The sequence below is a fragment of the Streptomyces sp. NPDC005004 genome (assembly GCF_053600675.1).
On record NZ_JBSGAH010000021.1, the window covers coordinates 16,626 to 71,931 of the forward strand.

General features: G+C 71.9%; 56 protein-coding genes, 1 tRNA gene and 1 pseudogene (1 of these 58 running past the window's edge). 37 read left to right on the forward strand and 21 right to left on the reverse strand.

The window, feature by feature from the left end:
- The 3 genes and pseudogenes from ACWEEU_RS25560 to ACWEEU_RS25570 all read left to right on the forward strand — a co-directional run.
- Positions 1 to 283: pseudogene (locus tag ACWEEU_RS25560) on the forward strand (hypothetical protein); the annotation flags it as partial.
- A 60-nt stretch (positions 284 to 343) separates the two neighbouring features.
- A complete protein-coding gene (locus tag ACWEEU_RS25565) occupies positions 344 to 973 on the forward strand; it encodes a SigE family RNA polymerase sigma factor (RefSeq protein ID WP_451735190.1) in 630 nt (209 codons plus the stop codon).
- A 615-nt stretch (positions 974 to 1,588) separates the two neighbouring features.
- Entirely contained in the window at positions 1,589 to 2,314 is a 726-nt protein-coding gene (locus ACWEEU_RS25570; protein ID WP_451735192.1) for an AraC family transcriptional regulator, read from the forward strand.
- A 633-nt stretch (positions 2,315 to 2,947) separates the two neighbouring features.
- On the opposite strand, the gene ACWEEU_RS25575 is transcribed toward ACWEEU_RS25570, so the two are convergent.
- On the reverse strand, positions 2,948 to 3,853 hold the full coding sequence (locus ACWEEU_RS25575) for a glycoside hydrolase family 19 protein (RefSeq protein ID WP_451735194.1): 906 nt from the start codon (positions 3,851 to 3,853) through the stop codon (positions 2,948 to 2,950).
- Between the two features lie 466 nt (positions 3,854 to 4,319).
- On the opposite strand from ACWEEU_RS25575, the gene ACWEEU_RS25580 reads away from it, so the two are divergent.
- Positions 4,320 to 4,664, forward strand: coding sequence for a barstar family protein (locus ACWEEU_RS25580; RefSeq protein WP_451735196.1), 345 nt, complete (start codon positions 4,320 to 4,322; stop codon positions 4,662 to 4,664).
- Positions 4,665 to 4,703: 39 nt separating this feature from the next.
- Here ACWEEU_RS25580 and ACWEEU_RS25585 read toward each other — a convergent pair whose 3' ends face one another.
- Complete coding sequence (locus tag ACWEEU_RS25585) at positions 4,704 to 6,155, reverse strand: amidohydrolase family protein (RefSeq protein WP_451735198.1); 1,452 nt, start codon at positions 6,153 to 6,155, stop codon at positions 4,704 to 4,706.
- A gap of 212 nt (positions 6,156 to 6,367) precedes the next feature.
- Between ACWEEU_RS25585 and ACWEEU_RS25590 the strand changes: the two genes are divergently transcribed.
- From ACWEEU_RS25590 to ACWEEU_RS25650, 13 genes are all read left to right on the forward strand, one after another.
- Positions 6,368 to 7,210, forward strand: coding sequence for an IclR family transcriptional regulator domain-containing protein (locus ACWEEU_RS25590; protein ID WP_451735200.1), 843 nt, complete (start codon positions 6,368 to 6,370; stop codon positions 7,208 to 7,210).
- 91 nt (positions 7,211 to 7,301) lie between these two features.
- Positions 7,302 to 8,501: a CaiB/BaiF CoA transferase family protein gene (locus tag ACWEEU_RS25595; protein ID WP_451735202.1), complete on the forward strand. Its 1,200-nt coding sequence runs from the start codon at positions 7,302 to 7,304 to the stop codon at positions 8,499 to 8,501.
- Positions 8,494 to 9,381: a citryl-CoA lyase gene (locus tag ACWEEU_RS25600; RefSeq protein ID WP_451735204.1), complete on the forward strand. Its 888-nt coding sequence runs from the start codon at positions 8,494 to 8,496 to the stop codon at positions 9,379 to 9,381. The genes ACWEEU_RS25595 and ACWEEU_RS25600 overlap by 8 nt, the downstream gene beginning before the upstream one ends.
- Positions 9,382 to 9,474: 93 nt before the next feature.
- A complete protein-coding gene (locus ACWEEU_RS25605) occupies positions 9,475 to 10,332 on the forward strand; it encodes a dioxygenase family protein (protein ID WP_451735205.1) in 858 nt (285 codons plus the stop codon).
- Between the two features lie 336 nt (positions 10,333 to 10,668).
- Positions 10,669 to 13,029: a sensor histidine kinase gene (locus ACWEEU_RS25610; protein ID WP_451735207.1), complete on the forward strand. Its 2,361-nt coding sequence runs from the start codon at positions 10,669 to 10,671 to the stop codon at positions 13,027 to 13,029.
- Positions 13,030 to 13,115: 86 nt separating this feature from the next.
- Complete coding sequence (locus ACWEEU_RS25615; RefSeq protein ID WP_199583289.1) at positions 13,116 to 13,550, forward strand: roadblock/LC7 domain-containing protein; 435 nt, start codon at positions 13,116 to 13,118, stop codon at positions 13,548 to 13,550.
- Between the two features lie 2 nt (positions 13,551 to 13,552).
- Positions 13,553 to 13,924 (forward strand): DUF742 domain-containing protein, encoded by a 372-nt coding sequence (locus ACWEEU_RS25620; RefSeq protein WP_385751215.1) that lies wholly within the window; start codon positions 13,553 to 13,555, stop codon positions 13,922 to 13,924.
- A complete protein-coding gene (locus tag ACWEEU_RS25625) occupies positions 13,902 to 14,501 on the forward strand; it encodes a GTP-binding protein (RefSeq protein ID WP_451735210.1) in 600 nt (199 codons plus the stop codon). The genes ACWEEU_RS25620 and ACWEEU_RS25625 overlap by 23 nt, the downstream gene beginning before the upstream one ends.
- A 126-nt stretch (positions 14,502 to 14,627) precedes the next feature.
- Positions 14,628 to 15,203 (forward strand): GAF domain-containing protein, encoded by a 576-nt coding sequence (locus ACWEEU_RS25630; RefSeq protein ID WP_385751209.1) that lies wholly within the window; start codon positions 14,628 to 14,630, stop codon positions 15,201 to 15,203.
- Between the two features lie 270 nt (positions 15,204 to 15,473).
- Positions 15,474 to 16,502, forward strand: a complete 1,029-nt coding sequence (tdh, locus tag ACWEEU_RS25635; RefSeq protein ID WP_385751206.1) for an L-threonine 3-dehydrogenase — start codon at positions 15,474 to 15,476, stop codon at positions 16,500 to 16,502.
- Positions 16,503 to 16,567: 65 nt separating this feature from the next.
- Entirely contained in the window at positions 16,568 to 17,767 is a 1,200-nt protein-coding gene (locus tag ACWEEU_RS25640; protein WP_385751203.1) for a glycine C-acetyltransferase, read from the forward strand.
- A 189-nt stretch (positions 17,768 to 17,956) separates the two neighbouring features.
- Positions 17,957 to 18,874, forward strand: a complete 918-nt coding sequence (locus tag ACWEEU_RS25645) for a LysR family transcriptional regulator (protein ID WP_385746403.1) — start codon at positions 17,957 to 17,959, stop codon at positions 18,872 to 18,874.
- Positions 18,875 to 19,094: 220 nt separating this feature from the next.
- A complete protein-coding gene (locus tag ACWEEU_RS25650; protein ID WP_385746402.1) occupies positions 19,095 to 19,454 on the forward strand; it encodes an MmcQ/YjbR family DNA-binding protein in 360 nt (119 codons plus the stop codon).
- Positions 19,455 to 19,476: 22 nt separating this feature from the next.
- Here the strand turns inward: ACWEEU_RS25650 and ACWEEU_RS25655 are convergent, their stop codons facing one another.
- Together ACWEEU_RS25655 and ACWEEU_RS25660 are read right to left on the reverse strand one after the other, a co-directional pair.
- On the reverse strand, positions 19,477 to 20,385 hold the full coding sequence (locus ACWEEU_RS25655; RefSeq protein WP_385746400.1) for a transketolase family protein: 909 nt from the start codon (positions 20,383 to 20,385) through the stop codon (positions 19,477 to 19,479).
- Between the two features lie 67 nt (positions 20,386 to 20,452).
- On the reverse strand, positions 20,453 to 21,103 hold the full coding sequence (locus ACWEEU_RS25660) for a transketolase (RefSeq protein ID WP_385746424.1): 651 nt from the start codon (positions 21,101 to 21,103) through the stop codon (positions 20,453 to 20,455).
- Between the two features lie 217 nt (positions 21,104 to 21,320).
- Between ACWEEU_RS25660 and ACWEEU_RS25665 the strand changes: the two genes are divergently transcribed.
- The 3 genes from ACWEEU_RS25665 to ACWEEU_RS25675 all read left to right on the forward strand — a co-directional run bounded on the left by ACWEEU_RS25665 (position 21,321) and on the right by ACWEEU_RS25675 (position 22,964).
- Positions 21,321 to 21,394 (forward strand) — tRNA-Pro (locus ACWEEU_RS25665).
- A 562-nt stretch (positions 21,395 to 21,956) separates the two neighbouring features.
- On the forward strand, positions 21,957 to 22,334 hold the full coding sequence (locus tag ACWEEU_RS25670) for a nuclear transport factor 2 family protein (RefSeq protein WP_385746398.1): 378 nt from the start codon (positions 21,957 to 21,959) through the stop codon (positions 22,332 to 22,334).
- A 153-nt stretch (positions 22,335 to 22,487) separates the two neighbouring features.
- The gene (locus ACWEEU_RS25675; RefSeq protein ID WP_451735213.1) at positions 22,488 to 22,964 is read left to right on the forward strand and encodes a DUF6924 domain-containing protein; all 477 of its coding nucleotides are present in this window, start codon (positions 22,488 to 22,490) and stop codon (positions 22,962 to 22,964) included.
- A gap of 73 nt (positions 22,965 to 23,037) precedes the next feature.
- Here the strand turns inward: ACWEEU_RS25675 and ACWEEU_RS25680 are convergent, their stop codons facing one another.
- Positions 23,038 to 23,514, reverse strand: a complete 477-nt coding sequence (locus tag ACWEEU_RS25680) for a hypothetical protein (protein WP_451735215.1) — start codon at positions 23,512 to 23,514, stop codon at positions 23,038 to 23,040.
- Between the two features lie 384 nt (positions 23,515 to 23,898).
- On the opposite strand from ACWEEU_RS25680, the gene ACWEEU_RS25685 reads away from it, so the two are divergent.
- Positions 23,899 to 24,456, forward strand: coding sequence for a hypothetical protein (locus ACWEEU_RS25685; protein ID WP_451735217.1), 558 nt, complete (start codon positions 23,899 to 23,901; stop codon positions 24,454 to 24,456).
- 76 nt (positions 24,457 to 24,532) lie between these two features.
- Here the strand turns inward: ACWEEU_RS25685 and ACWEEU_RS25690 are convergent, their stop codons facing one another.
- Together ACWEEU_RS25690 and ACWEEU_RS25695 are read right to left on the reverse strand one after the other, a co-directional pair.
- Positions 24,533 to 25,465, reverse strand: a complete 933-nt coding sequence (locus tag ACWEEU_RS25690; protein WP_385746391.1) for a M56 family metallopeptidase — start codon at positions 25,463 to 25,465, stop codon at positions 24,533 to 24,535.
- Positions 25,462 to 25,833 (reverse strand): BlaI/MecI/CopY family transcriptional regulator, encoded by a 372-nt coding sequence (locus tag ACWEEU_RS25695; RefSeq protein ID WP_385746389.1) that lies wholly within the window; start codon positions 25,831 to 25,833, stop codon positions 25,462 to 25,464. Before ACWEEU_RS25695 ends, ACWEEU_RS25690 begins: the two co-directional genes overlap by 4 nt.
- A 170-nt stretch (positions 25,834 to 26,003) precedes the next feature.
- On the opposite strand from ACWEEU_RS25695, the gene ACWEEU_RS25700 reads away from it, so the two are divergent.
- The 3 genes from ACWEEU_RS25700 (at position 26,004) to ACWEEU_RS25710 (ending at position 28,701) form a co-directional block, all read left to right on the forward strand.
- The gene (locus ACWEEU_RS25700; RefSeq protein ID WP_385746387.1) at positions 26,004 to 26,609 is read left to right on the forward strand and encodes a phosphatase PAP2 family protein; all 606 of its coding nucleotides are present in this window, start codon (positions 26,004 to 26,006) and stop codon (positions 26,607 to 26,609) included.
- A gap of 62 nt (positions 26,610 to 26,671) precedes the next feature.
- Positions 26,672 to 27,334, forward strand: a complete 663-nt coding sequence (locus ACWEEU_RS25705) for a response regulator transcription factor (RefSeq protein ID WP_451735219.1) — start codon at positions 26,672 to 26,674, stop codon at positions 27,332 to 27,334.
- On the forward strand, positions 27,331 to 28,701 hold the full coding sequence (locus ACWEEU_RS25710; protein ID WP_451735221.1) for a sensor histidine kinase: 1,371 nt from the start codon (positions 27,331 to 27,333) through the stop codon (positions 28,699 to 28,701). Before ACWEEU_RS25705 ends, ACWEEU_RS25710 begins: the two co-directional genes overlap by 4 nt.
- Here ACWEEU_RS25710 and ACWEEU_RS25715 read toward each other — a convergent pair.
- On the reverse strand, positions 28,682 to 29,584 hold the full coding sequence (locus tag ACWEEU_RS25715; protein ID WP_451735223.1) for a COG4705 family protein: 903 nt from the start codon (positions 29,582 to 29,584) through the stop codon (positions 28,682 to 28,684). The genes ACWEEU_RS25710 and ACWEEU_RS25715 overlap by 20 nt on opposite strands.
- 153 nt (positions 29,585 to 29,737) lie before the next feature.
- Complete coding sequence (locus ACWEEU_RS25720) at positions 29,738 to 30,541, reverse strand: COG4705 family protein (RefSeq protein WP_451735225.1); 804 nt, start codon at positions 30,539 to 30,541, stop codon at positions 29,738 to 29,740.
- Between the two features lie 297 nt (positions 30,542 to 30,838).
- On the opposite strand from ACWEEU_RS25720, the gene ACWEEU_RS25725 reads away from it, so the two are divergent.
- The 3 genes from ACWEEU_RS25725 (at position 30,839) to ACWEEU_RS25735 (ending at position 35,174) form a co-directional block, all read left to right on the forward strand.
- Positions 30,839 to 32,125, forward strand: a complete 1,287-nt coding sequence (locus ACWEEU_RS25725; RefSeq protein WP_451735227.1) for a glycosyltransferase family 4 protein — start codon at positions 30,839 to 30,841, stop codon at positions 32,123 to 32,125.
- Between the two features lie 43 nt (positions 32,126 to 32,168).
- Positions 32,169 to 33,656, forward strand: coding sequence for a hypothetical protein (locus tag ACWEEU_RS25730; protein ID WP_451735229.1), 1,488 nt, complete (start codon positions 32,169 to 32,171; stop codon positions 33,654 to 33,656).
- Positions 33,657 to 33,773: 117 nt separating this feature from the next.
- Positions 33,774 to 35,174 carry an NAD(P)/FAD-dependent oxidoreductase gene (locus ACWEEU_RS25735; protein ID WP_451735231.1) on the forward strand — a complete coding sequence of 467 codons (1,401 nt, stop codon included), beginning with the start codon at positions 33,774 to 33,776 and terminating at the stop codon, positions 35,172 to 35,174.
- Between the two features lie 41 nt (positions 35,175 to 35,215).
- Here ACWEEU_RS25735 and ACWEEU_RS25740 read toward each other — a convergent pair whose 3' ends face one another.
- From ACWEEU_RS25740 to ACWEEU_RS25750, 3 genes are read right to left on the reverse strand one after another with little or no spacing between them, the layout of a single operon-like run.
- Positions 35,216 to 36,022, reverse strand: coding sequence for an SAM-dependent methyltransferase (locus ACWEEU_RS25740; RefSeq protein WP_385746373.1), 807 nt, complete (start codon positions 36,020 to 36,022; stop codon positions 35,216 to 35,218).
- Between the two features lie 56 nt (positions 36,023 to 36,078).
- On the reverse strand, positions 36,079 to 36,330 hold the full coding sequence (locus ACWEEU_RS25745; protein ID WP_385746371.1) for a DUF397 domain-containing protein: 252 nt from the start codon (positions 36,328 to 36,330) through the stop codon (positions 36,079 to 36,081).
- Positions 36,327 to 37,202 (reverse strand): helix-turn-helix domain-containing protein, encoded by an 876-nt coding sequence (locus tag ACWEEU_RS25750; RefSeq protein WP_451735234.1) that lies wholly within the window; start codon positions 37,200 to 37,202, stop codon positions 36,327 to 36,329. The genes ACWEEU_RS25745 and ACWEEU_RS25750 overlap by 4 nt, the downstream gene beginning before the upstream one ends.
- Before the next feature lie 236 nt (positions 37,203 to 37,438).
- Here ACWEEU_RS25750 and ACWEEU_RS25755 point away from each other — a divergent pair, with 236 nt between their 5' ends.
- Positions 37,439 to 37,879, forward strand: coding sequence for an ATP-binding protein (locus tag ACWEEU_RS25755; protein WP_385746367.1), 441 nt, complete (start codon positions 37,439 to 37,441; stop codon positions 37,877 to 37,879).
- A 46-nt stretch (positions 37,880 to 37,925) separates the two neighbouring features.
- On the opposite strand, the gene ACWEEU_RS25760 is transcribed toward ACWEEU_RS25755, so the two are convergent.
- Positions 37,926 to 38,279: a hypothetical protein gene (locus ACWEEU_RS25760; RefSeq protein WP_451735236.1), complete on the reverse strand. Its 354-nt coding sequence runs from the start codon at positions 38,277 to 38,279 to the stop codon at positions 37,926 to 37,928.
- A 52-nt stretch (positions 38,280 to 38,331) separates the two neighbouring features.
- Between ACWEEU_RS25760 and ACWEEU_RS25765 the strand changes: the two genes are divergently transcribed.
- The 3 genes from ACWEEU_RS25765 (at position 38,332) to ctaF (ending at position 41,332) form a co-directional block, all read left to right on the forward strand.
- Positions 38,332 to 39,147: an SAM-dependent methyltransferase gene (locus tag ACWEEU_RS25765; RefSeq protein WP_451735238.1), complete on the forward strand. Its 816-nt coding sequence runs from the start codon at positions 38,332 to 38,334 to the stop codon at positions 39,145 to 39,147.
- 125 nt (positions 39,148 to 39,272) lie between these two features.
- Positions 39,273 to 40,949 carry an aa3-type cytochrome oxidase subunit I gene (ctaD, locus tag ACWEEU_RS25770; protein WP_451735239.1) on the forward strand — a complete coding sequence of 559 codons (1,677 nt, stop codon included), beginning with the start codon at positions 39,273 to 39,275 and terminating at the stop codon, positions 40,947 to 40,949.
- Positions 40,946 to 41,332 carry an aa3-type cytochrome oxidase subunit IV gene (gene ctaF / locus ACWEEU_RS25775; RefSeq protein WP_385746359.1) on the forward strand — a complete coding sequence of 129 codons (387 nt, stop codon included), beginning with the start codon at positions 40,946 to 40,948 and terminating at the stop codon, positions 41,330 to 41,332. Before ctaD ends, ctaF begins: the two co-directional genes overlap by 4 nt.
- Here ctaF and qcrB read toward each other — a convergent pair.
- Entirely contained in the window at positions 41,265 to 42,782 is a 1,518-nt protein-coding gene (gene qcrB, locus ACWEEU_RS25780; protein ID WP_451735241.1) for a cytochrome bc1 complex cytochrome b subunit, read from the reverse strand. The two genes, ctaF and qcrB, sit on opposite strands and share 68 nt — an antisense overlap.
- Before the next feature lie 227 nt (positions 42,783 to 43,009).
- Between qcrB and ACWEEU_RS25785 the strand changes: the two genes are divergently transcribed.
- Complete coding sequence (locus tag ACWEEU_RS25785) at positions 43,010 to 43,288, forward strand: hypothetical protein (RefSeq protein WP_385746355.1); 279 nt, start codon at positions 43,010 to 43,012, stop codon at positions 43,286 to 43,288.
- Here the strand turns inward: ACWEEU_RS25785 and ACWEEU_RS25790 are convergent.
- On the reverse strand, positions 43,275 to 43,961 hold the full coding sequence (locus ACWEEU_RS25790; protein WP_385746353.1) for a UdgX family uracil-DNA binding protein: 687 nt from the start codon (positions 43,959 to 43,961) through the stop codon (positions 43,275 to 43,277). The genes ACWEEU_RS25785 and ACWEEU_RS25790 overlap by 14 nt on opposite strands.
- Positions 43,962 to 43,977: 16 nt before the next feature.
- On the reverse strand, positions 43,978 to 44,331 hold the full coding sequence (locus ACWEEU_RS25795) for a DUF6343 family protein (protein ID WP_385746351.1): 354 nt from the start codon (positions 44,329 to 44,331) through the stop codon (positions 43,978 to 43,980).
- 262 nt (positions 44,332 to 44,593) lie between these two features.
- Here ACWEEU_RS25795 and ACWEEU_RS25800 point away from each other — a divergent pair, with 262 nt between their 5' ends.
- Entirely contained in the window at positions 44,594 to 45,178 is a 585-nt protein-coding gene (locus tag ACWEEU_RS25800; protein WP_451735244.1) for a hypothetical protein, read from the forward strand.
- Positions 45,179 to 45,212: 34 nt separating this feature from the next.
- The gene (locus ACWEEU_RS25805) at positions 45,213 to 45,692 is read left to right on the forward strand and encodes a hypothetical protein (protein WP_385744135.1); all 480 of its coding nucleotides are present in this window, start codon (positions 45,213 to 45,215) and stop codon (positions 45,690 to 45,692) included.
- Between the two features lie 36 nt (positions 45,693 to 45,728).
- Here the strand turns inward: ACWEEU_RS25805 and ACWEEU_RS25810 are convergent, their stop codons facing one another.
- Positions 45,729 to 47,021: a PP2C family protein-serine/threonine phosphatase gene (locus ACWEEU_RS25810; RefSeq protein ID WP_451735246.1), complete on the reverse strand. Its 1,293-nt coding sequence runs from the start codon at positions 47,019 to 47,021 to the stop codon at positions 45,729 to 45,731.
- 241 nt (positions 47,022 to 47,262) lie between these two features.
- Here ACWEEU_RS25810 and ACWEEU_RS25815 point away from each other — a divergent pair, with 241 nt between their 5' ends.
- Entirely contained in the window at positions 47,263 to 47,856 is a 594-nt protein-coding gene (locus tag ACWEEU_RS25815) for a rhodanese-like domain-containing protein (protein ID WP_451735248.1), read from the forward strand.
- A gap of 22 nt (positions 47,857 to 47,878) precedes the next feature.
- Here ACWEEU_RS25815 and ACWEEU_RS25820 read toward each other — a convergent pair whose 3' ends face one another.
- The gene (locus ACWEEU_RS25820) at positions 47,879 to 49,597 is read right to left on the reverse strand and encodes a sensor histidine kinase (RefSeq protein ID WP_385744130.1); all 1,719 of its coding nucleotides are present in this window, start codon (positions 49,595 to 49,597) and stop codon (positions 47,879 to 47,881) included.
- 344 nt (positions 49,598 to 49,941) lie between these two features.
- On the opposite strand from ACWEEU_RS25820, the gene ACWEEU_RS25825 reads away from it, so the two are divergent.
- On the forward strand, positions 49,942 to 50,403 hold the full coding sequence (locus ACWEEU_RS25825) for a pyridoxamine 5'-phosphate oxidase family protein (protein WP_451735250.1): 462 nt from the start codon (positions 49,942 to 49,944) through the stop codon (positions 50,401 to 50,403).
- 19 nt (positions 50,404 to 50,422) lie between these two features.
- On the opposite strand, the gene ACWEEU_RS25830 is transcribed toward ACWEEU_RS25825, so the two are convergent.
- Together ACWEEU_RS25830 and ACWEEU_RS25835 are read right to left on the reverse strand one after the other, a co-directional pair.
- Complete coding sequence (locus ACWEEU_RS25830) at positions 50,423 to 51,118, reverse strand: helix-turn-helix domain-containing protein (RefSeq protein WP_451735252.1); 696 nt, start codon at positions 51,116 to 51,118, stop codon at positions 50,423 to 50,425.
- A gap of 65 nt (positions 51,119 to 51,183) precedes the next feature.
- Complete coding sequence (locus ACWEEU_RS25835) at positions 51,184 to 52,293, reverse strand: zinc-dependent alcohol dehydrogenase family protein (protein WP_451735254.1); 1,110 nt, start codon at positions 52,291 to 52,293, stop codon at positions 51,184 to 51,186.
- Positions 52,294 to 52,595: 302 nt separating this feature from the next.
- Here ACWEEU_RS25835 and ACWEEU_RS25840 point away from each other — a divergent pair, with 302 nt between their 5' ends.
- Positions 52,596 to 53,003, forward strand: a complete 408-nt coding sequence (locus tag ACWEEU_RS25840; RefSeq protein ID WP_385744122.1) for an STAS domain-containing protein — start codon at positions 52,596 to 52,598, stop codon at positions 53,001 to 53,003.
- Between the two features lie 143 nt (positions 53,004 to 53,146).
- On the opposite strand, the gene ACWEEU_RS25845 is transcribed toward ACWEEU_RS25840, so the two are convergent.
- On the reverse strand, positions 53,147 to 55,306 hold the 3' portion of the coding sequence (locus ACWEEU_RS25845; RefSeq protein WP_451735256.1) for a phosphoketolase family protein. 216 nt of this gene lie beyond the right edge of the window; the window shows 2,160 of its 2,376 coding nt (coding positions 217-2,376); the start codon falls outside the window, past its right edge; it ends in the stop codon at positions 53,147 to 53,149.

The window sequence follows — 55,306 nt, forward strand, 5'->3', positions numbered from 1 at the left end:
CGACCCGCGGCCCGTCCCCTCCACCCCGGGCACACACGCCTCCGCCCACACCGACCCGACCCCGGTCCCGGGCGACGAGAACGGCAAGCCGTACCCGCGGCCCGTCCCCTCCACCCCGGGCACACACGCCTCCGCCCACACCGACCCGACCCCGGTCCCGGGCGACGAGAACGGCAAGCCGTACCCGCAGCCCGTCCCCGGCGACGAGAACGGCAAGCCGTACCCGCAGCCCGTCCCCGGTGACGCGAACGGCAAGCCCTACCCGGGTCACACCAGCCACTGAGTCGCCGACCACAGGTGTGGCGGGGCCGGCCCCGCCACACTCCTGATGTGAACGAGGACGATGCAGCTCACCGTTGCCCTGCCCTGGTGGGCCCGGCTCCTGCGCCGCGCCCGAACCACCCCGCCTCCGGCGTCGAGCGCGCCGCATCCCGGCCGACGATTCCGGAACCTGCGTTCGGTGGCCGACCAGGACGGCGAGGAGGATTCCCCCACACTCGCCTATCTGTACCGGACCCGGCGGCTCGACATGGTCCGGCTGGCGGCCTTTCTGGTGGACGACCTGCACACCGCCGAGGACGTCGTCCAGGACGCCTTCGCCGCCGTCTGCCGCCGGCACGGCGAACGGCTGGACAACGTCCAGGACGCGCACGCCTATCTCCATACCGCGGTGGTCAACGCCGCCCGCTCGGTGCTGCGTCGGCGGCGCACCGCGCGCGCCTACACCCCGCCGTACCAGGGTCCGGGGGCGCCGGTCGACGAGCCGCTGCTGCTCGCCGAGGAGCACCGGCAGGTCTTCGACGCGCTGGCACGGCTCACCGAGCGCCAGCGTGAGGTACTGGTCCTGCGTTACTGGTCCGACTTGAGCGAGGCACAGATCGCCGACGCCCTCGGCGTGTCCCGTGGAACCGTCAAGTCGACCGCGAGCCGCGCACTCGCCACTCTGGAGAAGCTTTTGGAGGGGGACCGATGACTGATCCGGCGCCGATCGAGGAACGACTGCGTGCCGCGCTCGAAGCGCGCGGGCGGCTCATCAGTGCCCACGACCTGTCACCGGCCAGCCCGCCCGCCGGACGAACCTGGGGCACTCGCCGGACGCGGCGGGTGCTGTCCTTCGCCGTCGCGGCTGCCGCAGCGGCTGCGGCAGCCGTCTTCCTCCTGCTCTCCTCCAACCCCCCGGACCACCTCCGCCCGGCACCACCCGCACGACAGTCGCACCCCACCGTCGCCCCCACCCCCACCCCCACCGCCCCGAACCCAGAACCTTCCACCGACCCGAACCCGGTGCCCTCCGCCATCCCATCGGCCTCCTAGGAGACATCGGTCTCGCCCGCACCGACACGCGCAGTCCTGACGGGCGACCGCCCCGTCCGCCTCTCTCGAGGTGGCGGACGGGCGGCGCGGGTCGACGGGCAGGTGCCGTCTGTCCGGGCCGACCCGATCCGACAGCCAAATCCTGGGCGAACGACGGTTCTGCTCGTGTCCCCGTGCAGATCACGATGCGCCGTCAGGACCGCCGACTGCTCCACGGCGACACCCCGCTGCCGACCTCAGCGACCGTTCTCCGACAACACCAAGAGGAACCCACGTGCCCGCGTCCCTCGCGTTCGACCTGGCACCGTATGCCGACATCGATGAAGCTCAGTACGTACAACGTGGCTACTGCAGTTGGAGCGACGCGGGCTGGCGATCGCTGCTGGTCCAGAGTTTTGTGCATGTCCGCCAAGTCGAGGACTTTCTGCTGCCCGGAACGTCCGACCTGCATCTTGTGCTGTGCACCGGTGGAGAAGCGATGATGCGGGTCAGCTCCGGAGGGACATCCACCAAGCGGCGTTGGAGGCCCGGCCGACTCGAACTCATGGTGCCCGGCCAGTCGACAGTGCGCAGCTACACAGCGGCGTCGATCATGTCCACCATCCAGGTGCACATACGGCGGACCGATATCGAGCAGGCCGCGCACGGGCTGAAGAAGCCCGCTGCCGACTTCGAGGCGTTGTCTGCCGAACTGAGCGCGGGCGACCCGGTCGTCGAAAACCTTGTCCGGTCCTTACCGGCCAACCGGGACGCAGGGGACCTGTACGCCGAGTCGGCCGCGACGTTCCTCGCGACGCATCTCATGTCCCGGGGCCGTACACCGCGCGTATCCGGACCCGAGCACGCCGCGGTACGCAAAGGCATCGGCATCATGCGGGACCGCCTGGCCGAGCCGCTCACCCTCGCCGAGATCGCGGTCGAAGCGCACCTGAGCGTGTACCACTTCGTACGTGTCTTCCGGGTGGCGCCGGCTGCGTCGAGCACACCAACTGGCAGCTGACCAGTGCGCCCGTCACCCGGCCTTGGTCGGGCCGCTTCCCGGCGATCCGGCCGGGAAGTTCGGCGTTCTGCGCGACCGTCACGTCGGCATCGGATTGAACGCCTGGAAGACGAAACCGACCCGACTGCGCCGCAGTTCCGCCAGTCGCCGCTCGGGCAGCCGGGACACCTCCGTCCCGCCCCAGCAGACGGAACCCCCGCGACGCCGGGTCCGTCCCCGCGAGACAGTGCAACAAGGTGGTCCTGCCCGGACTCCGAGGGCCCCATCAACGCCGTGAACGTCCCCTGGGCGAGGGCCGCCGAGACCCTGCGCAGCGCGTGCACGGCGGCGGTGCCGCGCTCGTGCTCCCGCGATGCAGATCCACCGAGCGGGTGACGGCTCCCTTTGGTTGTCCGCGGTGCCCCTGGGTGTCCGTCGTCGTCTCAGCCATGCGCCCATCCTTGGCGGGCCCGGCACGGCGGTCGATCGTGGCAGCCCGGTTCGGGGGTTCGGGAAACCGAACCCCCGTTCTCGGAGGCGGGTGCGTCGAGCCCGCCGCATCGCCGCCGGTGGGAGTTCTGCCGTGGCTGCGACGGCCCCCGGACGCACCGCGACCGCGGCTCGGGGAGCCGCGGTCGGGGCGAGCGGGACGGGTCAGCAGTACAGGTTGCCGCCGGGGGAGACGCCCAGGATCGACGTGAAGCGCTGGTAGGCGTCCACGCGGCTCTGGACCTGCGCGGGGTTGCGGCCGTCGCACTCCAGGGAGCCGTTGATGCTGCGGATGGTCTGGCCGAAGCCGGCCTGGTTGACCATCGCGTTGTGCGGGGTCATGGAACCGGGTCCGGACTGGGTGTTCCAGTACCAGAGGCCGGTCTTCCAGGCGACCGCCGCGTCGGTCTGCACGAGGTTCGGGTTGTGCAGCAGGTCGATGCCGAGCGCGTCGCCGGCCGCCTTGTAGTTGAAGTTCCAGCTCAGCTGGATCGGGCCGCGCCCGTAGTACGCCGACTGGCCGGCCGGGCAGCCGTAGGACTGGCTCCAGTCGCAGTACGTCGGGTAGTTGGCCGTGTTCTGCTCGACCACGTAGACCAGACCGCCGGTCTCGTGGTTGACGTTGGCGAGGAAGGCCGCGGCCTCCTGCTTCTTCACGGTGTCGCTGCCGGTGTTGGCGAAGCCCGGGAAGGCGTTCAGGGCCGCGACGAGGCCCTGGTAGGTGTAGAACGAGTTCCGGCTCGGGAACATCTGGTTGAACTGGGCTTCGCTGACGACGAAGTTGCCGACGGGGGTGGTCGAACCGCCGTCACAGTTGTACGGGTCCCAGAACCAGGTGCTGATGGTCGGGTCGTAACCCGGGTTGTCGTGCTCGGCGATGTACGTCTTGCCGTCCGTGTAACGGACGATGTCGCCGGTGACGTACGACTTGCCCGCCACCCAGTTGGGGTAGCTCGCGCACGACGCGGCCGCGGTGGCCGGAGCCGCCGACGCGGCCGGGGCCGACATCACCAGCGGGGTCACCGCGAGAGCGAGCGCGGTCAGCGCGGCGGAGACGTGTCGTCTCGACACAGAGTCAACTCCTTTGCAGGAAGCGGCCGTACCCGGGCAGCGTGCAACAACGGGACCGGGATACCCGCGCGGGCGCCAGTGGCACTCCAGTGGCACCGGACAAGGCGCGTGGGGGTGGCCGTGGGGGGTGTGGGCCGCACTCAATCGCATTGGTATGGACCAGTCAAGTCGTCTGTGAACGACAGGGTGAGGATCAGTCAACTCGCGTCCGGTCAAAGGTGCTTGGGCCTGCGGTTATGGGGGTGCGGGTGCTGCCGGTCACATGTCCTCGCGCAGGCGTGTCGCCGCTCCGGTTGCGGGCGGGATGGTTCCGGGGTAGCGCCTGGCCGATCACGGTCGTCGCCCCGTGTGCGCCCGGGGCGGAACCGGCTCCTCGTGAGGGATCGCTCACCGTGGGGCATGATGGGTGAAGCGACCCGTTCCCCGTGTCGGCGGGGAGGACCGGACCCGGCAAGGCGGTACGGACATGCCCACAGCGACTCTCGCCCAGGTGGTCCACGAGGCCGGCTGGAAGATCATCCCTCTCGACCTGGCCGGCGTCACCGACCAGGAGGGATTCATGCAGCGCAGCCTGCCCGCCCTCGGTCTGCCGTCCTCGGCTGCCCGCAACTGGCAGGCGTTCACCGATGCCGCCGGTGATATCAGCTGGGGACCGGAAGTACCGGGCCGACTGCTCATCGTGATCGGCTGGCAGGGTTTCGCCAAGGCCCAGCCGGAGCAGTGGGAGAGCGCGCAGCAGGTGCTGGAGTCCCTGGCCGGAAGGCAGCAGGAGTACGACTCCACGTTGGCGGTCGTCCTGGCGATCGCCTGAGGGGCGGGGTGCCTGATCGCACCCGGACCACGGCGCCCGTCAGCGCGGCCGCGTGCCCGAGCTCCGGTAAGCGGTGTAGGTGTACGGGTTGTCCAGCACCTTCGTCTCGGGCACGTCCGGGTTCATCCCGGCCGCCCACGCGTCCTCTCCGATGGCCGACCGCAGGTACTCCACGCTCCGCTCGGCCGTGCGGCGTACGACGGCCAGGTCGACGCCGACGAGTTGGTGGTCGTACTTCACCACCCGGCCGTTCACGACCACGGTGTGGACATCGCCCCGCTGGGCCTGGAAGACCACGTGGCCATGGGGGTTGAGGAGCGGGAACGACACGGGGGAGCGGTCGTTGCGCAGCAGCACCAGGTCGGCTTTCCTGCCGGGCTCGACGCTGCCGAGGTCGCCGGAGCGGCCGATGGCTCGCGCGCCGCCCGCCGTCGCCCATTCCACGACCTGTTCGGCGCGCAGCGCGGCGTGGGTGACGGTCTCGCCGCGGGCGTGGGCCTCCAGGTGCTCGCGGGCGCGGTCGGCACCCAGCGTGGTGCGCATCGCCGAGAACAGGTCGCCGCTCCACCACACGCTGGTGTCCATCGACAGCGAGACGGGGATGCCGTGCGCACGCAGCGCCCAAGTCGTCGGATAGCCCTGACCCGCGCTCTGCTCGCTCTCGGTGGAGACGGAGACGGAACCACCGGTCGCGGCGATGCGGTGGTAGGAGTCGGCCGAGAGCGTGGAGGCGTGCACGTACACCGTCTCGGGGGTCATGAACCCGTGCTCGTGCATCAGCCGGATGCCGCTGTCGTCGGTGGCGCCCCACACCCCGGCGTGGGTGGTGACGGGGACGCCCAGCTCGCGGGCGGCCTCGAAGGCGGGCCGCTCCGGAAACTCGGGATCTCCCGTGACGTCGAAGGCCAGTTGGAAGCCGAGCATGTCGTCCCCGGTGGCGCGGCGGCGCACGAAGTCGCGGAACTCCGGTGCCGCCGTCCACTCGGCCGGGGCCTGGTGGATGTTGCCGTAGGCGAGGACGAATCGGCCGGGCACCGACCGCAGCGCGTCCACGGCCGCGTCCGCGTGGTCGACCGTCCGCAGCCCGTGCGACCAGTCCACGACCGTCGTCACCCCGGCGTCCAGCGCCTCGACGGCGGACAGCAGGTTCCCGGCGTGGATGTCCTCGGGCCGGAAGACCCTGCCGTGCTCCAGGTAGTACCAGACGAAATACTGGGTCAGCGTCCAGTCGGCGCCGTAGCCGCGCATGGCGGTCTGCCACATGTGGCGGTGCGTGTCGATCATGCCCGGCATCACGATGCCGCCCGCCGCGTCGATCTCCACCGTCCCCTCCGGGACGTCGAGGCGCGGGCCGACGGCGGTGATCCGGTCACCGGTCACGAGGACGTCGGTGCGGGGGAGCACCCGGTGCGCTCGGTCCACGGTCAACACCGTGGCGTCCCGGAAGACGAAGGGGCGTCCCGGGGTGAAGGGGGCGGAGTGGATCGGCACGGCAACTCCCGTTCATCGGCGGGCGAATGGCCTGGTGGACCCCTGTACGCCGTCCGTCCCTCTCCCTGGCTCCGTACAACTATCCGCACAGCGGACAACCGGCCCGCTCCGATGGTGTTCAGCGGGGCGGTGCCGTGTCAATACCGCGTACAGTTCCGCGAGAACACGCCGTCCGGACGACGGACGGCCGCACACGGACTCAGGGGGTTGTCATGCCACGCGAGGGAACCGGGCCCGACTTCATCGAGGCGCTGGCGCGGGGGCTTGAGGTGATCACCGCGTTCCGGCCCCGGCAGCCGGTCATGTCGCTGACCGACGTGGCCGGCGCCACCGGCCTGGCCCGGCCCACCGCGCGCCGCATTCTCCTGACGCTGGCCGAACTCGGCTATGTGCGCCAGCAGGACAACGGCTTCGCCCTCACCCCGCGCGTGCTCGACCTCGGTGTGGCCTACACCCGGTCGATGGGGCTGTGGGATGTGGCCCGCCCCCATCTGGAATGGCTGGTGGAGCGCACCAACGAGTCCTGCTCCATCGCCCAGCTCGACGGCTCCGACATCGTGTACGTCGCCCGGGTCTCCGTCCCCAAGGTCGTCGCCCTCGTGGTGCAGATCGGCACCCGCTTCCCCGCCCTGCCCACGTCCCTCGGCAAGGTCCTGCTGGCAGCCCTGCCGCCCGAGGAGGCGGCCCGTGTCGTCGCCGAGCCCACCCGGTCCGGTCTCGCCCCCGTATGGCAGCCCGAACGCGCCGAATGGGAGGCCGAGTTGCGTGAGGTGCGGGCCCGGGGCTGGGCGATGACCGACGAGCAGCTCGCCCGCGGCATCCGCTCGGTGGCGGCACCGCTGCGCGACGGCTCCGGGCGCGTCGTCGCGAGCGTCAACGTCAACGCGCACGCCGCCGAGACCCCGGCGGAGGTCCTGGTCAACGACCATCTGCCGCTCCTCCTCCAGGCCGCGGGCGAGATCAGCCTCGACTTCGCCCGCCTGGAATCCGTACCCCACACGGTCCGGCGTCCGGAGTCCGGTCTGCCCAACGGATTCTCCCCGGCGCGCACTTGAGGTCGTTACGGCCCCCTTGACGCTCCGACGCCACCGACCCAGAATCCGTGGACGGACGAGGGTCCGTAGAGCGGACAGAGAGGCGAGGCCGATGCCGCGAAGCACCAAGCCGGAAGCCCCGCCCACGACGAACGGCGCGGGCCCGCTCGCCGGAGTCCTGGTCGCGGACTTCTCCCGCGTCCTCGCCGGGCCCTACGCCACCATGCTCCTCGCGGACCTCGGCGCCGACGTGGTCAAGGTCGAGGGACCCGGCGGCGACGACACCCGCACCTGGATGCCCCCGGTACGCGGCGAGGTCTCCACCTACTACCTCGGCGTCAACCGGGGCAAGCGCTCCCTCGTCCTCGACCTGCGCGACGAGGGCGATGCCGAGGCGGCACGTGAACTCGCCCGCCGCGCCGACGTGTTGATCGAGAACCTGCGGCCCGGCGGCATGGCGAAGTACGGACTCGACTTCGAGAGCGTACGACGCGACAACCCCGGCCTGGTCTACGCGTCGATCACCGGGTTCGGCTCGGGCGCCGGACGCGACGTGCCCGGCTACGACCTCATGGTGCAGGCCGTCTCCGGCCTGATGAGCCTCACCGGCGAACCCGACGGGCCGCCGTTCCGCGCGGGGATCTCCGTGTTCGATGTGATGGCGGGCAACCACGCCGCCATCGGCATCCTCGCCGCCCTCCGGCACCGGGACGCCACCGGCGAGGGCCAGTTGGTCGAGGTCAACCTGCTCTCCTCCGCCCTGACCGGCCTGGTCAACCACAGCTCCGCCTACGCGGCCGGTGGCACCGTGCCCTACCGCATGGGCAACGCACACCCCAGCGTCTGCCCCTACGAGCCCTTCCCCACCGCCGACCGCGACCTCGTCGTCACCGCCGCCAACGACGGTCAGTTCCGCAAACTGTGCGCGATGCTGGGCATCCCCGGGACCGCCGACGACCCCCGCTTCCTGCGCAACGCCGACCGCACCGCCCACCGCGACGACCTCCACCCGCTGCTGACCGAGCGGTTCGTGACGCGCGGCGCCGAGGAGTGGTTCGACCTGCTCGTCGCCGCCGGTGTGCCGTGCGGGCCCATCAACACCATCGACGGCGGGTTCGCGCTCGCCGAGCGCTTCGGGCTCGACCCCGTGGTCAACGTGGGGGAGGGCGAGCGTGCCGTACCCACGACCCGGCACCCCATCCGCTTCTCCGCCACCCCGGCCACGTACCGGCTACCGCCTCCCGAACTGGACGAGCACGGAGCGGAGTTGCGTAGATGGCTGACCGGGCCCGAGGCGAACGACCGTGACTGAGCCGCGGTCCGGCCGCGAGGGGGCTCCCGGGCAGACCCCGCGCCCCGCCTATCCCACCGCCCTCGGCGCCTCCGGCCCCGACCGCATCACGCTGCTCGGACACGACCTCGCCGAGGACGTCATGGGCTCGGTCGGCTTCGGGGAACTCGCGTTCTGGCTGGCCGCCCAGCGGCGGCCGACTTCCGGCGAGACCAGGGTGTTCGAAGCGGTCCTCGCCGCCCTCGCGGACCACGGCTTCACCCCCACCGCCATCGTCACCCGCCTCACCTACCTCTCCGCGCCCGACTCGATCCAGGGCGCCCTCGCCGCCGGGCTGCTCGGCGGCGGCTCCCGCTTCCTCGGCGTCACCGAGGACACCGGCCGCTTCCTCCACGACGTACTGCTCTCCCTGGAAGGGGAGTTGCCGACGGACGAGCAGGGCTGGGACGAGGTGGCGGCGAGAACGGTCCGCGAGAGCCGAGCGGCCGGAGCGTTCGTACCCGGCCTCGGACACCACGTCCACAAGGAGGGCGACCCGAGGACACCGAAGCTGATGCGCATCGCGGACGAAGAGGGCCTGTTCGGGCCGCACTTGGCCCTGTTCGCCGCCATCGGCCGGGTCCATCCGGACGTCCTCGGCCGGACGCTGCCCCTCAACGGAGCCGGAGTCTGCGGAGCCGCCCTGGCCGACCTGGGCCTGCCCCTGGAACTCCTGCGCGGATTCGCCCTGCTGGCCCGTACCGCCGGACTGATCGGCCAACTCGCCGAGGAACTGCGCCACCCGGTCGCACGCGACGTGTTCCTGTCCGTGGACCTCAACAACACCCCCGTACCCCCCGACCCGTTCGCACCCGAACCCCTCGCACGTCCCCCGCATCCGGGAGAGCGGCCGGAGGACTGACCCGCGACCGCGCCCCGGCGTGCCGTGAGCCGCGTCGCGCGGAGCCGCAGCGGACGGACGGGCCCACGCGACAAGAGAGGCAGGGCCGCACCCGTGTTCGCCGACGAGGACAACATCACCGAACTGGCCGTCCAGCGCTGGGCCACCGCACACTCCCCGCGCCTGGGCGAACTGATGACCACGCTGATCCGCCATCTGCACGCCTTCGCGGCGGAGGTGCGCCTCACCGAGGACGAATGGGCCGCCGCGATCCAGTGGCTCACCGCCGGCGGCCAGACCTGCGACGACAAGCGGCAGGAACTGATCCTCGCCTCCGACGTGCTCGGACTGAGCATGTTGGTGGTCCAGTTGAACAACCGCTTCGTCCCCGAGGCCACCCCCGCCACCGTCCTCGGCCCGTTCCACATCGACGGATCGCCCACGGTGCCCGACGGGTCCGACATGTCCGAGGGCCTGCCCGGAACCCCGCTCTACATCACCGGAAAGGTCACCGACACCGGAGGCAAGCCCCTCGCGGGCGCCGTGCTCGACGTCTGGCAGGCCGACGCCGACGGCGCGTACGAGGCGCAGATCCCGGAAATGGACGAGGCGCGGCTGCGCGCCAAATACCGTACTCGGGAAGACGGTTCGTACTGCATCCGCACCATCGCGCCGCGCGGTTACGCCATTCCCATGGACGGTCCGGTGGGTGACCTGATCCACCGCACGGACATCAGTTGGTTCCGGCCCGCGCACATCCATTTCCTGATCGACGAGCCCGGTCACCGCAAGCTGATCACCCACCTTTTCCAGGAGGGTGGGGAGTATCTCGACAGCGACGTCGTCTTCGGCACCAAGGACCCGCTGATCGTGCGGTTCACCGAGCACCCGGCCGGGACCGCGCCGGACGGCGACCCCATCGAGGAGCCGTATCTGCACGCCGCGTACGACTTCGTCCTGCAACCCGAGTGAGCGTCGTCCCGCCTCGGAACGCGTCCTCGGACGCAGTGTTCGGCGACGGCGATTTCTGATCGAGTCGGACTGTTTTCTTTTCTCTGTGTCCTGTCTTTCGTACGGGAATTCGACGCGATTATCGGTCTGCCGTACGAAGCCTCATACCAGAGCGGGATGTCGGCCGGGTGAGTTTGTCAACTGCCCATCGGACCGGATGCGCAGGCAACTACCGTGAGTGTCCGTCGGACGACGCGGGGCATTCCCCGGCCCGTGCCGCCGACACCGCCAGGCGTGGTGCCCCTCCCGGGGCGGACCACGCGAGGACAGGCCCGACGGACCAGTACGAGGACGCAGATGTCTCACCTCCGAGCACCGGCCAACCGTGCCGACCGCCGGGAGGGCGGCAGGCACGGGCGACCGGTCGCCCGACCCGCTCCCGCGCTGCCCGAGACGCACATACGACCCCAGCTCATGCGGATCGCCGTGCTCCCGCCCATCGCGGTCGCGCTCGGCGCGGTCGCGGCCGTCGTCTTCTGCGTCCGCTCCAGCCGTGTGCCGGCGAGCCTCGGTCTGTGGGTGGTTCTCGCCGGGGCCCTCGCCGTGGCCGCCGCGGGCATCGCCATCGCGGCCGTGGCCGCCGACCGCGCCGCGCGCTCCGTCGGAGAGCGCGTCGGGGCCCTGCGCCGCGGTGCCGCGCGCGGCGAGGCCGACCTGCGCACGCTCGTCGACGCGCTGCGCAAGGGCGAGGCGCCCCCGCAGCGCAAGCCGCGCCGCAGGCCGCCCGAGGACGCCGACGACTTCGAACTCCTCGCCGCCGATCTCGCCCGCGCGCACGACGGCGCCGTCACCGCCGTCGTGCGCGCCGCCCAGCTCTCCAGCCAGGCGGGCAGCGAACAGAAACTGGAGGTCTTCGTCAACCTCGCCCGGCGCCTGCAGTCCCTGGTGCACCGGGAGATCTCCATCCTGGACGAGCTGGAGAACGAGATCGAGGACCCCGACCTGCTCAAGGGGCTCTTCCACGTCGACCACCTCGCCACCCGCATCCGCCGTCACGCCGAGAACCTCGCCGTGCTCGGCGGCGCCGTCTCCCGGCGGCAGTGGAGCAACCCGGTCGACATGACCGAGGTACTGCGCTCCGCCATCGCCGAGGTCGAGCAGTACTCCCGGGTCAAGCTCGTCCCGCCCATCGACGGCGAGTTGCGCGGGCACGCCGTCGCCGACGTCATCCACCTCCTGGCCGAACTGGTCGAGAACGCCACGGTGTTCTCCGCCCCGCAGACCCAAGTACTGCTGCGCGCCAACCTCGTGACCTCCGGGCTCGCCGTGGAGGTCGAGGACCGGGGGCTCGGTATGCCGGTGGACGAACAGCACCGCATGAACGCCCTGCTCGCCGACCCCGACCAGGTCAATGTCGCCAGCCTCCTCGCCGACGGCCGCATCGGCCTCTACGTCGTCTCCCAACTCGCCCGCCGCCACGGCATCGGCGTCCGGCTCCAGACCAACATCTACGGCGGTGTCCAGGCGGTGCTGGTGATTCCGCAGGCACTGCTGGGACCGGCGCCCGGGATGATGTCCGGCTTGCCGGGGGCTGTCGGGACGGGGACGGGGACCGGGCAGGCCCAGACTCCCTCCGGCGCCGGGGAGTTGACGGCTGCCGCAGGTCGGCCCTCGCCGGTGTCCGGGGCGGCGGCCGGTGACGGGTCCGGGACGGAGAGCGCGCCCGGTGACCCGGCGCGCGTGGAGCGTGGTGCGGGTACGGCTCCCGGGGGAGCGGTCGGCGGTGACGCGGGTCGTGACTCGGGTGCGGGGGAGAGCGGAGGTTCCGGTCGTACGTGGGCTGCCGCTCCGGGGGCTGCCGGCGGAGGTGCCGGAAAGGCGCCGGGTTCCGGGCGGGGTCGGCACGCTCAGGGAGCGAGCAGGAGTGGGGGCACACCGCCCCCGTTGCCCACGCGCGGTGCGCAGGAGCGGCGTCCCAACCCAGCCGAGGCGGTGCCCGGCGTCAGCGCCGAGGACCGGTCCATGGTGGAGGCCAACATGGGCGCACTGCCCACCCCGCGCCTCGGGGCTACGGTGCGCGGCACCATGGAGCGGCCCCGGCTGCCCCGACGGCGCGCCCAGGAACACATCGTTCCCCAACTCCGCGGGGGGCCCGCCCCGCGCCAGGACGGCGACACCGTCGCGGGCCACGATCCCGGCCTGATGGCCGCGTTCCAGCGGGGGATTGGGCTGGCGGAGACCCAGCAGCACATGGCGGCGACGGGGTCCGGCTATCCGGAGGCGCCCTTGGAGGAGGGGGCCGTGGGGATGGCCACGGGGCGCATGGGGCCGGGGTACGTGTCGGCTCCGCACATGGAGGCGGCCCAAATGTCGGCCGACTACATGGCGCCGGCGCAGACGGAACTTGGCTCCACGGGGGCTGGGAGCAGCCACCGGGACGCGGAGCACAGGGATACCCGGCACCTGGTGTCCGGTCACATGGCCGCGGACCACATGGCGGCGCCGCACATGGAGCCGGCGGAGCCGGGGGACATCGAGCCGACACACATGGGGTCGGCGCACATGTCCCGCGACCACACAACCGCCCCCACCCACACGGGCCCGCTTCCCCTCCTCGCCCCCACCGACCCGCCCCCCACCCCCATCGCCGCACCCCCCGCCCCGACCACCCAGCCCCACAGCCCCGACCACCACGACGCGAGCCCCCCGCCCGCATGACGCCGCCCCACCCCAGCCCCGCCACCACCCCGATCCGCGACCTCCGCGCTCCCGCAGACCTTCGTACCCCAAGGAGTCGATCCACCATGGCGAGCGATGCGCCGACCGCCCACGCAACCGACCTCGACTGGCTGCTGAGCGGCCTCGTGCAGCGCGTTCCCCACACCGGCAGCGCGGTGCTCCTGTCCTGCGACGGCCTGGTGAAGTCCGTGCACGGACTCGACCCCGACAGCGCGGACCACATGGCGGCGCTCGCCTCCGGCCTGTACTCGCTGGGCCGCAGCGCGGGCGTCCGGTTCGGCGACGGCGGGGACGTGCGCCAGGTCGTGGTGGAACTCGACTCGACCCTGCTGTTCGTCACCACCGCGGGCTCCGGCACCTGTCTCGCCGTGCTCGCGGGCCGCGAGGCCGACGCCGCCGTGCTCGGGTACGAGATGGCGATGCTGGTCAAGAGCGTCCGCCCGTACCTCGTGACCGCCCCCCGGCAGCAGGCCGCCGACACCCCGGCGACGAGGCATTGAGCGTGACGACGGCCGGCGACGGGCCCTGGCTGGACGACGCCGCCGGGCGACTGGTGCGGCCGTTCACGGTCAGCGACGGGCGCACCGAACCGACCGTCGCCCTGGACCTCATCTCCCAGGTGATGGCCACCGGCGTCGCCCCGCTCGGCTACCTCGGTCCCGAGTACGCCCAGGCGATCGACCTGTGCCGCGGGCCCCTCACGGTCGCCGAGGTCGCCGCGCATCTGAGACTCCCCGCCGCCGTCACCAAGGTGCTGCTCTCGGACCTCGTCGACTGCGGGGCGCTCACCACCAAGCCCCCCGCCTTCCACCACAACCCCACTGACCGGTCTCTGCTGGAGGCAGTGCTCGATGGACTACGACGACAGCTCTGACCCGTTCCCCGCCGCGCTCAAGATCCTGGTGGCGGGCGGGTTCGGGGTCGGCAAGACCACCTTCGTGGGAGCGGTCAGCGAGATCGCGCCCCTCAGCACGGAGGAGCTGCTGACCACGGTCGGCGCGGCCACGGACAACCTCGACGGCGTCGAGAACAAGCTCGAGACGACCGTAGCCATGGACTTCGGCCGCATCACCCTCGACCCGCAGCACGTGCTGTACCTGTTCGGCACGCCCGGGCAGGAGCGGTTCTGGTTCATGTGGGACGAGCTGTGCGAGGGCGCGCTCGGCGCGGTCGTCCTCGCCGACACCCGCCGCCTGGAGGAGTGCTTCGCCGCCGTGGACTTCTTCGAGGAACGCGGCCTGGGCTTCGTCATCGCCGTCAACGAGTTCGACGGAGCCTTCCGCTACGACCCCGACGAGGTACGCGCGGCCCTCGACCTCGGTCCCGGCACACCGGTGGTGCCGTGCGACGCCCGTATCTCCAGTTCCGGCGTACAGACCCTGCTCACCCTCGTACGCCATCTCATCGCCCACACCCCCGCGCCCGTGCCACGCCACAGCGCCCACATGTGACCGCCGCCCATGTACCCCGCCCACTTGTGTGCCGCCCCCGGCCAGATATGCCCCGCCCACATGTGACCACCGCACACAGCCCTGGAGTCGCCGTATGAGGTACGCCCACCGTCACGGAGCCCGGTCATGATGTACGAGCCGGCCCGCCGTGTCCGTGGCCTGCTGCTCACCCCGGAGGACAAGGAGGCGCCCGCCCGGACGGCCAAGCTGCGCCGCATGGGTCTCGGGGAACGTCCCGAACCCGCGCTCGACGTCTACGCGGACCACCTCGCCCTGCTCACCGGTGCGCCGTACGCCATGGTCAACTTCATCGGCGAGGAGCGTCAGTTCTTCGCCGGGCTGAGCAGCCCCGCCGTGGCCCCCGTCGTCCGCGAGGACGGCACCAGGCCCGAGATCGGCCGGGTGCTGCCCCGCGAGCACGGCTTCTGCCCCCATGTGGTGGTCCGGCGCAAGGCGCTCGTGCTGGAGGACGTGCGCGACTATCCGCGTTTCGCCGGGAACCCGGTCGTGGACGACCTCGGCATCCGCTCCTACCTCGGCGCCCCCCTCATCGACAGCTCGGGCATGGTGCTGGGCACCGTGTGCGCGGCCGACACATCCCCCCGCTCGTGGGGCCAGTCGGGCCTGGACACCATCAAGGCCCTCGCCGTCGAACTCACCGGCCGCATCGAGCGGTCCGCCACCGACGGCCTGCCCCTCTGAGCGAACGGCACGGCACGGTGCCGCCCGTCCCGACAAGCCCACCGCTGCTCCGATCGAGTCGCGCCCAAACCGGTCATAGAAACCCCGCACGCGCTTTCACACCCCAGTCCCCGCAAGGCGTGAAGCGGAGCTGAGGCTCCGGTTAAGAAAAGCTCGATGGACCCGGGCCCGCGCGTACGGCAGATTGCAGGGTGATTCCACCTCTCTGACCCGGTGCGGCCCCTTTCGGTGTGCCCGCGTGGCCGGGCCTCACCCTCAGGAGCCGTAGCGTTGAAGGCGCTGGTCAAGGACAAGGCGGAGCCCGGGCTCTGGCTCACGGACGTGCCCGAGCCCACCGTGGGGCCCGGTGACGTACTGATCAAGGTCATGCGGACCGGTATCTGCGGCACCGATCTGCACATCCGGAACTGGGACGGCTGGGCGCAGCAGGCCGTGCGCACCCCGCTCGTGCTGGGCCACGAGTTCGTCGGCCAGGTCGTCGAGCTCGGCCGCGACGTCACCGAGATCCGCGTCGGCGACCGGGTCAGCGGCGAGGGCCACCTGGTGTGCGGCAAGTGCCGCAACTGTCTGGCCGGCCGCCGCCACCTGTGCCGGGCCACCATCGGACTGGGTGTGGGCCGCGACGGGGCGTTCGCGGAATATGTGGTGCTGCCCGCCACCAATGTGTGGGTGCACCGTGTCCCGGTCGACCTCGACGTGGCCGCCATCTTCGACCCGTTCGGCAACGCCGTGCACACGGCCCTCTCCTTCCCGCTGGTCGGCGAGGACGTGCTGATCACCGGCGCGGGCCCGATCGGTCTGATGGCCGCCGCCGTCGCCCGGCACGCCGGTGCCCGCAACGTCGTCGTCACCGACGTCAGCGAGGAGCGCCTCGCGCTGGCCCGCAAGATCGGCGCGAGCCTCGCCCTCAACGTCTCGCACTCCACCATCGCGGACGGACAGCGCGAACTCGGCCTGCGCGAGGGCTTCGACATCGGCCTGGAGATGTCCGGCCGCGCCGAGGCCCTGCAGGACATGATCGCCAACATGACCAACGGCGGCCGGATCGCCATGCTCGGTCTGCCGTCGCAGGAGTTCCCGGTGGACTGGGCCCGGATCGTCACCTCGATGATCACCCTCAAGGGCATCTACGGCCGGGAGATGTTCGAGACCTGGTACGCGATGTCGGTGCTGCTCGAAGGCGGCCTCGACCTCACGCCCGTGATCACCGGCCGGTACGACTACCGCGACTTCGACGCGGCCTTCGAGGACGCGGCGAGCGGCACCGGCGGCAAGGTCATCCTCGACTGGACCGTGTGACCCCGCACCCGGCGGGGACCGCGACGACCCCTACACCCGTCAGCACCTTCAGAGGAGCCCACCCCATGTTCGACTCCGTGCGCGACGACCTGCGCGCCACCCTCGACGAGATCCGCGCCGCCGGTCTGCACAAGCCCGAGCGCGTCATCGGCACCCCGCAGTCCGCGACCGTCGCCGTCACCGCCGGCGGCCGCCCCGGCGAGGTCCTCAACTTCTGCGCCAACAACTACCTCGGCCTCGCCGACCACCCCGACGTGGTCGCCGCCGCCCACGAGGCGCTGGACCGCTGGGGCTACGGCATGGCCTCCGTCCGCTTCATCTGCGGCACCCAGGAGGTCCACAAGGAGCTGGAGGCCCGCCTGTCGGCGTTCCTCGGCCAGGAGGACACGATCCTCTACTCCTCCTGCTTCGACGCCAACGGCGGTGTCTTCGAGACCCTGCTCGGCGCCGAGGACGCGGTGATCTCCGACGCCCTCAACCACGCCTCCATCATCGACGGCATCCGCCTGTCCAAGGCCCGCCGCTTCCGCTACGCCAACCGCGACCTCGCGGACCTGGAGACCCAGCTCAAGGAGGCGACGGCGGGCGGCGCGCGGCGCAAGCTCATCGTCACCGACGGCGTCTTCTCCATGGACGGCTACGTCGCCCCGCTCGCCGAGATCTGCGACCTCGCCGACCGCTACGACGCGATGGTCATGGTGGACGACTCGCACGCCGTCGGCTTCGTGGGCCCCACCGGCCGCGGCACCCCCGAGCTGCACGGCGTCATGGACCGCGTCGACATCATCACCGGCACTCTCGGCAAGGCCCTCGGCGGTGCCTCCGGCGGCTACGTCGCCGCCCGCGCCGAGATCGTCGCCCTGCTGCGCCAGCGCTCGCGCCCGTACCTGTTCTCCAACACGCTCGCCCCGGTCATCGCCGCCGCCTCCCTGAAGGTCCTCGACCTGCTGGAGTCCGCCGACGACCTGCGCGTCCGGCTGGCCGAGAACACCGCCCTGTTCCGCGGCCGCATGACCGAGGAGGGCTTCGACATCCTCCCCGGCGACCACGCCATCGCCCCCGTCATGATCGGCGACGCGTCCGAGGCGGGCCGCATGGCCGAGCTGCTCCTGGAGCGCGGCGTCTACGTGATCGGCTTCTCCTACCCGGTCGTCCCGCAGGGCCAGGCCCGCATCCGCGTCCAGCTCTCGGCCGCGCACTCCACGGAGGACGTCAACCGCGCGGTGGACGCCTTCGTCGCGGCCCGCGCCGCGCTCAAGGGCTGAGCCGACGGCCTCAGTCCCTGAGCACGCCTGAACGGGACATGTGGCCGCCCCGACGCTTGAGGGGCGGCCACACGTCTCGTCCGCACAGGGGAGGTCGTGCGGACCTGTGGGCCGGGCACATGTGGTCCCACCCCGGGCTCATCCCGAGGCGTGGCCGGAAACCTGTGGTCCCTTGCGATAATGGGCCCCATGATCGAGGCTCGGCGGCTCCACATCCTCCGTGCGGTCGCCGACCACCGGACGGTCACGGCGGCCGCCGCCGCGCTCTACCTCACTCCCTCCGCCGTCTCCCAGCAGCTCACCGCGCTGGAGCAGGAGACCGGTCACCGCCTGGTGGAACGGTCCGCGAAGGGCGTACGGCTCACCCCCGCCGGGGAGATCCTCCTCGGCCACACCAACCTCGTCCTCGCCCAGCTGGAGCGTGCCGAGGCCGAGCTGGCCGCCTACGGCAAGGGGGAGGCCGGCACCGTCACCCTGGCCGCGTTCGCGACCGGCATCGCCGGGGTCGTGGCGCCCGCCGTGACCCGGCTCGCCCGCTCCGCTCCCGGTATCGGCATCCGCGTCCAGGACGCCGAGGGCGACGAGAGCCTGCGGATGCTCCTCGACCGGCAGGTGGACGTCGCGGTCACGGTCGAGTACCGGGGCGCGCCGCCCGCGGACGACCCGCGCCTCACCCATGTCCCGCTGTACGCCGAGCCGTTCGACGCAGTCGTGCCCCTCACCCACCGCCTCGCGGATGCCCCCGTCATCCCCCTCGCGGACCTGGCCAAGGACCCGTGGATCGGCCCGTACCCCGGCAACCCCTGCCATGACGTGGTCGTCCTCGCCTGCGAGGGCGCCGGATTCCACCCCCGCCTGGAGCATTCCTCCGACGACTTCCGCGCCGTCGTCGCCCTCGCCTCCGCGGACGCGGGCGTGGCGCTCGTACCCCGCTCGGCGCTGCGCGGCATGGACCTCACGGGCGTGGTCGTACGCCCCGTGGACGGCGTCGCCCCCACCCGCCGCGTCTTCGCGGCCGTACGACGCGGCGCCGAGGACCACCCCCTGATCCGCCCGGTCCTCGACGCCCTGGGCAGCGCGGCACGGGCCGCGGACTCGGCCGCGTGACGCGTCCGTAAGCCCGTGTCTCACACCGGGGAGGGTGTCCCCGGATGCGGGACACCCTCCGCCGAGCGGCTGTACGACACGGCGGGCTGGACCCGGGCCGACGCCATCCCGGGCCACGCCACGCACACGATCGGCGCCGCGCGCCCCACGAGCCTGTACGACAAGCGGCCCGACCCGCCTCCCAGGATGACTGTCAGTGGCAGGGCTTACTGTGCGTGGCATGACGGACGCAGAAGACGTACGCCGGATCGCCCTGTCCCTGCCGGAGGTGACGGAGAAGACCGCCTGGAACATGCCCACGTTCCGGGTGGCCGGGAAGATGTTCGCCACGCTGCCCGAGGAGGAGACCTCCCTCGCCGTGCGCTGCCCCAAGGAGGAGCGGGACGAACTGGTCCTGGCCGAGCCCGAGAAGTTCTGGATCGCCGGTCACGAGGCCCAGTTCGCCTGGGTGCGGGCCCGGATAGCCGCGCTGGACGACGAGGCGGAGCTGCGCGCCATCCTCACCGACTCCTGGCGCCAGGCGGCCCCGCCCAGGCTGCTGGACGCCCACCCGGAACTGGCGACACCCGAGGCAGGCTGACCATGTCCCTCGGAGCCGCTCCTCACACCCGGGCGGGCGCCAGGAACGCCCCGATCCGCTCCCGCAGGCTCCCCGCGTCCAGCCCGTGCGCGGCCACGTGCTCCTCGATCGTGCCGTACCGGCGCAGCTCGCGGCGGGCCACGCCGAGGCCGAGCACCCGGTGCGGTACGTCGGCCAGAGCCTCGCTGACGGCCGCCGTCGAGGTCCCGGCGAGGTACGGCTCCACGAGGACCACGTCCGCGCGGGCCGCCCCGGTGGCGCGGCGCAGCGCCGCCGCGTCGAAGGGCCGCACCGTCGTGGCGTAGAGCACGGTCACGTCCAGCCCCTGCGTCGCGGCGAGCACGGCGTCCAGCATCGGACCCACCGCGAGCACGACCCCGGCGCGCCCCTCGCGCACCGTGAGGAAGTGCTCACCGTCGACGGGCAGCGGGTCGCGGTTGGCCTGGAGGGAGAGACGGACGTACACCTTGTCGTCACCGGCGGCGACCGCGTGCCGCAGCAGCGTCTCCGCCTCGTCGGGGTGGCCGGGCACATGCATGGTCCAGCCGTCCAGGGTGTCGAGGAGAGCGATGTCGCCGGGCGCCATGTGGGTCACACCCCCGGCCGGCCAGTCGAAGGAGGCGGCCGCACTGACCAGCACCGCCCCGGTGTCCTGGTGGCCCAGGTCCAGCTTGACCTGCTCGAAGGGCCGCTCCACGAGGAAGCTGGCGAAGGTGTGCACGATCGGGCGGAGTCCGGTGAGCGCGAGTCCGGCGGCGGCGCCGATCAGGAGCTGTTCGCGGATGCCGACGTTGATCACCCGGTCGGGGTGGGCGCGCAGCGCCTCGGAGAAACCGTCCTTGCCGATCTCCGCGAGCAGGACCGCGACACGCGGGTCCTCCTCCAGCAACCGGGAGGCGACGGGGGCGAACCGGTCACGCATGGTCTCCATGGGGAGGGGCCTTTCCACTGGTGAGCGCAAGAGTGGGATCAGGGGTGAGAATTCAGGGGGTGGGAGATCAGGCGTTCTTCGGCTCGACACGGGCCACGACCACATGGGGGCGGCCGGGGTGCGGGGCGGTGAAGGCGGCGTACAGGGCCTCGTGGTCCCGCCCGTCCACGGTCACGGCGGACCAGCCGGCCGCCTCGAAGCGGGCGGCTATCCCGCCGGGGCGCGCGTGACTGGCGGAGGAGTTGTCCACGACGACCGTGTGCAGCCGGTCGAGACCGGCGGGCCCGGCGAAGGCGATGGCCTCGTGGTTGCTGCCCTCGTCCAGCTCGGCGTCCCCGGTCAGCACCCACACGGCAGGGTCGTGCAGACCCTGCGCGCGCAGCCCGAGCGCTGTGCCGACGCCGATCGGCAGCCCGTGCCCGAGCGAGCCGCTGCCGATCTCGGCGCCCGGCACCAGCACGCGGTCGGGGTGGTGGCCGAGCGGCGAGTCGTAGCCGCCGAAACCGGGCAGCCACTCCACGGGGACGAAGCCCTTCGCGGCGAGGACGGCGTAGTACGCCATCGGGCCGTGCCCCTTGCTCAGCAGGAACCGGTCCCGCCGGGGGTCGTCCTGCCGCTCCGGCGTGATGCGCAGCACCCGGTCGTAGAGCACCCACAGCACGTCCAGCGTGGAGGTGGCGGCCGGACCGTGCTTCTCGTCGCCGGTCATGAGCCCCATCAGTCCAGGCAGGTCGGCATAGGTGCCGGGGGCCTCGTCGGGGGTGCCGTCGGACCGACGGCCGGGACGGTGGTCGTTCGCGGTGATCGTCATACCGTCGATCGTGCAACCTCGACCGGACTTGAGGTCAACCGTTTACGGATGCGCGACCACCGACCCGAGTGCGGTATTGTTTCCCTGCACGTTGCGACCGGGGAAACCCCAGGTCAAACGGCATCGGGACGTGGCGCAGCTTGGTAGCGCACTTGACTGGGGGTCAAGGGGTCGCAGGTTCAAATCCTGTCGTCCCGACTCGTGAGAGTCGCAGCTCAGGGCCGGTTTCAGGGAAATCTGAAACTGGCCCTCGGCCGTTTTCGGGACCAGTCGGGGGCCAGCGCGATTGGGATGCCGGTCGCGTCGGTGATCAGCTGGTGTCCGCCGGCCGCCGTGCGGGAGAAGTCCGGGGCACTCGCGCCGCGGAGCTCGGCGAGGAGGACCTCGTGCCTTCGAGGCTCCAGGCGATCCGGCGGTGCGGCAGGAGCAACACCGGCTCGATCACCCGCCGCAGCTCGTCAACGACATCCCACAGCCGCCGCCGAGCCACCCCGCACCTCCGGATCATCGGTCCGGAGCGATCCAACCGCCTCGAAGATCGTCTTGTTGGGAGTTCTCAGTCGGCGACGGCGGGCTCGTTCAGCGTCGTCGGGGTGTCGCGAACGCCCAGGCCACTGTCACCGTCTGCCGCGGCTGCTGCTGAACGGCGAAGGGCCCCGGCCTCGACCATGGCCGCCCAGTTCCGCAGCCTGCGTCAAGGAGTCGATCCGGAGCCGGCTCACGGGACAAGCGCGTGTGAAGCGGCTGGTATTACTGGGACATGCAGGAAGAGATTGCACGCTCCGCGATCGACACGTTCATCTCCGCGTTCAACGCCTCGGACGAGAGCTATGTGACTGCTCTGCTCTCCCAGGCTCTGACCTCGGACGTGATCTTCTGGGGGCCGTTGGGCCGCAGTGAGGGAATCGCGGCGGTCGAGCGGTTCGTGCTGGACATCCGGCGCCACCCGGCGGGGACCGGCACGATGGTGCGCTGCTCGGCGGTGGACATGCCTGACGAGTGGGCCCGGTACCAGTGGGTCTTCACCACGCCGGACGGAGGTCCCCGCCTGGCGGGAACGGACGTCGTCCATCTGCGGCGGAGCCTCATCGACCAGGTCATCGTCTTTGCGGGGGAGACCGAACCGTCCGCCTCCTGAGCCATCCTTCCGGCGCTGCCTTTTTCCGACCTCGACGAACCGCTGGTCTCCGTTCCCGACCGCCGCCCCCCGGCGTCCTGGTGCCGCTCAAGGCACCTCACACAACGCCCGCTTCACCGAAGTACTGGGCGAGGTAAGGGGAGAAAGACCTCCATGAGAGCGTTGCCCGTCGTCACCAGGCCTGATGGGTTCGATGCCCTGGTCGTCAGGACCGACTACCGCGACGACCAGGCGTGGCGGAACGTCGTGGCGGCGTTGGCGGAGCCCGGGGGAGGCAGGCAGTACGAGGCGCACGTCCACTTCGTCGACGATCCGGTCTGGGCGGCCGCAACCGTCGACGAAGTGCTGGCGGCGGTCTGCGGTGACGACGACCTGGCGGTTGTCTTTCTCGCCGACGGTACAACCATGTGGGCCGAGAACCACGCGCTGCTGGCGGTCACCACGCTGACGCGGGAGGAGTGCGAGGACGATGAGGACTACGAACAGCTGATCGAGTTCGGTCGCGAGTTCCGCACCGTTCCCGCAGCGGTCCATGACGTCCACGCGAACCTGAGCATCGGCAACCTGGGCTTCGAGGAGTACGCGGCATGGGCTCACGACGACCCCGACGGGACCTACCGGTCCTTCTGAACGGGAACGCTGTACCGCGGACCGAGTCGTGAAAACGGCTCTGGCCGCAGTTCCGTGACGGACATCGCGATATTCACGGCCACTCGGCCGACCGGAGGCCGGCTTCGGCGGCGAGCCGGTGGTATTCCGCCTCCGCGGCCGCGTCCAGGAAGGTCACCCTGTGCCATCGGGCCCGGTCGTAGCCGTCGCTCTCACGCCAGGGGCGAACGATGCCGCACAGTTGGTTCCAGTACTCCGCGATCATGGTGAGTCGCCGCTTCTCCTTGGCGAGCCGCTCGTCCTCCGTCGGTGGGGGGCTGGGAGCGAGTGCCGGTGCGGAGCGGTCGCGGCAACGACCTCTCGGCGGGCCGAGGATCTCCGAGACGAGCGCCAGCACGAGGACGGCCACGGCCTCAGCGAGAGCCGCGGCCGTGCGGTGCTCCTCCGTGTCACCCTCGTGAAGGCGCTCCAGCGATTTCAGACGCGGCATCAGAAAATCCATGATCGCCCACGCGTCGTCCGCCGTGACGTCCAGCGCGTGGTGCAGTGTGCGCTCCGGATCGGTGCTCATCAGCGGGGTTCCCCTTGTCGATGTGACGTCGTCTCAGGTGGTGGGACGCGGATGAGACTGATCATTCGCAGCGGGACTGTAGGCGACGGGCCCGATGACCGTCCATCCTCCTTCGTCCGCGCCGTTCTCGATCCGGAGGTGCAGGGAGGGCCGTTGTGGGGGCCGAGGGTCTTCGGACTGCGGGCGAAATGGTCAACCCCTGCATCCGGGAGTCAAAGGGGTCACCGGTTCGAGCCCTGTCGTCCCGATTCGTGAGAGTCGCGGTCCGGAGCCGGTTGCGGAGACATCCGGAACCGGCTCTCGGCCGTTCCCGCCGCCTGCAACCGCCACCGGGTGAATCCTCGTCCCCTGCCATGCGCGAAGATGGAATCAGGGGGACCTGTGGTGGCTGGTGGGGCGGGCGAGGACGCGGCTCGGCGGCGGATGCGGCGGCAGAGGGGCGCATATGTCGCGGCGAGCCTGGCCACCGTTCTGCCTCCGACGCTGGAGCTGTACGAGAACGCCTCGGGGCTGTTCGGGCTCTGGTGGGGGGTGGGGGCGACCGTGGTGTTCACCGCTCTGTTCGGTGTCAAGCAGGCCCGCAAGGGCGCCGAGACGGGCCGGGTGGCCGCCTTGCGCGACGAGGGGCTCGCGGAGGGCGAGTACGCGCTCACCGAGTACAAGGTGTTCCTTCCGTTCGACCGGCCGAAGAGTTCCCCGGAGCGTGAGGAGTCACCGCTGATGCTCCGGACGACCAACCTCGGCCTCCAGCACTGGGACGACGACGTCCTGCGCTGGAGCCACCCGTGGGCCGCCCTCCGCCTTGTCGTCGAGGACGAGTTGCTGCTCGTGCACCGCGAGGGGCGCCTCATCGCTCGGTTCTGGGTCTTCACGCCGTTCGGCACGGTCGAGGAGATCCTCCTTGCCGCCGACCGGCTCCAGGGGCGCCGGTTTCGCCGTTGAACTGTGCCGCCGCACCGCCGACGGTGCGACAGACCCGGGGCCTGCGGCCGCCCGAGTCGTCCACGGCGCGCACCGCTCAGCCCGGCGGCTCCTCGCCCTGGGCCACCTCCACCCCGTGATGCAGCCACACCGCCCCCGCCAGTGAGGAGAGTCCGGCGGTGGAGCACAGGAGGGCCATCGCCAGGACGGCGGGGACCATGGTGCGGGCGGGGGCGCGGGTGAGGAGAGCCTTGACACGGAGGGGGACGGGGCCGTCCGTGGCACCGGCAACGAGGCCGGTGCGGGCGAGGGCGTGGTTCGTCGCCAGTGCCGCGCGGCCCACGGCCTGGGCGGTCAGCCTGCGGTTGCCGCAGTGGCGGGCGGCCATCTCGTCGGCGGCCCGTTCGGCGGCGAGGGTGACGCACGGCGTGACCGCGGCCAGGGCGGGATGGCACCAGCCGGCGAGGTGGGCGGCGGCCAGGAAGCGATGGTGGCGGGCGGTGAGGTGGGCGCGTTCGTGCGCGAGCAGAGCCTCGCGTTCGAGCGGGCCGAGGGCCCGCAGCATCCCGGTGGTCACCACGATCCGGTCCGTTCCCCACGGGCCCCCGGGCAGCGCGAACGCGTCCGGCCGCGGATCGTCCAGCACGCACAGGCCCCCGGCGTCCGGGAGCCCCGCGACGCGGCGCCGGACGGTGCGGACGCGCGCCGCCTCCGCGACCGTGCGCCGCGAGATCGTGCAGGCGGCCCAGGCCAGCGCGCCGGCGGCCAGGGCCGAGGCGCCGAGCACCAGCGCCCTGGGGCCCGCCTGGAGCGGGTGGACGAGGTGGGCGAGCGAGGCCAGCGGCGCCAGCGTGAGCGCGAGGGGCAGCAGCAGGACGCCGAGGCTCGTCACGCTGCCGACCGCCAGCGCGACGGTCGCGGCGGTGATCGTCCACAGCGCCCGCTCGGGCCGTACCCGCTGGACCGTCCGCCGCGCCAGGAACGGCAGGCACCAGGGCACCGCCAGCGGGACGAGGAGCAGGACGATCACTGGTCGCCGCCCTCCAGCAGGCGTCGCAGCTCCGCCTCGTCGTCGGGGCTGAGCCCTTCGACGAAGCGGGCCAGTACCACACTGCGGTCGGCGCCCTGGTCCAGCTCGTGGTGCATACGGCGGGCGGTCAGACCGTGCGCGTCCTCGGTGGCGAAGTACACGAAGCCGCGCTTGCCCGGACTGCGGCCCACCGCGCCCTTCTCGTGCAGCCGCGCCAGCAGCGTCGCCACCGTGGTGCGCGCCAGCTCCTGGGGCATCGCCGCGCGCACCTCCGCCGCCGACAGGGGGCGTCCCGCGGCCCACAGGGCCCCCAGCACGCTCGCCTCCAGCTCGCCGGCGGCTCTGCGCTCGCCCTCCATGTCGGTCATGGTGTCGACCTCTTCCGCTAGACCACCCGCCGTACCCGCTGGGGACAAGGTTAGGGCGACATTCCACGGGTCCCGGCTGTCGCGGAACCCTCCCCGGCGATCGGTCGTCTACAGTGCCGTGATGTCTACAAAATTGTAGACGCAATGGCCCGCAGCACCAGAGGGAACACGTGACCCCGACCTACGACGGCTCGCCCATCGACGGCGCCGCATACGAACACGTCGTGAGCCTGGCGCGGCACGCGCCCGGAGGGCTGGACGACATCATCTCAGCCTGGTCCTCGTACGGGCTCGCCGTGTTCGCCCTGCTCATGGTCGTCGCCTGGTGGCGGGCCCGGCGCGCCGGCGCCGGTGCCGCGGGTCTGGCGCTGGCGGTGCCAGTCGTCACGGTGGTGGCGTACTGCCTCGACATGGGGCTGAAGTCGGTCGTACGGGAGGACCGCCCCTGCCGGACCCTGCACGTGCGGACGCTGGAGGCGTGTCCCGCGCCGGGCGACTGGTCGTTCCCCAGCAACCACGCGGTGATCGCGGCCTCGGCGGCCGTCGCCCTGCTGTTCGTCTCCCGGCGGCTCGGAGCTGTCGCGGTCGTCGCCGCGCTCGCGATGGGCGCCTCCCGGATCTGGGTCGGCGTGCACTACCCGCACGACGTCCTGGCCGGGATGCTGGTCGGCGCCCTGGTCGCGGTGCTCGCGATGCGCGCCCTGCGCCGCCGGTCCGCCGCCGTGGCGGGCCGGCTCACGACGAGCCGCCTCGGTGCCTTCCTGCTGACACCGTGAACCGCGTCGAACCGCCGTCTTGCCGGGCACCGGCGGCACCGGATCCCGGCCGAGGAAGGACCATGCACCCCAGGATCCTGATCGTGGAGGACGACCACGCGCTGCGGGACGCGCTGCGCCGCGGTCTGCTCGACGAGGACTTCACGCCCGTTCCCGCCGCCGACGGGGCGAGCGCCCTGCGGCTGGCCACCGCCGACATCGCCGCGGCCGTCCTGGACATCGGACTGCCCGACGCGGACGGCCGGGACGTGTGCCACGCCCTGCGCGCGAACGGGTTCCGCGCCCCGGTCGTGTTCCTCACCGCCCGCCACGGGCTCACCGACCGGCTCTCGGGGTTCTCCGCCGGAGGCGACGACTACCTCGCCAAGCCGTTCCATCTGGCCGAACTGGTCGCCCGGCTGCGGGCGGCGCTCAAACGCGCCGCCTCACCGCCCCTCGCCGCGACCGGCGACCTGGTCCTGGACGCCGTGCACCACCACATGAGAGTCCACGGCCGCCCGGTCGCGCTGTCCCCGACGGAGTTCCGGCTCCTGGCCGTGCTCGTCGCGGCGAACGGCACCCTCGTGCGCCGCCGGGACCTCGTCCGCGCCGGATGGCCCGAGGGGGCCCACGTGAGCGACAACACCCTCGACCAGTACCTGACCCGGCTGCGCCGCAAACTGCGCGAGGCGGGCAGCGGACTGAGGGTCGGCACCGCACGCGGTGTCGGACACCGCCTGTCGTGAACGCCCTCCTGCGCCGCCTCGCCCCGCGCACCCTGCGGGGACGGCTCTCCCTGGCGGCCCTCGCCGTCGCCGCCCTGCTGGTGACCGTCCTGACCGTGGCCTTCAACGCGGTGATGGACCTGCATCTGCGCCACCAGGCCGACGACGAACTCCGCGACCGCGCGGCCGCCGTGGCCGCGACCGTCGACACCGGCGGCGCGCGGGTACGCGTCGTCGAGACCGCCGACGACCGCGTCCTCGACACCGACGCGTGGATCTACGCGGGCGGACGGCTCCTGGAAAAGGCGCAGGGCGCCTCGGCCGACGGCCCGCTGACCCGGGCCGCCGACGGGCTGGCCCGGCGACGGACGACCGCCTGCACGACCGCGCGGGGCCGCGAGCCCGTCCGGCTGTGCTCACTGGCCGTGGACGGCACGACCGCCACCGTCGTCACCGCCCTGGACCTCGGCCCGTACCGGAACTCCGTCGACACCCTGCTGCTGGGCTCGCTCCTGCTGGACGGCGTGATGCTCGCGTGCACCTACGTGCTCACCCGCCTCTCCGTCGGCCGGGCGCTCCGGCCGGTGCGAACGATGACCGACCAGGCGACCCTCCGCAGCGTCACCGGCGCCGCCGACCGCTTCGGCGACCTGGACCAGCCGGTCGAACTCGCGCGCCTGGGCGCCTCGTTGGACGCCCTGCTCGACCGGATACGGACCCTGCTGCGACACGAGCGGCAGCTCACCGGCGAGCTGTCGCACGAACTGCGCACACCACTCACCCGGATCATCGTCGAACTCGACTGGTGGCGGGCCCGCCCCCGCACCGCCGAGGAGACCCGGTCCGCACACGACGCGATGGCGGACGCCGCCCGGTCCATGCGCGCGATCTGCGACACGCTCCTGCGGGACGCCCGGGAGAGCGCGCTCGATCCGGCGACGGTGCCCGGTACGACCGACGTCGTGCCGGTCCTGGAGCGGCTGCTCCGGCGCCTCGACCCACCGCAGGGGGTGGGGACCGACCTGCGGGCCGGGGTTCCGGTGCTTCACGCGGGAGTCGCGGCCGCGCTCCTCGAACGCGCCGTCAGCCCGCTGCTCGCCAACGCCGTCCGCTACGCCCGCACCGGTGTGACGGTGACCGTGTCCGCCGACCAGGTGTCCCGCGTCGTGCGGATCGACGTCGCGGACGACGGGCCCGGTGTGCCGCAGGCGTTCCTCGGCGAGCTGTTCCAGCCCGGGCAGCGCGCCGAGCCGGACGACGGACACGACGGCGCCGGTCTCGGCCTGCCGCTCGCCCGCCGGCTGGCCCGGGGCGTCGGCGGCGAGGTGACCTACGCCCCGGGGCACCCGGCCGGGGCCGTCTTCACGGTCACGCTGCCCGCCGGGTGACCGTCTCCGGCTCGGCGGACCGCTCCTTGCGCTCCCGCAGTTGGGCCCACGCCATCATTCCGAACAGGATGGTGAGGAGTACGGCGGAGGAACCCGCCGTCCCGAGATCCAGACCGCCCTTGGCGACCGGCTTGGTGAGGAAGTCGCCCGCGGTCGCGCCGAGCGGGCGGGTGAGGACGAAGGCGATCCAGAAGAGCAGCACGTTCGACACCATGGGCGCCTTCATCAGCGCGACGAGCACCGCGAGCAGCCCGGTCACCAGCAGCGCGCCACCGGCGTAGCCGAGGCCGGAGCTGTCCGACAGGAAGTCGCCCATCGAGGTGCCCAGCGTGTTGGACACCAGGATCGCGGACCAGAACAGCGCCTCGCCGCGGAGGCTGACGATGTCGCGGATCTGGAACGTCATCCCGCTCAGCTTCCAGAGCGCGAAGATCGCCACGAGCACCGAGATCAGGATCGCCGCGCCCGCCGGATAGCCCAGGCCGAGTCCCTGCGGACCCCAGCCGAGCGAAGTGGCGCCGCCCGCAAGGTACTTGGCGCTCGCGTCGCGGTTCATGAAGTCGGACATCGTGGTGCCGGCCATGCTGGTCGACAGGATCACGGTCCAGTAGAAGAAGGGGTGGTAGCGGCTGGACCGCAACTGCATCACCAAGGTCACCACGAAGAGCGAGAACAGGGCGATCGTGGTGAGGAAGTACCCGAGTCTCAGGGTCTGTGAGAAGAGATCGCCCGCCGTTTCCCCCAGGGTCGTCGCGGCGATCTTCATGATCCAGAAGGCGAGCGTGACCTCGGGCAGTTTCTTCATCACCGGCCCGGTCGTCCTGGGCGTCCTCGCCGACGTGCCCGCCACGTCGAGGTCGGTGAGGACCTCCGGCTGCTCCATGTGCCTGCTCCCGTACGGTCGTACGACAGGGCGCCGAGCCGTCCGGCGAGCACCCTGCCGAGAGGAACCGGCCGCACGGGGACGGCGGCCGGGATCACCGACCGTGACACGGGCCGCCTGAACGCGTCCTGAACACGCGTACCGGGCGGATGATCAGACTGCCTGCGGTGTTTCGGTGTCCCGGCGCGACACGGTCAGATAGCCCACGAAGCCGAGAATGGCCACCGTCCAGTACAGGGTGACCGGGCCGGCTCCCCACCCGAGCCCGCCGTGGACCCGGGACGCGGCCATCCAGTCGGCGATCGACGCGCCGAGGGGACGGGTCAGGACGTACGCGGCCCAGAACGCGGTCACCGCGCCGAGCAGACCCGTGCGGTGGGCGACGGCGGGGACCGAGATCGCCACGGCGAACAGCGCGATCGAGCCGAGGTAGCCCAGACCGCAGGATGCCGTGAGGTCCCCGGCCGCGGTGCCCAGGGCGAAGGTGGCGAGGACGGCGGCCCAGTAGAAGGTCTCGCGGCGGCGGGTCCGGACGGCGTGGATCGACAGGGTCCGCTCGCTCGCGTACCAGAGGGCGAAGACGGCGCCCAGGGCGACGACGAAGAGGGGCGTGGAGAGGGTGTAGGGGACACCCAGGGCGACGTGGAGGACGTCGGCGGTCATCGTGCCGAACACGCTGACCATCACGATGGCCGTCCAGTAGATCCAGGCCACATACCGGCGCACGGCGAATTGCAGGACGAGGGACGCCGCGAAGGCGAGGCCGCCGAGTGCCACCGCCGGTATCGGCCCGAGCAGGTGGGCCAGAAAGTCGGACGCGGTTTCGCCCATGCCGGTGGTGAGGACCTTGACGATCCAGAAATAGACGGTGACCTCGGGAACTTTGTTCGCGCTCTCGGCGATGCGGGCGCGGACCGGGGAGGGGGGCCGGTGACCGAGGACGTGCTCTGTGCTCATGACCGGCACCTTCGCACGCTCGACCACCTTTTACCCAGGGCCTTTTGCCAGGGCTTTATGACTTGTGGTGCAGGTGTTTCCGTCTGTTCGCGTGAACCTGATCACAACCTGAATGGCGGGCGGTGAAATCTGGACGCCACCGGGAAATCGGCTATTCGAGCCGTGGCCGGTCGGTGACCGTTCCGGTGTGTGACGTAAAGAGAAGTTGAGAATTCGCTATGACAGGCAACTCGGTGCGACACGGCTCCGTCTACCGACGTGTAGACAAATGTGCCCGGCACCGAACGCAGGAAGACCGTGAAGATCACCTTTCTCATACACAACATCTACGGCGTGGGCGGCACCATCCGCACCACGCTGAACCTCGCCACCGCACTGGCCGACCGCCATGACGTGGAGATCGTCTCCGTGCTGCGCCACCGCACGAGGCCGCGCTTCGCCATCGATCCCCGCATCACGGTGACCCCGCTGGTGGACCGGCGGACGGGCTCCGACGACCTGAGCGACCCGCTGATCGGCCGGCCCGCCGAGGTGTTCCCCAAGGAGGAGAAGCGCTACGGGCAGTACAGCCGGCTGACCGATCTGCGCGCCGAGCGGTACCTCCGGGACTGCGACGCCGACGTGATCATCGGGACGCGGCCCGGCATCAACGTCTATCTGCGGGAATTCGGCTCGCCGAAGGCGCTGCGCATCGCCCAGGAACACCTCACCCACGACGCCCACAGCAAGAGACTGCGGGCCGTTCTGGGGCGCAACTACCGTGCGCTCGACGCCGTGGTCACCACCACGAAGGCCGACGCGCGCGTCTACGAGCAGCGGATGCGTCTTCCCGGCGTCCGCGTCGCCGCCGTCCCCAACAGCGTTCCCCGACCGTCCGTGGAACCGTCGGACGGCGAGGGGAAGGTCATCGCCACGGCCGGGCGGCTGGTTCGGGCGAAACGATTCGACCTGCTCGTCGAGGCGTTCGCCGTCGTCGCCGACAAGCACCCCGACTGGAGTCTGCGCATCTACGGCCACGGCGCAGAGGAAGAGCGTCTGCGGCAGCTCATCGAGGAGCGCGACCTCGGTGGACGAGCCCGGCTGATGGGATTCCGCGCCCCCATCGAGAACGAGTTCGCGGCGGCCTCCGTCGTCGCGGTCGCCTCCGAGGCGGAGTCGTTCGGCATGACGATCGTCGAGGCCATGCGCTGCGGCGTCCCGGTCGTCAGCACGGACTGCCCCCTGGGACCCGGCGAGATCATCACGGACGGCGTCGACGGCCGTCTCGTCCCCGTCGGCGACCGCGACGCCCTGGCCGCCGCACTCCTCGAACTGGTGGAGAACCCCGGCCTCCGGCGCCGCATGGGCGACGCCGCAATGCGCTCCGCCGAGCAGTACGAGCCCGCGGTCGTCGCCGGTGCCTACGAAGCCCTCTTCGACGAGCTGGACGCCACGCGCCGCTCCCGGGCCCGCGAGCGCCGGCGCGCCCTGTGGCGCGGCCGTGCCGCCGGGGCGCTGCGCCGCCTGGGAGTACGCCGACGCGCGGCGAAGGCCGTTCCGGCGGACGATGGCACCGGCGCGCGGAACGGACCGGTCCGGCCCTGAGGTGAGCGCGTGTGCCGACGACCCGTCAGGAAAGGAGGCCCAGATGACCGTGCGCGTCCGGACCGCCGGGACCGTCCACGGCGTCCGCGCCGAACCCGGCCCCGCGCCCCGCAGGTTCCCCTGGCTCCTGCTGGTCGCCGCGGCCTGGCTGCTCGTCCAACTGGTCCTGGTGCTGCCCCGGCTGAACCTCGGCTGGGACGAGTCGGTCTACGTCTCCCAGGTGGACCCGCGCATCCCGGCCGCCTACTTCAGCGCCCCGCGCTCCCGGGGCATCGGCTTGCTGACCGCGCCCGTCCTGGCCGTCACCGGCTCCGTACCCGTCCTGCGCGCCTGGCTCGCGCTGCTGTCGGCGGCAGCCCTGTACGGCGCCTTCGACCTCTGGCGTCCGCTGATCGGCCCCGTGCGCCGCGCCCTGGCCGCCGCGCTGTTCGCCGGGCTGTGGACGACCCAGCTCTACGGCTCCCAGGCGATGCCCAACCTCTGGGTGGGCCTGTGCGCCGTGGCGGCGACCGCCTGCCTCCAGCGCTCGCCAGGGGGTAAGCGGCGCGCGCTGGCGGGGGTCTTCCTGGCCGTGGCCGTCGCCACGCTGATGAGACTGTCCGACGGCGTCTGGCTCGCCCTGCCGCTGCTGGCCGCGTGTGTCCGGCACCGTCCCCTTCGCCGTCCGCCGCTCCTCGCCGCGGTCGTCGGCGGCCTCGCGGCCGGTGCCCTCCAGTGGGTCGTCGAGGCGTACGTGCGGTGGGGCGGGGTCCTCCGCCGGCTCGACGTGTCCAGCGCCACCGAGGGCGGGATGAGGCTGCGCTGGGCCGGGGGTGCTCTCTGGCGCAGCCTCGACGGACCTCTGCTGTGCCGCCCCTGCACCGTCCCTCCGCCCGCTCTCGCCCCGACCCTGTGGTGGCTCGCGCTGCCCCCGCTCCTGATCGCGGCGTGCCTCACCGCTCCGGCGTACCGGCGCACCGCCACCTGGCTCCCGACCCTCTGCGCCGTGAGCCTGAGCGTGCCCTACCTCTTCACGCTGCCGTACGCGGCGCCCCGCTTCCTGCTGCCCGCGTACGCACTGGCCGCGCTGCCCGTCGCCGGGCTGCTGACCGACATCGCGGCCCGCGCCCGCCTGCGTCCCCGACGCGGGCGGTCCTACCTCACGCTCACCGTGCTCTGTCTGCTGCTCGGCGCGCACATGGGGGAGCAGTTCGCGGTCTTCGCGCACAACCTGCGCGGGTCCGAGCGCACCACACGCCGTTACCTCCTGGCCGCCGCCCAGCTCAGGAAGGGCGGCCTTCGGGAGCCGTGTCTCGTCACCGGAACCCAGGCGCCGCCCATCGGCTACGCCGCCCGTTGCGCCTCCGCGAACCTCGGGGGCAACAACCGCTCCATCACCCTGGCCGCCCTCAAGGAACGGGCCCGGCGCGAGTCCGTCGCGGTGCTGGTCACCCGGGGCAGCCCGGCCCCGGCCTACGCCCGCCACTGGCGCCCCCTCGTCCTGACCGGCACCGGTCTCACGGCCTTCGTGGCACCCCGCACGACACCGTGAACCCCGGCAACAGGCTCCCTCACCGGTCGCGCACCCCTGCCCCACGTGCTGGGATCAAGGGGTCGGCTGCGTTCTTCCCGCCGCGTACGGCGCGGGCCGCCTGATCCGTGGAAAGGGGTGATCTCCGTGTCTCGACCCAGAATCCTGGTGGTGGGGGCGGGTTTCGCCGGAGTCGGTTGTGTCCGCCATCTGGAGCGCGAAATGGAGCGGGGGGAGGCGGACGTCACCCTGGTGACGCCGTACTCGTACCAGCTCTACCTCCCGCTGCTGCCCCAGGTCGCCTCGGGTGTCCTCACCCCGCAGTCGATCGCGATCTCGCTGCGGCGGAGCAGGAAGTACCGCACCCGGATCGTCCCGGGCCAGGCCATCGGCGTGGATCCCGAGGCGAAGGTGTGCGTCGTGCGGACCCTCACCGGCCGGATCCTCAACGAGTCCTACGACTACATCGTGCTCACACCGGGCAGCGTGACCCGCACCTTCGACATCCCCGGTCTCACCGAGTACGCCGTCGGGATGAAGACCCTCGCCGAGGCCGCGTACATCCGCGACCACGTCATCTCCCAGCTCGACCTCGCGGACGCCAGTGACGACCCCGACGAACGCGCCGCGCGCCTCCAGTTCGTGGTCGTGGGCGGCGGCTACGCCGGCACCGAGACGGCGGCCTGTCTGCAACGCCTCACCCACGCCGCCGTGGAGCGCTATCCCCGCCTGGATCCCGGTCTGATCCGCTGGCACCTCATCGACATCGCCCCCAAGCTCATGCCCGAACTCGGCGACCGGCTCGGCAGGCAGGCGATGGAGATCCTGCGCCGTCGGGGCGTCGACGTCTCGCTGGGCGTGTCGGTCGCGAAGGTCACGGAGGACCGGGTGACCTTCACCGACGGCCGGGTCATCCCGACGTACACACTGATCTGGACGGCCGGCGTGGTCGGCAGCCCGCTGATCGACACCTTCGACGCGGAGAAGATCCGGGGGCGGCTCAGGACGACCGCCGAGATGACCGTGCCCGGCGTGGACGGCATGTTCGCCCTCGGTGACGCCGCCGCCGTGCCGGACCTCGCGAAGGGCGACGACGCGATCTGCCCGCCCACCGCCCAACACGCCATGCGGCAGGGCAAGGCGGTCGCGGAGAACGTCATCGCCTCGCTGCGCGGCGAGCCGCTCAAGCCGTACGTCCACCACGATCTCGGCCTCGTCGTCGACCTCGGCGGCAAGGACGCCGTCTCCCGGCCGCTGGGCATCGAACTGCGCGGCATCCTCGCCCAGATCGTCGCCCGTGGCTACCACTGGTCCGCGCTGCGCACCAACGTCGCCAAGGTCCGCGTCCTGGTCAACTGGCTCCTCAACGCCGTCGCGGGCGACGATTTCGTCCGCACCGGCTTCCAGCGCGGACACCCGCCCCGGCTACGGGACTTCGAGGACGACCACGTCTATCTGACGCCTGATCAGGTGCGGGCGGAGGTGGGGCAGGCGGAGGCGGCCGGGAAGATCGAGGGGAAGGGGCCCGGGGCGCCCTGACCCCTTCCGCTCCGCCTCACGGCCCGTACCCCGCGCACGCGTTACCGCTTGATCCCCACCCCGGTCCACAGGCTGACCTCCGCGTCGGTGTCCGTCGGCTCCGTGTCGGCGCGCCAGCGGTGGCCGACCGCGATGCCGGGGTCGAGGAGGTCGAGGCCGTCGAAGAAGCGGGCGACGGCCTCGCGGGAGCGGAACTGCACCGGCGTTCCGGCGTTGTTGTAGATGTCCGTGACCTTCTGCCAGGTCGCGGGGTCGAAGTCGGGGGTGCAGTGGCTCAGGGCGAGCGCGCTGCCGACGGGCAGGACGTCCAGGAGGCGGCTGACGATGCCGTACGGGTCCTGGGCGTCCGGGACGAAGTGCATCAGGGCGTTGAGGGACAGCGCGATCGGGCGGCCGAAGTCCAGCACCTCGGCCAGCTCGGGGGCGTCGAGGAGCGACTGCGGGTCGTTGACGTCCGCCTCGATGTAGGTGGTACGGCCCTCCGCCGTGCTGCGCATCAGACGCTCGGCGTACTTCAGGACGAGCGGGTCGTTGTCGGCGTACGCCACCCGCGCGTCGGGCACCACGGACTGGGCCACCTGGTGCAGGTTGGGCTCGGTGGGGATGCCGGTGCCGATGTCGAGCCACTGCCGGATGCCGTGCTCCCGGGCGAGGACGCGGGTGGCGCGGTGCATGAAGGCGCGGTTCTCGCGGGCACAGGTGAAGATGCCCGGGTAGACCGACGCCACGTTCTCGGCGGCCTGCTTGTCGACCTCGAAGTGGTCCTTGCCGCCGAGGTAGTAGTCGTACATGCGGGCAGAGTGGGGCCTGCTGGTGTCGATGTCCCGCGCCGCGTGTGAGTTGGTCATCCTCTTCCTTTTCGATGAGTCGTCGGTGCGTGCGTGCGTGTACGTGGGGGGAGAAGTCAGCCGCTGGTCAGATGGTCGGCCAGACCCCGCTTGACCCCCGCGACGAACGCGGTGATCTCCTCGGGGGTGTAGATGAGGGCGGGTCCCGCCGGATCGGTCGACTGCCGCAGCGCGATCCGGCCGTCCGCGAGCTGCTTCGTCTGCACGCACTGACCTCCGTTGGGGCCGCTCCAGGGAGACTCCCAGCCCTGCTCACCGAGGTCCGACGCGGGCATTCCGTTGTAGAAGCTGCCGTCGATGGTGGTCATGAGTACTCCTTGCGCATGCGGTTCAGGAGCGCCCTGCTCTGCGTGTCGGAGGTCAGCAGGGACATGCGGTTGTGCGCCTCGAGATGGGCGACGACCTCGGCACGCTGGTCGAGGTACATGGCGCCGGAGAGGATCTCGCTGTAGACGACGTCCGGAAGCTCGGGTTCCTCGAAGCGGAAGTAGGTGAAGGGGGCGCACGCGCCCACATGGGCCCCGGCGGTGAACGGCACGATGTCGACGCTGACGTGCTCCAGCTCCGAGACTTCCAGGAGCCGGTCTATCTGCTCGCGCATCACCTCGGCGCCGCCGACCACCCGGTGCAGTACGGCCTCCTCCATCACGACCCAGAGGGTGGGCGCGTCGGCCTTCTCCAGCAGTGCCTGTCGGCGCAGCCGGAGTCCTACGCGGCGCTCCAGGTCCTCGTCGTTGTCGTTGGGGAAGCCGCCGGCGAGTACGGCGCGCGCGTAGCTGTGGGTCTGCAGGAGGCCCGTGACGTAGTGGGGTTCGTAGGTGCGCAGGGTTCTCGCGCCGGTCTCCAGGCTCACGTACGCGCTGAACCAGCTCGGCAGCACGTCGCGGTAGGTGTGCCACCAGCCGGGCTCGTTGGCGCGGTCGGCGAAGGCGACGAACTCGGCGATCTCCGTCGCGTCGGAGCCGTACGTCTCCAGCAGTTTCTCGACGTAGAGCGGCTTGAGCGCCACGTCCGCCTTCTCCAGGCGGCGGATGGTCAGGGGCGTGACCCTGAGCGCCCTCGCGGCGTCCTCCAGGGACACACCCGCCTCCTGGCGCCGCTCCTGGAGCTGTCGGCCCAGGATCATGCGCAGGACGGTGGGCGCACTGGTGCCGCCCGCGTTCGCACGCCCTTCACTCACGCCCAACCTCCTGACGCTCTGTCACCGACACGATTGTGACAGGCACTTGGTGAAGCAACCAGAGGGATACCCGGCTTCCTGAAATTATCAGGGAGTCGGTTGCAGGGTGAACTCCGATGCGAGCATAGTTATTTGAGTGAATCGCAGTCTCGATCACGGTCAACGTCGCGTCCCCGAAGGCAAGTTGATCATCTTGCCCTCTGCCGACCGAGTCCGTCCGACGGAAGGCAACCACCGTGTCCCCCCACACGACTTCCTCTCCCGATCTGTTGGACGTCGCCGACCCGGACCAGGCGCACTGGATCGAATTACCCTCGCACCGCTCCAGCGTCAGGGTCGCCCGGCGCTGTGTGCGGACGCGGATCGACGGCTGGGGGCTCTCCGGGGAGCTGTGCGCGGACGCCGTGCTGCTCGTCTCCGAACTGACGACCAACGCGGTGCGGCACACACCGAGCGTGCGCATCCTGTGTGGTCTGGGACTGGTCTCCGCGGGCTGTCTCCGCGTCGAGGTGCACGACCACGACTACTCCGGCCAGGGTCTGAACCGCTGCGAGCCGGGACTCGACGACGAGAGCGGGCGGGGGCTGCTGCTGGTCGGGGAGCTGGCGGACGCCTGGGGGGTCGACCGCTCGCGGCTGACCGGCGGGAACGCGGTGTGGGCGACGTTGCGGGCCTGACGGGGCGGTCCGTGCCCGTGCGACGGGGGGCGTCACGCGTGCCGGTCTAGAGGTGCATCCGGACCCACGGCAGCGCCTCGCGCCATCCCTGGCGGTCGTGCGCCCAGTCGATCATCACCTTGGCGACCGGCTCGGGGCCGGTCAGCTCGTGCGGCCTGGGGACGTGGGCCCCGAAGTGCCGGTCCGCGCCGCCTTCGCGGTACTCGACCTGATAACTCATGTCGTCGTTGAGGTACGCCTGGATGTAGTGCTGGTCCAGCGGTTCGCGGTCGAGCCGCTCCAGGATCACGAACCGGTGACGCAGGTTCATGTCGGCCAGCAGGTCGTGCAGAGTGGCCTCGGTCGGATCGTCCACGGTGCGTCCGTCGTCCTCGATGGCCCGCAGCCATGGTGTCGCCATGTGCGCGACTGTACCGGCCCGCCAGGAGCCGCCGCCGACAAGGGGAGTTGCCATGACCGACACCGTGGGGCCGATACCGGGCGGCCCGGAGCCCGGGAAGGCCAGCGTGGCGCGGATGTACGACGCGATGCTGGGCGGACGGCACCACTTCGCCGTGGACCGGGAGGCGGTGGCCGCGTTCACCGCGATCGACCCCCAGGTGCGGACGCTGGCGCGGGCCAACCGGGACTTCCTGGGCCGGGCGGTGCGGTTCCTCGCCCGGCAGGGGGTACGGCAGTTCATCGACCTCGGCTCCGGGATTCCCACGCAGGGCAACGTGCACGAGGTCGCGCAGGCGGTGAGTCCGGGGGCGCGGGTGGTGTACGTCGACCACGACCCCGCGGCGGTCGCGCAGAGCGCGGCCCTGCTGGCCGGCAACCCGGACGCGGACATCGTGGACGCCGACATCCGGCGCCCGGCCGACGTCCTGGGCTCTCCCCAGGTGGGCAAGCTGATCGACTTCGAGCAGCCCGTGGCCGTACTGATGATCACCATCCTCCACTTCGTCCCGGCCGAGGACGACCCGGCCGGCCTCGTCGCCGCCTACCGCGACGCCCTGCCCGCCGGGAGCTGGCTCGCCCTCTCCCACGCGACCGACCAGGACCGCCCCGACACCGCCGCCGCCGTGGGCCGCCTCTACCGCTCCCGCGCCACCTCCCCGGTGACACCCCGCTCCTACGACGAGATCCGCGCCCTCTTCACCGGCTTCGACCTCACGGACCCGGGCCTTGTCCACGTTCCGCTGTGGCGCCCGGACGCGGGGGAGGGGCTGCCGGAGAAGCCGGAGGAGTACTGGGTGTACGCGGGGGTGGGGCGCAAGGAGGTGTAGGGGCGGCAAGTCCACCCTGTCCAGCGCCACTTGCACCCAGACCCAGGGGAGCCCGGCCGCCCCCGGCGTGGCGTATGCCCGATTCGCTCCGGTGCGTCGTAGCGTCGCAGCGGACGAGGAGGGCCATGACCGGAGTGTCGCCGCAGCTCGGTACGCGTCGCCCGGCGGAGACCGGCTCGCCGCCGCGGGTGGGGGCCGCGCTGCTGCGATGGACCTCGACCACCGACCACAAGGTGATCGGGCGGCTCTACATGGTCACGTCGTTCTGCTTCTTCCTGCTCGCCGGGCTCCTCGCGCTCGGGATGCGGGCCGAACTCGCCCGCCCGGGGCTCCAGTTGCTGTCGGAGCAGTCGTACAACGAGTTCGTCACCATCCACGGCACGATCATGATGCTGCTGTTCGCGACGCCGATGTTCGCGGGTTTCGCGAACGCCGTGATGCCGCTTCAGATCGGCGCGCCGGACGTGGCCTTCCCCCGGCTCAACGCGTTGTCGTACTGGATGTATCTGTTCGGCGGACTGATGGTGGTGTCGGGGTTCCTGGTCCCCGGCGGCGCGGCCGCGTTCGGCTGGTTCGCGTACGCGCCCCTGAACAGCGCGTACCACTCGCCCGGCGCGGGCGGTGATCTGTGGGTGATGGGGCTGGTGGTGACCGGTGTGTCGACCACGCTCGGGGCCGTCAACTTCATCGCCACGATCATGTGTCTCCGCGCCCCCGGGATGACCATGTTCCGGATGCCCATCTTCACCTGGAACGTGCTGTTCACCTCGATCCTGGTGCTGCCCTCGTTCCCGGTGCTCACGGCCGCGCTGCTCGCACTGGAGTCGGACCGCAAGTTCGGCTCGCACGTCTTCGACGCGGCGAACGGGGGAGCCCTGCTGTGGCAGCACCTGTTCTGGTTCTTCGGGCACCCCGAGGTCTACATCGTGGCGCTGCCGTTCTTCGGGATCGTCTCCGAGATCCTGCCGGTCTTCTCCCGCAAGCCGCTCTTCGGGTACCTGCCGATGATCGGCGCCACCACCGGCATCACCATGTTGTCCGCGGTGGTGTGGGCGCACCATATGTTCGCGACCGGAGCGGTGTTGCTGCCGTTCTTCTCGATGATGTCGTTCCTCATCGCGGTCCCCACCGGCATCAAGTTCTTCGCGTGGATCGGCACCATGATGAAGGGGTCGATCTCGTTCGAGACGCCCATGCTGTGGTCGCTGGGCTTCCTGGTGTCCTTCCTCCTCGGCGGGCTCAGCGGAGTGCTCATCGCCTCGCCGCCGCTGGACTTCCACCTCACCGACTCGTACTTCATCGTGGCGCATCTGCACTACGTGCTGTTCGGCACCGTGGTGTTCGCGATGTTCGCGGGCTTCTACTTCTGGTGGCCGAAGTTCACCGGCAAGATGCTGGACGAACGGCTCGGGAAGATCCACTTCTGGCTGCTGTTCCCGGGCTTCCAGCTCACCTTCCTCGTCCAGCACTGGCTGGGCGAGGAAGGGATGCCCCGCCGGTACGCGGACTACCTGCCCTCAGACGGCTTCACCCTGCTCAACACCCTCTCCACGGCCGGCGCCTTCCTGCTCGGCGTCTCCACCCTCCCCTTCCTCTACAACGTGTGGCGCACCACCACGAAAGGCACGACCGTCGCCCTGGACGACCCCTGGGGGTACGGCCGCGGCCTGGAGTGGACGACCTCCTGCCCGCCGCCCCGGCACAACTTCGTGGCGCTGCCCCGGGTCCGCTCGGAGTCGCCCGCCTTCGACCTGCACCACCCCGAGGTCCCCCAGCGGGCCGGAGAGAAGGGCTGGACATGAAGGCCGAGGCCATGCTCTTCGGCGGGGTCGCGCTGTTCTTCGCGGGCGCCGCCGCGCTCTACGGCGTCTGGTCCGCCGACCCCACCGGCACCGCCGCGCTGGTCGTCGCCTGTCTGATGGCCGGGCTGATCGCGTTCTTCTGCGCGGTGCAGTACCACCGCCGGGGACCGCGCGCCCAGGACCGTACGAGGGCGGAGGTGGCCGACACGGTCGGACCGGTGGCGTTCTTCCCGCCCGCCAGCGTCTGGCCCGTCGTCACCGGGTTCGGGTTCGCGCTGACCGCGACCGGTGTCGTCTTCGGGCTGTGGCTGTTCCTCATCGGCTGTGGCGTTCTGGCTCGCGGGGTCCTCGGTCTGGTGTTCCAGTACGCGGCGGAGCGCTGAGCCGCCTCGGCGCTCCCGGGCGGAACCTCTCCACCGGCCGGTGGTCGCTCTCGTAGCCGCCGGTCAGCCCCTGTCGCACCTCCCCGCTCTCCGTGCCCTCCGCCAGTTCCTCGCGCTCCGCGTCCAGCAGGGCGCGGCACACGCCGCGGGTCACGAGGAACGCGAGCACCGGTCCCAGCACCAGGGCGACGCGCAGGATCCAGGTCAGCGCGTTCACCGAGACCCGGAAGCTCTGCGCGATGATGTCGTTGGCCCCCGCGAGCAGCAGGACGCCGTAGAAGACCACGGCGGCCACGCCGATCCCGGTGCGCACCGGGCGCTCGCGCGGCCGGTCGGCCAGGTGCCGCTCCCGCCGCCCCTCGCCCGTCAGCCGCTGCTCCACGAAGGGGTAGGCGTAGAGCAGCATGAAGATCACGCCGGGCAGCACCACGGCCGGGATCAGCACGTTCCCCATGAAGGTGTGCCCGGCGACGTTCGTCTCCCACGGTGGCATCAGCCGCAGCGCGCCCTCCAGGAACCCGACGTACCAGTCCGGCTGCGAGCCGGTCGACACCTGGTCCGGACGGTACGGGCCGAACAGCCACACCGGGTTGATCTGCGCCACGGCCGCCAGCACGAACAGCACCCCCGCCGTGATCAGGGACAGCCCGATCGAGGAGGCCGCGAACTGCGGGAAGAGGGGTCTGCCGACGACGTCGCGGTTGGTGCGCCCGGGGCCGCGCCACTGGGTGTGCTTGAGGTGGAACACCAGGAGCAGATGCACCGTCACCAGCGCGATCAGCACGCCCGGCACCAGCAGGATGTGCACCGGATACAGCCGGGAGACGATGTCGTGGCCCGGGAACTGGCCGCCGAAGGCGAACATCGCCACATAGGTGCCCACCAGCGGAATCGACTGCATGATGCCCTGCGCGATGCGCAGCCCGGTACCGGAGAGCAGATCGTCGGGGAGCGAGTAACCGGCGAAGCCCTCGGCCAGCGCGAGCACGAGCAGCGTCACGCCGACCATCCAGTTCGCCTCCCGGGGCCGGCGGAATGCGCCCGTGAGGAACACCCGCAGCATGTGCGCGCCGATCGCGGCGACGAAGACCAGCGCGGCCCAGTGGTGCGCCTGCCGGACCAGCAGTCCGCCGCGCACGTCGAAGCTGATCCGCAGGGTGGAGTCGAAGGCGGCGGACACCAGGGTGCCGCGCAGCGGCGCGTACGCGCCGGCGTAGACGACCTCGCCCATGTCCGGCTCGAAGAAGAAGGTCAGCCAGGTGCCGGTCAGCAGCAGCACGACGAGGCTGTACAGCGCCAGCTCGCCCAGCAGGAAGGACCAGTGGTCGGGGAACGCCTTGCGCAGCAGTCCGCCCGCGCCCTCGTACACCGGCAGCCGTGTGTCCAGCGCATCGGCGATCCGCTCGCCCCGCCTCGTGCCCGCCGAGCCTGTCGAGCCGTTCGAGCCCATCGCGCACCGCTCCCTCGCCGCTTCTGGTCATACACCTAGCCCGGCGCGCGCCGGTCCAGCGTCCGGACAGCCCGGTGCACCCCGGGCGGCACACGCACCGCACCCGATCGGCGGAGCCTCCCGAAGCCGCCGTAGGGTCGTTCGGGCGTCGCTCAGGCATATGCAGAACGACCGTGCGGCCGTCATCGACCGCAACCTCTCCCCAGGGCGTCGCCGTTACGTGAGGTATGAGGGACGGCGCGCACGGGCAGGAGAGCGACCGCCGAGCACCCGGTGAGGTGCACTGGTTCCGGCTCGACTGTCGCGACGACGACTGCCCGTGGTGCCGTGTGCTCCTGCTCCCGGGGCACGCGGGCGACGACGAACCGTCGTCGCCCGTCCCTCGCCCCGGCTGCCGCCGGTGCCGCCTGACGCGCGCGACGGACCTGGTGCGGGTGGTGATGGTGCCCTTCGCGTCCCTGGTCACCGTCGCCGCGGCCCTCACCACCACCCTCAGGGTCCGATGAGTTCCGCGACCAGTGCGAGGTCCGAGACCAGGCCGCCGTACACCGCCTCCCGGTCGTCCGCGCGCAGGACCGCCGAGGGATGGATCGTCGCGACCAGACCGCGGACGCCCGCTTCGGACGCCTTTCCGCCGGACGCGCCGTCTCCGTCGAGGCCGGGCCAGGGCAGCAGCGTGCCGCGGTCCCGGGTGACCCGGAAGTCCGGGCCGAGCAGCGCCTTGCCCGCCGTCGCGCCGAGCGCGACCACGATCTTTGGTGCGACCACCCGGAGTTCGGCCGCCAGCCAGGGCCGGCAGGCCATCGTCTCGCGCAGGCTCGGCGCCTTGTGGACACGGCGCTTGCGGCCCGGCTGGACGGTGAACTTGAAATGCTTGACCGCGTTGGTGACGTAGGCGCACCCGGGGTCGAGTCCCGCGTCCGCGAGCGCCCGCTCCAGGACCCCGCCCGCCGGTCCGACGAACGGCCGGCCCTGCCGGTCCTCCTGGTCCCCGGGCTGCTCGCCGACGAGCATCAGCCGCGCGCCCGCCTCGCCCTCCCCGAAGACGGTCCGCGTGGCGTCCCGGTACAGCGGGCAGCCATGGCACTCGGCGGCCGCCCGGCGCAGCCCGGGCAGACCGGCGCGTGGTCCCGGAAGGTAGGGCGTCGCGTCGTACGACGTGCCGTCGGCGCCGGTCACGAGGGGTCCGTCCCGGTCACAGCGTCTCCTCCTCCCGGGGCCAGCCGTCCCGCTCCCGCGCGCGGCGCCGCAGGACGACCACGAGGTCCACGAGTCCGAGCAGCGCGAAGACGGCGCAGATGGCGGCCAGGACGCTCAGCTCCATCGCGCTCGGATTGCTGACCGGCGTCGACCTGCTCGCCCACACGCCGAAGACGACCGTGCCGAACAGGAACGCCAGCACGCCGATCGCGCTGAGGACGAGGCGCAGCTTCAGCGCGCTGCGGGCCCTGACGGGCTCGCTGCCGGTGCGCTCCCAGCGACGGCCGACCAGGCCGGAACGCGAACGCGGAACGCCTGCCGGATTCGCCGGGGAACGCCGTTGCCGCATGAGAGCCTCCCGCTGTCGCCGAGGGACGGAGCCCGCGGCCGGTCCGCGGACAAGCCCTTGAACGGTCCGCGAGGCTCCGGCGCGCCCCGCGTACCCGGACGGGGCCGGCGCAACCACGCCCCCGCCCCCCGCCGCCCACCGGCACACGCGGCAGGTGTGCCCGAGGGGGCCGGGGGCAGTCGGAGGGGGAACGACGGAACCCCGTCAGGCGACGGGACTCGTCACCGGATCGCACTCGTCGACGGACCCATGGGGAGGTCCCATGTCCACCACAGAAACGCTGATCGCCATCATCGTCCCCATCGTGGTCATCCTGGCGCTGATCACCTTGGTCGTCTTCTTCGTGGTACGCCGCCGCCGGCTGCGCGAGCGCTTCGGACCCGAGTACGACAGGGCCGTACGCTCCGGCGACGGCAGGCTGGCCGCCGAGCGCGAGCTGCACTCCCGGGAGAAGCGGCACCGCGACCTCGACATCCGCGAACTGCCCCCGGGCGCCCGTGAGCGGTACACCGAGGACTGGGACAAGGCCCAGCAGGACTTCGTGGACCACCCGGACCGCAGCGTCACGGACGCCGACCGGCTGGTCACCCAGCTGATGCGGGACCGCGGCTACCCGACGGAAGGCTTCGAGCAGCGGCTCAAGGATCTCTCCGTGGAGCATGCGAACACGCTGGAGCACTACCGCGCCGCCCACGACGTCAGCCGACGCAACGAGCAGGGCGAGGCGACCACCGAGGAACTGCGCGGCGCCATGGTGCACTACCGCGCCCTGTTCCAGGAACTGCTAGGCGGCAGCGACGGCACCGGCGGTACGCACCGGCGCGGGGACTCGCCGCACGCTGCCTGACCGTACGCCCGAGGACAAGGAAGGGAAACCCGCCATGTCGCACCACACCCACTCCGACGCCACCGACACCGGACTGACCACCGAGGACCTGGCGCACCCCGAGCGCCGCGCCGCGCCCGAGACGCCGCCCGCCTATCCGGGCGAGGGCACCGCCATGCCGGATGGGCGGGCGACGGCCGAGGGTGCCGGGGGCGCCGAGGACCGGCAGCCCGGCGGCCGGGCCGAGCGAACGCCCGAGCCGGACGCCGAGCCGCTGATCGAGCCCAAGGAGGCGGAGGACTACCGCGAGCGCTGGACGCGCATCCAGGGCACCTTCGTGGACGACCCGAAGGACGCGGTCCACTCGGCCGACGCGCTGGTGGCCGAGGTCATCCAGTCCCTGGCCGAGACCTTCGCCGACCACAAGAAGGAACTCGAAGCCCAGTGGAGCCGGGGCCAGGAGGTCGAGACGGAGGGGCTGCGGGTGGCGCTCCAGCAGTACCGCACCTTCTTCAACAAGCTGCTCCACGCCTGACGGCCCGTCCGTGCGGTCCGCCGATCGCCCTCCGCCTCACCTCGGCAGGCGGAGGGCGATCAGCGCGACGTCGTCGCTGCCGTTGGGCAGCATCCCCGCCATCAGCTCGTCGCACATCGTGTCCAGGCCCTGGTCGACCAGGGCCGCCGCGTGCTGGCGCAGCCGGGTGAGGCTGTGGTCGAGGGGCTCGCTGCGGCGCTCCACCAGACCGTCGGTGTAGAGCAGGAGGGTGCCGCCGGGCGGCAGCGGGATCGACGCGCTCGACCGGAGGGCCGCCGGGTCGACCCCGAGCACCATGCCGTGCGCGTCCTCCAGATACCTCGTGTCGCCGCCCGCGCTCACCAGCAACGGCGGCAGATGGCCGGCCCGGCTCCAGTGCAGGGTGTGGCGGCCGTCGTCGCCGGGGCCCTTGAGCAGGGCGTACACACAGGTGGCCGTCTGGTGCGGATTGAGGGCGGCGATGGCGAGGTCCAGGCGGCGCAGAATGTGTCCGGGGGGCTCCTGGCGGTCGCAGGCGATGCCCCGGAGCATGTTGCGGATCTGGCTCATCGTCACCGCGGCCTGGAGGTCATGGCCCGTCACATCGCCGATGATGAGAGTGGTGTCGCCGCCGGGCAGTACGAAACTGTCGTACCAGTCCCCGCCGATCTGCGCGGTGGAGGTCGCGGGGGAGTAGCGCGCGGCGATCCGCAGACCGTCCACCACCGGCAGGGCCGGCAGCAGCGAGCGCTGCATGCGCTCGGCGATGGTCTGCACCTCGGCGTGCAGACGCGCGTTGTCGACGTACAGCGCGGCGCGGTGGGCGAGCCCCTCCACGAGGTCCAGGTCGCCCTCCGTCAGGGGCGGGCGGTCCGGGCCGCGGCCCAGGGTCAGCGCGCCGAGGATACGGCGCCGGGCCCGCAGCGGCGCCACGACGCCGGACGCCCCGCCCATGCGCCGGAACAGCGTGGAGTTGATCGCGTGCAGCGGATCGCTCGGCGCGCTCTCCGGGACGAACTCCCCGGGGGTCAGCAGCAGGGCGCCCGAACCGCGCAGCACCCGGGCCCAGGGGCCGTCGGAGTCCTCGCGTACGGCGGGCAGGACGCCGGTGAGCCCCGTGACCGGGGTGTGCGGGTCGTGATGGGTGACGCAGACGCGCTCCAGCCGCCCGGCCTCGTCCATGACGTCGGCGACGCTCCAGTCGGCCAGCGCGGGGACGAGGACCCGGCACATCCGGCGCAGCCCCTTGACCGCGTCCAGGGTGCTCGCCAGGACGGCGCCGGTCTGGTTCAACAGGGTGAGGCGGTCGAGCGCCTCCTGCAGTGCCGCGTCCACCTCGAAGCTGTCCATGGCCTTCCCCTACCCGGTCCGGGTGGATTCGCTCCGCCCGAACCGGGAGGAAACGCCTCATCGGGGGTGGGGTGGCCGCCCTCCGACCGGGCCCGGCGGTGGTGGCCGCGGGCGACCGGCGCCGGCGCAGTCCGAGTGAGATGCCGTGCCCGGTGGGGCCGTGCGCGCCGACCGTGAACGCTCCATGAAGCCGTACCCGCCACAGGGCGCTTTCCCGCCGCCCGTACCGTACATTCCGGCCATGGCCAATTTCCCCACCCCGGTCGTTCTCGGCACCGAGCAGGTCCGCGCGCGGCTGGACGAGTTCATCGTGATCGACGTGCGTACGGCGGGCGAGTACGGCTCGGGGCATCTGCCCGGTGCCCTCAACGTCCCGTTGGACCAGGTGCGGCGGGCGCTGCCCGAGATCGAGCAGGCCGCGCGGCACGGGGAGGTGCTCGTGGTGTGCGCCTCGGGGGCGCGGGCGGAGAGCGCGAGCCGGTTGCTGGCGGAGCAGGGGATCGTGACCGCGACCCTGGAGGGCGGCACCGGAGCCTGGGCCGCGCGGGGGTACGAGCTGACCGTGCCGCCCGCCGCCGAGGCCAGGGCGGTGTGGGGGATGGAACGCCAGGTCCGCTTCACGGCGGGCACGCTGGTGCTCCTCGGACTGGTGCTCGGGTGGCTCGTGCACCCGGCCTTCCCACTCCTGTCGGCCGCGATCGCGGGCGGGCTCGTCTTCTCCGCGCTCACCAACACCTGCGGCATGGCCGTCGTCCTCGGCAAGCTGCCGTACAACCGCCCCCGCACCGCCGACCACCTCGACACGGCCCTCGTCGCGCTGCGCGCCCACGCGTGAGCCCCGGCTCCCGGCGTGAGCCTCAGGTGACGGGGAGCGGCACCCGCCAGTCCACCACGGTGCCGCCGCCCTCCGGCGTCGCCGTCTCCAGCCGTCCGCCCGACTGCTCCGCCCGCTCGGCCATGTTGCGCAGCCCGCTGCGGCGGCCGCCGGAGGGGACGCCGACGCCGTTGTCCGAGACCCGCAGCCGGACCTCGCGGCCGTCGGTGGTGAGCAGCACGTCGGCGCGGTCGGCGCGGGCGTGCCGGGCGATGTTGGTGAGGGCCTCGGAGAGGACGGCCACCACGTCGTCGGCGATCGCCGCCGGCACCTCGGTGTCGATCAGCCCCTCCATGCGCACCCCGGGCGCGAAGCCCAGCACGGGCGCCGCCTCCCCGGCGATCCGCACGACCCGCGACCGCAGCCCGCTGCCGGTCGCGCCGTCGCGGGTGCGCAGACCGAAGATGGTCGAGCGGATGATCTTGATGGTCTCGTCCAGGTCGTCCACCGCGCGCAGCACCCGCTCGGCCGCCTTCGGGTGCTCGATGAAGCGGCCCGCGCTCTGGAGGGTCATCCCGGTGGCGAACAGCCGCTGGATGGCCAGGTCGTGCAGGTCGCGCGCGATCCGGTCGCGGTCTTCGAGCACCGCGAGCTGCTGCGCGTCCTGACGGCGTTCGGCCAGCTCCATCGCGAGCGCGGCCTGCCCGGCGAAGCCCTGGAGCAGCTCGGTCTCCTTCTCCGAGAACGGCGACGCCCCCGCCTCGCGCGCCAGCAGCACCACACCGCGCATCCCGCCCTCGCCGGTGCCGATGGGCACGGCCACGGCGGGACCGAGCCCCTTGAAGAGCGTCGGGTCGGCGTCTATCCGGTCGTCCCGCGTGATGTCGTCGCTGGTCACCGGCACGGCGGAGGAGTACGCGAGCCCCATCAGCCCCTCGTCGAGCGGCTGGACGAGTCCCCGGTGCGCCTCCGCGCCCGCCCCCACGGCGATCTCCACGGTCAGCGAGACGGTGTTCTCCACCGGCATCGCCACGGCGGCCAGCGCCGAGCCGGTGATGTCCCGGGCGCGCTCGGCGATCAGGTCGAGGGCCTCGGCGCGCTCGCTGCCGAGCATCAGCCGGTGGGTGATCTCCGCGTTCGCCAGCAGCCAGCGCTCGCGCAGCCGCGAGTCCTCGTACAGCCGGGCGTTGTCGATGGCGACCCCGGCCGCGACGGCCAGGGTGGACAGGACCGACTCGTCCTCCTCGTCGAACTCCGCCCCGCCGCGCTTCTCGGTGAGGTACAGATTGCCGAACACCTGGTCGCGGACCCGGATGGGCACTCCGAGGAAGCTCTGCATCGGGGGGTGGTTGGGCGGGAAGCCGTACGACGCCGGGTGCTCGGAGATCTTCGACAGGCGCAGCGGCTCGGGGTGGCGGATCAGCTCGCCGAGGATGCCGTGGCCCTGCGGGTAGGGGCCGATCTCGGTGATCTTCTCGTCCGAGACGCCGACGGTGTGGAAGGCGGAGAGCGTACGGCCGTCGGGGCCGATGACGCCCAGCGCCGCGTACTCGGCGTCGACCAGCACCGCCGCCGCCTCCACGATGGAGTGCAGCGCCTGCTCCAGGTCGAGTTCGCGCCCGACGCTGAGCACCGCCTCCAGCAGGCTGTGCACGCGGTCCCGGGTGCCCCTGGCCGCGTCGATCCGGGCCTGCAACTCCTCCAGCAGCTCGTCGAGCTTCAGTTGCGGCAGCAGCACGCGGGGCTCCTTGGAGCTTGCCACCACGTTCCTCCACGTCCCTCGGCGCGCGAACCCGGCACCGTCCAGGTCGTCGTCTCCACCGTATCGGTCCCCGGTGGGCCCCGGTACGCGGAACCGGCGACCCGGTGACCACCCGGCGGACCCGCGTGGTCGCACGCGTGCGACAGGGCGTCCGGCCTCCGCCAGGTGGGGGAGGGGGAGGATCGACCGGCCCGTCAACCCAGGGCCGAACGGCACTGGAAGGGCGGCAGGCGGTGGACCACAGTGGACCGAGGAGCGGCACCGGTCCCCCGCGGTGCCGCTCCGCCCACGAGGCGCCGCCCCACCCTCCCCGGGCGCCGACGGCCGACCGGAGAGCCGTGTCCATGAAGAAGCAACCCGTGCCCTGCGACCAGCGCCCGGCGCGCCGACGTGCCGACCTCGACCGGGCCGAGGCACTGCGGCTGCTGGGCAGCGTGTCCCTCGGCAGAATCGTTTTTACACAGGACGCGCTGCCCACCGTCCGCCCGGTCAACCACGTGCTGGACGGCGGCGACATCGTCATCCGCACCCACGAGGGCGCGGCACTCACCTCGCAGGCACTGCGGGACGGCGGGGGCGGGGTGGTCGTCGCCTACGAGGCGGACGCCATCGACCCCGAGACCCACCTCGGCTGGAGCGTGGTGGTCACCGGGTACGCCCGGCTGGTCACCGACCCGGCCGAACTCGCCCGCATCCGGGCCCTGTTGGTGCCGTGGGCGCCGCAGCAGGGGATGGACTACGCGGTGCGGATCCGGCCGGGACTCGTCACCGGGGTGCTGCTGGACGACCTGGCTCTGGAGGACTGAGCGGGAGGGGCGGCGCCGCTCACGCCGTGATGCGCCGACCTGTCACCGCGTCCGGGGCGAGCCGCACCCACACGTCCCGCGTGCCGCCCGCCCAGGGGCCCGAATAGGCGCGTTCGGCCAGCTCCTCGCGTTCGCCGGGGTCGGTCACGATGTGGGCGTCGCCGCGCACGAGCACGCTCCAGCCCCGGCTGAAGGCGTCGTCGATCCGGTCCACCTCGAAGGCCACCCGCTCGCCGTCCGCGAGCGCGGGTGTGGCGTTGGCGGCGGTCCGGAAGACGATCGTGTTGTCCACCACGGTGTAGTTCACGGGCACGACCACCGGGCCGTCCTCCGGAACGACCGCGAGCCTGCCGACCCCGTGGTCGCCGAGCAGGGCCCGGCACTCCTCGGTGCCGATCGACTCGAACCGGGCGCCGCGGGCCGCCTGCCCGGGTCCCGGCGGCTGGTCGACGGTGCCGCCGGTCAGGTCGGGCACCGTCGTCTCCAGCGCGTCGGCCAGCCTGAGCAGCACCTCGGCGCCCGGCGCGGCCTCGGGATGGCCCTCCAGATAGCGGAGATAACCGGACGCCATGCCCGCGCGCTCCGCCGCCTCCTCCCGCGTCAGCCCGAGCTGCGCGCGCCGGGCCGCGAGCCGTCGGCCCAGGTCGCCCCGGGGCGTCCCGGACACGTCCGCCGCGTCCGGGGGTGTGGTCGTCCGTCCGGTCGGCTCGGTCACGTCCGTCACCTCTGCTCTCGCCTGGTCGTGTGTACGGCGGCCGTCGCGGGGCCCGCGGGTCCCGCTCAGTCCTGGGAGCCCGGGGAGCCCGGGGAGCCCGTGGATGCCGTGGAGTCCGTGGGGACTACCTCGTAGCGCTCCGCACCGAGTACCACCTTCAGCGCGGCCGTCTCGGCGGCGTGCGCGAAGACGTCGTACGCCTCCTCCATGTCGTCCAGCGGGAAGGTGTGGGTGACCAGCTCACCGGTCGGCAGACCGCCGGCCGCCATCATGCGCAGCAGCGTCGGGGTGGAGTACGTGTCCACCAGGCCGGTCGTGATCGTCACGTCCCTGCTCCACAGGTCCTCCAGGTGCAGGGTGGCGGGGGCGCCGTGCACGCCGATGTTGGCGACACGGCCGCCGGGCCGTACCAGCCGGGTGCACAGCTCGAAGGTCTCCGGCACGCCGACCGCTTCCAGGACCACGTCGGCGCCGAGCCCGCCGGTGAGGTCGTCCACGAGCTGTCCGGGGTCCTCGTCGGCCAGGACGACGGCGTCCGCGCCGAGCCGCCGGGCCGCGTCCAGGCGGGACCGGGCCAGGTCCACCACGATGATCCGCTCGGGGCTGAACATCCGCGCGGTGATGATCGCCGCGAGCCCGATCGGACCCGCGCCGACGATCACCACCGTGTCGCCGGGGCGCACCTGCCCGTTGAGGACCCCGACCTCGTAGGAGGTGGGGAAGATGTCCGCGAGCAGCACGGCGTCCTCGCCGCGCACGGTCGCGGGCAGCGGGTGGACGGAGAGGTCGGCGTACGGGACGCGGACGTACTCGGCCTGCGTGCCGTCGACGAGGTGCCCGAGGATCCAGCCGCCTCCGCCCTGGCACTGGCCGTAACGGCTCTCGCGGCAGAACCGGCAGCGGCCGCAGGAGGTGATGCAGGACAGCAGCACGCGGTCGCCGGGCCGTACGGTGCGCACGTCGCCGCCGATGTCGACGACCTCCCCGACGGCCTCGTGCCCCAGCACGGTCCCGGGGGGCACCTCGGGCACGTCGCCCTTGAGAATGTGCAGGTCGGTGCCGCAGATGGTGACCACACCGACCTTCACGATCGCGTCGGTCGGCTCCTTGATCGCGGGGTCCGGCACGTCTTGCCAGGACGCCTGGCCCGGCCCCTCGAAGACATAGCCCTTCATGCCACTCGCTCCTCACCGTCGTCGCCCGGTGCGCGGGTACCGGATACGGCTCCGCACTTCCACCATCGCGCGAGATGGGCCGACGCGCTTGGGCCGGGTGGCCCACGGGGGTGGCCGGGCGGGGGCGGGGCCGGTCAGAGGCGCGTGCCGTACGGCGGCGCCCGTGGCGTCCGCCCGGGGACCACCCGCTTCCGCGCGGGGCGTGCGGCGCTCGGCGGCGGTTTCACGCGGTGCCGGGTGGGTGGGCAGGTGGGGCCGAACAGCCCTTCCGGACCGGTGGGGGTTTCCGGTTCGCTCGTCGTATGTCCGAGAACCACACGATGCGTGACGAGACCCGGTCCGGCGGACCGGAGACGGCGGCCGACGCGGCGACCGTCGTGGCCCTGCGCGGTGAGATCGACCTGCTCACGGCGCCGGAGTGGGCGGCACGGCTCGACACGCTCACCGCGCGGGAACATCCGGATCTGGTGCTGGATCTGCGCCCCGTGGAGTTCATCGACTGCACCGGGCTCGGCGTGCTGTGCCGGACCCGCAACCGGACCCGGGACCGGCGGGGCAGGCTGCGGCTGGTCGCGGACAGCGAGGAGTTCCTGCGGCTGCTGCGCACCACCGGGCTCGGCGGCGCCTTCGACGTACAGCCGGGGCTGCCCGCGCCCGCGGCGGATGCCCTGGTCACCGGGGGTGCGCCGCGCGAGGGGGCCGCCCGATGAGCGCGGGGCGACGGCTGCGGCACTGGCTGTGCCGGTGGCGGGGCCGCGGTTACCGGTTGCTACGGCGGTCCGGCCTCGACTGAACGGTTCCCCCGAAGGGGGGCCGGGTGAGCCCGGCCCCCCCTTTTTCCTTCACGCGCTGCTCAGCTCTCCCAGCTCCACTCCGCGACCTCCGGCAGATCCGTCCCGTGGACGCGGATCCAGTCGTGGTGCCGGGCGCGGGCGTCCGCCATCTTCTGGCGTACGTCGGCCGCGCGCACCGTGAGCCCCGGCACCCGGTCGATGACGTCCATGACGAGCCGGTAGCGGTCCAGGTCGTTGCGGACGACCATGTCGAACGGCGTGGTCGTGGTCCCGGACTCCTTGTAGCCGCGCACATGCAGGTTGGCGTGCCCGGCCCGGCGGTAGGCGAGCCGGTGCACCAGCCAGGGGTAGCCGTGGTAGGCGAAGATCACCGGCTTGTCGGTGGTGAAGAGCCCGTCGTAGGCGAAGTCGCTCATCCCGTGCGGGTGTTCCTCGTGCGGCAGCAGCCGGGTCATGTCGACCACGTTCACCACGCGCACCGCCAGTTCCGGCAGATGGCGGCGCAGCAACTGGGCGGCGGCCAGCACCTCCTGGGTCGGGACATCGCCCGCGCAGGCGAGGACGACATCGGGTTCACCGCCGTTCCCGGTCCCGGCCCACTCCCAGATCCCGGCACCGCGCGCACAGTGCACCCGGGCCTCCTCCAGCGAGAGCCAGTCGAAACAGGGCTGCTTTCCCGCGACGACCACGTTCACGTAGTCCCGGCTGCGCAGCACGTGATCGGCCACGCACAGCAGGGTGTTGGCGTCCGGCGGCAGATACACGCGGACGACCTCGGGGCTCTTGTTGAGCACATGGTCCACGAACCCGGGGTCCTGATGGGAGAAGCCGTTGTGGTCCTGGCGCCACACATGCGAGGTCAGCAGATAGTTGAGGGAGGGGATCGGTGCCCGCCAGGGCAACTCCCGCGAGATCCTGAGCCACTTGACGTGCTGGTTGACCATCGAGTCCACGATGTGCACGAACGCCTCGTAGCAGGAGAACAGTCCGTGCCGCCCGGTGAGCAGATACCCCTCCAGCCAGCCCTGGCAGAGGTGCTCGGACAGCACCTCCAGGACCCGGCCGTGCCGGTCCAGGTGCTCGTCCACGGGCAGGACTTCGGCCTGCCACGCCTTGCCGCTCGCGTCGAACACCGCCTGGAGCCGGTTGGAGGCGGTCTCGTCGGGACCGACGAGCCGGAAGTCCCGCCGGGTACGCGTGTCCTCCATGACCTGCTCCAGCAAGTCGCCCAGCACACGCGTGGGTTCGTGCAGCGTGGCGCCCGGCTTGTCCACCGGCACACCGAACGACTCAAGGAGGGGGAGCGGCAGTTCACGGGCGAGCAGACCGCCGTTGGCGTGCGGGTTCGCGCCGAGCCGGCGGGTGCCCTCCGGGACGCAGGCGAGCACCTCGGCGACCGGCCGCCCCTCCGCGTCGAACAGTTCCTCGGGCCGGTAGGAACGCAACCAGTGCTCCAACTGCGCCCGGTGTTCCGGGTTCTCGCGCACCCCGGCCAGTGGCACCTGATGCGCGCGCCAGGTGCCCTCCACGGGCAGTCCGTCCACCTCGGCCGGTCCCGTCCAGCCCTTCGGCGTGCGCAGCACGATCATCGGCCAGTGCGCCCGCTCGGTGACGCCGTCCTCACGCGCGCTGTCCTGCATCAGCTTGATCCGGTCCAGCGCCTCGTCGAAGGCCGCCGCCGTCGCGCGGTGCACTTCGACCGGGTCGTCGCCCGACACGTACAGCGGTTCATGGCCGTATCCCCGCAGCAGCGCGTCGAGTTCGGCCTGCGGGAGCCGGGAGAGGACCGTCGGGTTGGCGATCTTGTAGCCGTTGAGATGGAGGATCGGCAGCACCGCGCCGTCGTGCACCGGGTCGAGGAACTTGTTGGAGTGCCAGGACGTGGCGAGCGGGCCGGTCTCCGCCTCGCCGTCCCCGATCACGCAGGCGACCAGCAGGTCCGGGTTGTCGAAGGCGGCGCCGTAGGCGTGCGCGAGCGAGTACCCCAGCTCGCCGCCCTCGTGGATCGAGCCCGGCGTCTCCGGTGCCACATGGCTGGGCACCCCGCCGGGGAAGGAGAACTGCTGGAACAGCCGCTCCATGCCCTCCCCGTCGCGGCTCACGTCCGGGTAGATCTCCGCGTAACTCCCCTCCAGCCAGGAGTTGGCGAGGACGGCAGGACCGCCGTGGCCCGGCCCCCACACGCACAGCGCGTCGAGCCCGCGCTCGCGGATCACCCG

Coding starts and splice junctions, on each gene's coding strand:
- ACWEEU_RS25795 (WP_385746351.1), bottom strand. CDS start 44,331: ATGCGGCAACGGCGTTCCCCGGCGAATCCGGCAGGCGTTCCGCGTTCG.
- ACWEEU_RS25695 (WP_385746389.1), bottom strand. CDS start 25,833: ATGACCGACATGGAGGGCGAGCGCAGAGCCGCCGGCGAGCTGGAGGCG.
- ACWEEU_RS25800 (WP_451735244.1), top strand. CDS start 44,594: ATGTCCACCACAGAAACGCTGATCGCCATCATCGTCCCCATCGTGGTC.
- ACWEEU_RS25785 (WP_385746355.1), top strand. CDS start 43,010: ATGAGGGACGGCGCGCACGGGCAGGAGAGCGACCGCCGAGCACCCGGT.
- ACWEEU_RS25595 (WP_451735202.1), top strand. CDS start 7,302: ATGCCGCGAAGCACCAAGCCGGAAGCCCCGCCCACGACGAACGGCGCG.
- ACWEEU_RS25625 (WP_451735210.1), top strand. CDS start 13,902: ATGGACTACGACGACAGCTCTGACCCGTTCCCCGCCGCGCTCAAGATC.
- ACWEEU_RS25730 (WP_451735229.1), top strand. CDS start 32,169: ATGACCGTGCGCGTCCGGACCGCCGGGACCGTCCACGGCGTCCGCGCC.
- ACWEEU_RS25655 (WP_385746400.1), bottom strand. CDS start 20,385: ATGGAGACCATGCGTGACCGGTTCGCCCCCGTCGCCTCCCGGTTGCTG.
- ACWEEU_RS25825 (WP_451735250.1), top strand. CDS start 49,942: ATGAAGAAGCAACCCGTGCCCTGCGACCAGCGCCCGGCGCGCCGACGT.
- ACWEEU_RS25715 (WP_451735223.1), bottom strand. CDS start 29,584: ATGGAGCAGCCGGAGGTCCTCACCGACCTCGACGTGGCGGGCACGTCG.
- ACWEEU_RS25650 (WP_385746402.1), top strand. CDS start 19,095: ATGACGGACGCAGAAGACGTACGCCGGATCGCCCTGTCCCTGCCGGAG.
- ACWEEU_RS25580 (WP_451735196.1), top strand. CDS start 4,320: ATGCCCACAGCGACTCTCGCCCAGGTGGTCCACGAGGCCGGCTGGAAG.
- ACWEEU_RS25760 (WP_451735236.1), bottom strand. CDS start 38,279: ATGGCGACACCATGGCTGCGGGCCATCGAGGACGACGGACGCACCGTG.
- ACWEEU_RS25675 (WP_451735213.1), top strand. CDS start 22,488: ATGAGAGCGTTGCCCGTCGTCACCAGGCCTGATGGGTTCGATGCCCTG.
- qcrB (WP_451735241.1), bottom strand. CDS start 42,782: ATGGGCTCGAACGGCTCGACAGGCTCGGCGGGCACGAGGCGGGGCGAG.
- ctaF (WP_385746359.1), top strand. CDS start 40,946: ATGAAGGCCGAGGCCATGCTCTTCGGCGGGGTCGCGCTGTTCTTCGCG.
- ctaD (WP_451735239.1), top strand. CDS start 39,273: ATGACCGGAGTGTCGCCGCAGCTCGGTACGCGTCGCCCGGCGGAGACC.
- ACWEEU_RS25590 (WP_451735200.1), top strand. CDS start 6,368: ATGCCACGCGAGGGAACCGGGCCCGACTTCATCGAGGCGCTGGCGCGG.
- ACWEEU_RS25740 (WP_385746373.1), bottom strand. CDS start 36,022: ATGACCAACTCACACGCGGCGCGGGACATCGACACCAGCAGGCCCCAC.
- ACWEEU_RS25680 (WP_451735215.1), bottom strand. CDS start 23,514: ATGAGCACCGATCCGGAGCGCACACTGCACCACGCGCTGGACGTCACG.
- ACWEEU_RS25660 (WP_385746424.1), bottom strand. CDS start 21,103: ATGGGGCTCATGACCGGCGACGAGAAGCACGGTCCGGCCGCCACCTCC.
- ACWEEU_RS25705 (WP_451735219.1), top strand. CDS start 26,672: ATGCACCCCAGGATCCTGATCGTGGAGGACGACCACGCGCTGCGGGAC.
- ACWEEU_RS25805 (WP_385744135.1), top strand. CDS start 45,213: ATGTCGCACCACACCCACTCCGACGCCACCGACACCGGACTGACCACC.
- ACWEEU_RS25630 (WP_385751209.1), top strand. CDS start 14,628: ATGATGTACGAGCCGGCCCGCCGTGTCCGTGGCCTGCTGCTCACCCCG.
- ACWEEU_RS25640 (WP_385751203.1), top strand. CDS start 16,568: ATGTTCGACTCCGTGCGCGACGACCTGCGCGCCACCCTCGACGAGATC.
- ACWEEU_RS25765 (WP_451735238.1), top strand. CDS start 38,332: ATGACCGACACCGTGGGGCCGATACCGGGCGGCCCGGAGCCCGGGAAG.
- ACWEEU_RS25615 (WP_199583289.1), top strand. CDS start 13,116: ATGGCGAGCGATGCGCCGACCGCCCACGCAACCGACCTCGACTGGCTG.
- ACWEEU_RS25815 (WP_451735248.1), top strand. CDS start 47,263: ATGGCCAATTTCCCCACCCCGGTCGTTCTCGGCACCGAGCAGGTCCGC.
- ACWEEU_RS25670 (WP_385746398.1), top strand. CDS start 21,957: ATGCAGGAAGAGATTGCACGCTCCGCGATCGACACGTTCATCTCCGCG.
- ACWEEU_RS25565 (WP_451735190.1), top strand. CDS start 344: ATGCAGCTCACCGTTGCCCTGCCCTGGTGGGCCCGGCTCCTGCGCCGC.
- ACWEEU_RS25840 (WP_385744122.1), top strand. CDS start 52,596: ATGTCCGAGAACCACACGATGCGTGACGAGACCCGGTCCGGCGGACCG.
- ACWEEU_RS25835 (WP_451735254.1), bottom strand. CDS start 52,293: ATGAAGGGCTATGTCTTCGAGGGGCCGGGCCAGGCGTCCTGGCAAGAC.
- ACWEEU_RS25745 (WP_385746371.1), bottom strand. CDS start 36,330: ATGACCACCATCGACGGCAGCTTCTACAACGGAATGCCCGCGTCGGAC.
- ACWEEU_RS25610 (WP_451735207.1), top strand. CDS start 10,669: ATGTCTCACCTCCGAGCACCGGCCAACCGTGCCGACCGCCGGGAGGGC.
- ACWEEU_RS25645 (WP_385746403.1), top strand. CDS start 17,957: ATGATCGAGGCTCGGCGGCTCCACATCCTCCGTGCGGTCGCCGACCAC.
- ACWEEU_RS25720 (WP_451735225.1), bottom strand. CDS start 30,541: ATGAGCACAGAGCACGTCCTCGGTCACCGGCCCCCCTCCCCGGTCCGC.
- ACWEEU_RS25810 (WP_451735246.1), bottom strand. CDS start 47,021: ATGGACAGCTTCGAGGTGGACGCGGCACTGCAGGAGGCGCTCGACCGC.